The organism is Paenibacillus sp. FJAT-27812 (assembly GCF_001273905.1).
Taxonomy (GTDB): Bacteria; Bacillota; Bacilli; order Paenibacillales; family Paenibacillaceae; genus Pristimantibacillus.
The window spans coordinates 864,208-921,878 of record NZ_LIGH01000001.1 but is presented as its reverse complement, the minus strand read 5'-3'; the positions used below and the strand labels follow the sequence as shown (position 1 = coordinate 921,878).

53 protein-coding genes and 1 other annotated feature (1 of these 54 running past the window's edge) are annotated in these 57,671 nt (G+C 48.0%); of the genes, 35 read left to right on the top strand and 18 right to left on the bottom strand.

Annotated features, from left to right (window positions below):
• Both ADU23_RS03950 and ADU23_RS03945 read right to left on the bottom strand, forming a co-directional pair.
• Positions 1–680 carry the 5' portion of an NAD-dependent epimerase/dehydratase family protein gene (locus tag ADU23_RS03950; RefSeq protein ID WP_053372560.1) on the bottom strand. The gene continues 172 nt to the left of window position 1, outside the view, so the window shows 680 of its 852 coding nt (coding positions 1–680); it begins with the start codon at positions 678–680; its stop codon lies off the left edge, out of view.
• Between the two features lie 65 nt (positions 681–745).
• A complete protein-coding gene (locus tag ADU23_RS03945) occupies positions 746–1,198 on the bottom strand; it encodes an Lrp/AsnC family transcriptional regulator (RefSeq protein WP_053372559.1) in 453 nt (150 codons plus the stop codon).
• Positions 1,199–1,394: 196 nt separating this feature from the next.
• Here ADU23_RS03945 and ADU23_RS03940 point away from each other — a divergent pair, with 196 nt between their 5' ends.
• The 4 genes from ADU23_RS03940 (at position 1,395) to ADU23_RS33915 (ending at position 4,589) form a co-directional block, all read left to right on the top strand.
• A complete protein-coding gene (locus ADU23_RS03940) occupies positions 1,395–2,546 on the top strand; it encodes a serine hydrolase domain-containing protein (protein WP_053377451.1) in 1,152 nt (383 codons plus the stop codon).
• A gap of 78 nt (positions 2,547–2,624) precedes the next feature.
• Positions 2,625–3,827 carry an MFS transporter gene (locus ADU23_RS03935; RefSeq protein WP_231637304.1) on the top strand — a complete coding sequence of 401 codons (1,203 nt, stop codon included), beginning with the start codon at positions 2,625–2,627 and terminating at the stop codon, positions 3,825–3,827.
• A 146-nt stretch (positions 3,828–3,973) separates the two neighbouring features.
• Complete coding sequence (locus ADU23_RS03930; protein WP_053372557.1) at positions 3,974–4,453, top strand: NUDIX hydrolase; 480 nt, start codon at positions 3,974–3,976, stop codon at positions 4,451–4,453.
• A gap of 1 nt (position 4,454) precedes the next feature.
• The gene (locus ADU23_RS33915; RefSeq protein ID WP_255314300.1) at positions 4,455–4,589 is read left to right on the top strand and encodes a hypothetical protein; all 135 of its coding nucleotides are present in this window, start codon (positions 4,455–4,457) and stop codon (positions 4,587–4,589) included.
• Between the two features lie 35 nt (positions 4,590–4,624).
• On the opposite strand, the gene ADU23_RS03925 is transcribed toward ADU23_RS33915, so the two are convergent.
• The 3 genes from ADU23_RS03925 to ADU23_RS03915 are packed head-to-tail and all read right to left on the bottom strand — an operon-like array spanning position 4,625 to position 7,707.
• Entirely contained in the window at positions 4,625–5,773 is a 1,149-nt protein-coding gene (locus ADU23_RS03925; RefSeq protein WP_053372556.1) for a DHHW family protein, read from the bottom strand.
• Positions 5,774–5,794: 21 nt separating this feature from the next.
• Entirely contained in the window at positions 5,795–7,177 is a 1,383-nt protein-coding gene (locus ADU23_RS03920) for an MBOAT family O-acyltransferase (protein ID WP_053372555.1), read from the bottom strand.
• A gap of 5 nt (positions 7,178–7,182) precedes the next feature.
• A complete protein-coding gene (locus ADU23_RS03915; RefSeq protein ID WP_053372554.1) occupies positions 7,183–7,707 on the bottom strand; it encodes a DUF4358 domain-containing protein in 525 nt (174 codons plus the stop codon).
• A gap of 275 nt (positions 7,708–7,982) precedes the next feature.
• On the opposite strand from ADU23_RS03915, the gene ADU23_RS03910 reads away from it, so the two are divergent.
• From ADU23_RS03910 to ADU23_RS33910, 8 genes are all read left to right on the top strand, one after another.
• Positions 7,983–8,711 carry an amino acid ABC transporter ATP-binding protein gene (locus tag ADU23_RS03910; RefSeq protein WP_053372553.1) on the top strand — a complete coding sequence of 243 codons (729 nt, stop codon included), beginning with the start codon at positions 7,983–7,985 and terminating at the stop codon, positions 8,709–8,711.
• Positions 8,712–8,729: 18 nt separating this feature from the next.
• Positions 8,730–9,581 carry a transporter substrate-binding domain-containing protein gene (locus tag ADU23_RS03905; protein ID WP_053372552.1) on the top strand — a complete coding sequence of 284 codons (852 nt, stop codon included), beginning with the start codon at positions 8,730–8,732 and terminating at the stop codon, positions 9,579–9,581.
• A gap of 74 nt (positions 9,582–9,655) precedes the next feature.
• Positions 9,656–10,309 carry an amino acid ABC transporter permease gene (locus ADU23_RS03900; protein WP_053372551.1) on the top strand — a complete coding sequence of 218 codons (654 nt, stop codon included), beginning with the start codon at positions 9,656–9,658 and terminating at the stop codon, positions 10,307–10,309.
• 15 nt (positions 10,310–10,324) lie between these two features.
• Positions 10,325–10,975: an amino acid ABC transporter permease gene (locus ADU23_RS03895; RefSeq protein ID WP_053372550.1), complete on the top strand. Its 651-nt coding sequence runs from the start codon at positions 10,325–10,327 to the stop codon at positions 10,973–10,975.
• Between the two features lie 49 nt (positions 10,976–11,024).
• Complete coding sequence (locus ADU23_RS03890; RefSeq protein WP_231637303.1) at positions 11,025–12,392, top strand: ATP-binding protein; 1,368 nt, start codon at positions 11,025–11,027, stop codon at positions 12,390–12,392.
• A gap of 6 nt (positions 12,393–12,398) precedes the next feature.
• Positions 12,399–13,289 (top strand): response regulator, encoded by an 891-nt coding sequence (locus ADU23_RS03885; RefSeq protein ID WP_053372549.1) that lies wholly within the window; start codon positions 12,399–12,401, stop codon positions 13,287–13,289.
• Between the two features lie 149 nt (positions 13,290–13,438).
• Positions 13,439–14,548 carry an ABC transporter ATP-binding protein gene (locus ADU23_RS03880; RefSeq protein WP_053372548.1) on the top strand — a complete coding sequence of 370 codons (1,110 nt, stop codon included), beginning with the start codon at positions 13,439–13,441 and terminating at the stop codon, positions 14,546–14,548.
• A gap of 13 nt (positions 14,549–14,561) precedes the next feature.
• Positions 14,562–16,127: a glycine betaine ABC transporter substrate-binding protein gene (locus ADU23_RS33910; protein WP_053372547.1), complete on the top strand. Its 1,566-nt coding sequence runs from the start codon at positions 14,562–14,564 to the stop codon at positions 16,125–16,127.
• 137 nt (positions 16,128–16,264) lie between these two features.
• Here the strand turns inward: ADU23_RS33910 and ADU23_RS03870 are convergent, their stop codons facing one another.
• Positions 16,265–17,506, bottom strand: coding sequence for a DUF3895 domain-containing protein (locus ADU23_RS03870; protein ID WP_053372546.1), 1,242 nt, complete (start codon positions 17,504–17,506; stop codon positions 16,265–16,267).
• Between the two features lie 130 nt (positions 17,507–17,636).
• On the opposite strand from ADU23_RS03870, the gene ADU23_RS03865 reads away from it, so the two are divergent.
• The 4 genes from ADU23_RS03865 (at position 17,637) to ADU23_RS03850 (ending at position 24,409) form a co-directional block, all read left to right on the top strand.
• Entirely contained in the window at positions 17,637–18,293 is a 657-nt protein-coding gene (locus tag ADU23_RS03865; RefSeq protein ID WP_053372545.1) for a pentapeptide repeat-containing protein, read from the top strand.
• A 303-nt stretch (positions 18,294–18,596) separates the two neighbouring features.
• Positions 18,597–22,124: an S-layer homology domain-containing protein gene (locus ADU23_RS03860; RefSeq protein ID WP_053372544.1), complete on the top strand. Its 3,528-nt coding sequence runs from the start codon at positions 18,597–18,599 to the stop codon at positions 22,122–22,124.
• Positions 22,125–22,288: 164 nt separating this feature from the next.
• Positions 22,289–23,686, top strand: a complete 1,398-nt coding sequence (gene thrC / locus ADU23_RS03855) for a threonine synthase (RefSeq protein WP_053372543.1) — start codon at positions 22,289–22,291, stop codon at positions 23,684–23,686.
• A gap of 165 nt (positions 23,687–23,851) precedes the next feature.
• Positions 23,852–24,409, top strand: coding sequence for a hypothetical protein (locus ADU23_RS03850; RefSeq protein WP_053372542.1), 558 nt, complete (start codon positions 23,852–23,854; stop codon positions 24,407–24,409).
• A gap of 100 nt (positions 24,410–24,509) precedes the next feature.
• On the opposite strand, the gene ADU23_RS03845 is transcribed toward ADU23_RS03850, so the two are convergent.
• The 5 genes from ADU23_RS03845 to ADU23_RS03825 all read right to left on the bottom strand — a co-directional run bounded on the left by ADU23_RS03845 (position 24,510) and on the right by ADU23_RS03825 (position 29,093).
• Entirely contained in the window at positions 24,510–25,277 is a 768-nt protein-coding gene (locus ADU23_RS03845; protein ID WP_231637302.1) for a class I SAM-dependent methyltransferase, read from the bottom strand.
• Positions 25,278–25,339: 62 nt separating this feature from the next.
• Positions 25,340–25,822, bottom strand: coding sequence for a hypothetical protein (locus tag ADU23_RS03840; protein WP_053372541.1), 483 nt, complete (start codon positions 25,820–25,822; stop codon positions 25,340–25,342).
• A 217-nt stretch (positions 25,823–26,039) separates the two neighbouring features.
• Positions 26,040–27,260, bottom strand: coding sequence for an acyltransferase family protein (locus tag ADU23_RS03835; protein ID WP_053372540.1), 1,221 nt, complete (start codon positions 27,258–27,260; stop codon positions 26,040–26,042).
• A gap of 56 nt (positions 27,261–27,316) precedes the next feature.
• Positions 27,317–27,862 (bottom strand): GNAT family N-acetyltransferase, encoded by a 546-nt coding sequence (locus ADU23_RS03830; RefSeq protein WP_231637301.1) that lies wholly within the window; start codon positions 27,860–27,862, stop codon positions 27,317–27,319.
• A 145-nt stretch (positions 27,863–28,007) separates the two neighbouring features.
• Positions 28,008–29,093, bottom strand: a complete 1,086-nt coding sequence (locus ADU23_RS03825; RefSeq protein WP_053372538.1) for a DUF3626 domain-containing protein — start codon at positions 29,091–29,093, stop codon at positions 28,008–28,010.
• A gap of 164 nt (positions 29,094–29,257) precedes the next feature.
• Between ADU23_RS03825 and ADU23_RS03820 the strand changes: the two genes are divergently transcribed.
• The 6 genes from ADU23_RS03820 to tyrS all read left to right on the top strand — a co-directional run bounded on the left by ADU23_RS03820 (position 29,258) and on the right by tyrS (position 35,595).
• Complete coding sequence (locus tag ADU23_RS03820) at positions 29,258–29,797, top strand: GNAT family N-acetyltransferase (protein ID WP_053372537.1); 540 nt, start codon at positions 29,258–29,260, stop codon at positions 29,795–29,797.
• 118 nt (positions 29,798–29,915) lie between these two features.
• Complete coding sequence (locus tag ADU23_RS03815; RefSeq protein WP_053372536.1) at positions 29,916–30,398, top strand: SRPBCC family protein; 483 nt, start codon at positions 29,916–29,918, stop codon at positions 30,396–30,398.
• Positions 30,399–30,448: 50 nt separating this feature from the next.
• Positions 30,449–30,775 carry a YnfA family protein gene (locus ADU23_RS03810; RefSeq protein WP_053377448.1) on the top strand — a complete coding sequence of 109 codons (327 nt, stop codon included), beginning with the start codon at positions 30,449–30,451 and terminating at the stop codon, positions 30,773–30,775.
• A gap of 61 nt (positions 30,776–30,836) precedes the next feature.
• Positions 30,837–31,090 (top strand) — a binding site (T-box leader).
• A 92-nt stretch (positions 31,091–31,182) separates the two neighbouring features.
• A complete protein-coding gene (locus ADU23_RS03805) occupies positions 31,183–32,862 on the top strand; it encodes a glutamine--tRNA ligase/YqeY domain fusion protein (RefSeq protein WP_053372535.1) in 1,680 nt (559 codons plus the stop codon).
• A 145-nt stretch (positions 32,863–33,007) separates the two neighbouring features.
• On the top strand, positions 33,008–34,063 hold the full coding sequence (locus ADU23_RS03800; protein ID WP_053372534.1) for a hypothetical protein: 1,056 nt from the start codon (positions 33,008–33,010) through the stop codon (positions 34,061–34,063).
• Between the two features lie 242 nt (positions 34,064–34,305).
• Positions 34,306–35,595: a tyrosine--tRNA ligase gene (gene tyrS / locus ADU23_RS03795; protein WP_053372533.1), complete on the top strand. Its 1,290-nt coding sequence runs from the start codon at positions 34,306–34,308 to the stop codon at positions 35,593–35,595.
• Positions 35,596–35,762: 167 nt separating this feature from the next.
• Here the strand turns inward: tyrS and ADU23_RS03790 are convergent, their stop codons facing one another.
• The 3 genes from ADU23_RS03790 to ADU23_RS03780 all read right to left on the bottom strand — a co-directional run bounded on the left by ADU23_RS03790 (position 35,763) and on the right by ADU23_RS03780 (position 38,499).
• On the bottom strand, positions 35,763–36,968 hold the full coding sequence (locus ADU23_RS03790) for an MFS transporter (RefSeq protein WP_053372532.1): 1,206 nt from the start codon (positions 36,966–36,968) through the stop codon (positions 35,763–35,765).
• Between the two features lie 72 nt (positions 36,969–37,040).
• Positions 37,041–37,322, bottom strand: a complete 282-nt coding sequence (locus tag ADU23_RS03785; protein ID WP_053372531.1) for an ArsR/SmtB family transcription factor — start codon at positions 37,320–37,322, stop codon at positions 37,041–37,043.
• Positions 37,323–37,506: 184 nt separating this feature from the next.
• A complete protein-coding gene (locus ADU23_RS03780) occupies positions 37,507–38,499 on the bottom strand; it encodes a phosphotransferase (RefSeq protein WP_157265583.1) in 993 nt (330 codons plus the stop codon).
• Between the two features lie 208 nt (positions 38,500–38,707).
• On the opposite strand from ADU23_RS03780, the gene ADU23_RS03775 reads away from it, so the two are divergent.
• The 3 genes from ADU23_RS03775 (at position 38,708) to ADU23_RS03765 (ending at position 43,705) form a co-directional block, all read left to right on the top strand.
• Positions 38,708–42,313 (top strand): LamG-like jellyroll fold domain-containing protein, encoded by a 3,606-nt coding sequence (locus ADU23_RS03775; protein ID WP_053372529.1) that lies wholly within the window; start codon positions 38,708–38,710, stop codon positions 42,311–42,313.
• 69 nt (positions 42,314–42,382) lie between these two features.
• Complete coding sequence (locus tag ADU23_RS03770) at positions 42,383–43,423, top strand: S-layer homology domain-containing protein (RefSeq protein ID WP_053372528.1); 1,041 nt, start codon at positions 42,383–42,385, stop codon at positions 43,421–43,423.
• Between the two features lie 75 nt (positions 43,424–43,498).
• Positions 43,499–43,705, top strand: a complete 207-nt coding sequence (locus tag ADU23_RS03765; protein WP_053372527.1) for a hypothetical protein — start codon at positions 43,499–43,501, stop codon at positions 43,703–43,705.
• Positions 43,706–43,772: 67 nt separating this feature from the next.
• Here the strand turns inward: ADU23_RS03765 and ADU23_RS03760 are convergent, their stop codons facing one another.
• Positions 43,773–44,855, bottom strand: a complete 1,083-nt coding sequence (locus ADU23_RS03760) for a branched-chain amino acid aminotransferase (RefSeq protein WP_141680312.1) — start codon at positions 44,853–44,855, stop codon at positions 43,773–43,775.
• Between the two features lie 118 nt (positions 44,856–44,973).
• On the opposite strand from ADU23_RS03760, the gene ADU23_RS03755 reads away from it, so the two are divergent.
• Positions 44,974–45,870: a LysR family transcriptional regulator gene (locus ADU23_RS03755; protein WP_053377447.1), complete on the top strand. Its 897-nt coding sequence runs from the start codon at positions 44,974–44,976 to the stop codon at positions 45,868–45,870.
• A 15-nt stretch (positions 45,871–45,885) separates the two neighbouring features.
• Entirely contained in the window at positions 45,886–47,100 is a 1,215-nt protein-coding gene (locus ADU23_RS03750; protein WP_053372525.1) for a UTP--glucose-1-phosphate uridylyltransferase, read from the top strand.
• A 13-nt stretch (positions 47,101–47,113) separates the two neighbouring features.
• Here the strand turns inward: ADU23_RS03750 and ADU23_RS03745 are convergent, their stop codons facing one another.
• Positions 47,114–47,323 carry a hypothetical protein gene (locus ADU23_RS03745; protein WP_053372524.1) on the bottom strand — a complete coding sequence of 70 codons (210 nt, stop codon included), beginning with the start codon at positions 47,321–47,323 and terminating at the stop codon, positions 47,114–47,116.
• Between the two features lie 108 nt (positions 47,324–47,431).
• On the opposite strand from ADU23_RS03745, the gene ADU23_RS03740 reads away from it, so the two are divergent.
• From ADU23_RS03740 to rnhA, 5 genes are all read left to right on the top strand, one after another.
• The gene (locus ADU23_RS03740; RefSeq protein ID WP_053372523.1) at positions 47,432–48,526 is read left to right on the top strand and encodes a GerAB/ArcD/ProY family transporter; all 1,095 of its coding nucleotides are present in this window, start codon (positions 47,432–47,434) and stop codon (positions 48,524–48,526) included.
• A 5-nt stretch (positions 48,527–48,531) separates the two neighbouring features.
• Positions 48,532–49,974, top strand: a complete 1,443-nt coding sequence (locus ADU23_RS03735; protein WP_053372522.1) for a spore germination protein — start codon at positions 48,532–48,534, stop codon at positions 49,972–49,974.
• Positions 49,974–51,110 carry a Ger(x)C family spore germination protein gene (locus ADU23_RS03730; RefSeq protein WP_053372521.1) on the top strand — a complete coding sequence of 379 codons (1,137 nt, stop codon included), beginning with the start codon at positions 49,974–49,976 and terminating at the stop codon, positions 51,108–51,110. Before ADU23_RS03735 ends, ADU23_RS03730 begins: the two co-directional genes overlap by 1 nt.
• Before the next feature lie 181 nt (positions 51,111–51,291).
• The gene (locus tag ADU23_RS03725) at positions 51,292–52,056 is read left to right on the top strand and encodes a methylenetetrahydrofolate reductase (protein ID WP_197286030.1); all 765 of its coding nucleotides are present in this window, start codon (positions 51,292–51,294) and stop codon (positions 52,054–52,056) included.
• Between the two features lie 73 nt (positions 52,057–52,129).
• The gene (gene rnhA, locus ADU23_RS03720; protein WP_053372519.1) at positions 52,130–52,783 is read left to right on the top strand and encodes a ribonuclease H; all 654 of its coding nucleotides are present in this window, start codon (positions 52,130–52,132) and stop codon (positions 52,781–52,783) included.
• A 292-nt stretch (positions 52,784–53,075) separates the two neighbouring features.
• On the opposite strand, the gene ADU23_RS03715 is transcribed toward rnhA, so the two are convergent.
• Positions 53,076–53,942: a helix-turn-helix domain-containing protein gene (locus ADU23_RS03715; RefSeq protein ID WP_442950602.1), complete on the bottom strand. Its 867-nt coding sequence runs from the start codon at positions 53,940–53,942 to the stop codon at positions 53,076–53,078.
• A gap of 137 nt (positions 53,943–54,079) precedes the next feature.
• On the opposite strand from ADU23_RS03715, the gene ADU23_RS03710 reads away from it, so the two are divergent.
• Genes ADU23_RS03710 through ADU23_RS03700 form a run of 3 tightly spaced genes read left to right on the top strand, consistent with a single transcriptional unit; the run spans position 54,080 to position 56,903 of the window.
• On the top strand, positions 54,080–55,138 hold the full coding sequence (locus ADU23_RS03710) for a Gfo/Idh/MocA family protein (protein WP_053372517.1): 1,059 nt from the start codon (positions 54,080–54,082) through the stop codon (positions 55,136–55,138).
• Positions 55,135–55,992: a sugar phosphate isomerase/epimerase family protein gene (locus tag ADU23_RS03705; protein ID WP_053372516.1), complete on the top strand. Its 858-nt coding sequence runs from the start codon at positions 55,135–55,137 to the stop codon at positions 55,990–55,992. Before ADU23_RS03710 ends, ADU23_RS03705 begins: the two co-directional genes overlap by 4 nt.
• Before the next feature lie 20 nt (positions 55,993–56,012).
• Complete coding sequence (locus ADU23_RS03700; protein WP_053372515.1) at positions 56,013–56,903, top strand: sugar phosphate isomerase/epimerase family protein; 891 nt, start codon at positions 56,013–56,015, stop codon at positions 56,901–56,903.
• A gap of 192 nt (positions 56,904–57,095) precedes the next feature.
• On the opposite strand, the gene ADU23_RS03695 is transcribed toward ADU23_RS03700, so the two are convergent.
• A partial coding sequence (locus ADU23_RS03695) for a DDE-type integrase/transposase/recombinase (protein WP_197286029.1) occupies positions 57,096–57,671 on the bottom strand: 576 nt, incomplete at its 5' end.

Here is a 57,671-nt window from a genome sequence, read left to right as displayed (position 1 = left end):
CTGACGTCAGGTCCTACAAAATTGCATGTAATCACCCTGTCCTTCGGTGGCGCATTTATGATTTTTATTAGTCCGTCCACCACATCGCTCACGTATACATGCCCGAACTGAATGAACGGGACAGAAAGTGAAGGGGGATCATCCATGACAGGCGCAGTCCATTTACCATCCGTTGCGACCGCTCCTAGCCTTAAGTTGATAAAGTCGGCGCCGGGACTCATTCTATGAAAATAGCGGGTTAAATCCTCGACCATTGCTTTGCTGAGGCCATAGGCGTCTTTTGCCAGGCAGGGATGGTCTTCCGGTATGGGAAGCTCGAGCGGCATAAAATCGTCATGCAGGCTTCCTGTTGCGGCAATGGAGCTAGCCGTTATAAACCTCGAGCAGCCACGATCGAGTAAATACCGATAAAGCCTTCTTGTTCCTTGCACATTTACAGCAAGAGCGCTCTCCTCGTCACTTCCGCCCGTTACCGCAGCCAGGTGGACAACAACGTCGATTGGTATGCCATCCAGCTGATGCAAATCCTCCGTTTCATGAAACGACCCTTGTATGAAAGTAAAAGATTCATCGCCACCCAAAGGACTCCGTCCCATACCGGTTACGGAATGGTTTTGAACTAGCTTTTCAACTAAACGCTGTCCGATAAATCCATTAACACCTGTGATCAGAATATTCATCGTGAGGAGTCTCCTTTTAAAAGATCGAATGTACGGATTAACGTTTTATTTTACTGCTGTTTCGGCTAGGCCAGCAGGTTTGGTGATTCTAGTGAGGCAATCATAGGCTTTTGCTCAATTGGCGAAGACATCACGATCAGAATCGTATACGTCCCATATTTATCGCATAAATTGCCGAATTCCTCGAGAGAACGAGTGGAGTCGGTCACCACCTTCAATAAATAGTTGTGTTCTCCGCTGATGCGGTAGCATTCCGCGACCTCGGGTGCTGAGCGGCAAAAATCGAGGAAAGCGTGGCAATCTCTTGTGCTAAAAAGGATGTAGCCAGCTGTTTGCTTCCCTATTTTTTCTGGAGATATAATCGTGCGATACTCCTCGATGATTCCTTTTTCCTCCATGCGCTTGACTCGCTCGGTTACTGCGGGCTGCGATAATCCGACGCACTTGCCGAGCTCCGTCATCGAAATTCTCGCTTGGTTCTGAAGATAAAACAGAATTTGCTTATCAATATAGTCCATCCGAGCGGGCTCCTTTAAATTCAAAGATTTTATATGAAAGTAACTCGTTTTCCTTTGTAAGGAGGCAGATTTAGCTTTATCGCCTTATGTAAGGCGAATGACTTAATTAATATAATATACTCACAATAGTAAAGTGATCAAGGCTTTAACTATTCAGAGAGGATGAACATGATTGAGTCATTTGAATGTAAACAAAATGAACCAGTATGATTTACAAGCGCGCATTGATGAAGTTATCGATCGTACCCTTGCCGAGAAACGGCTGGTTGGCGCTGTCATAAAAGTATCGTTAGATGGGGGACTGGAATATAGCCGAGCTGCCGGATTTGCTAACCGCGAAAGTAACGAGCAGATGCAAGATGATACATTATTCCGCTTTGCTTCCGTAACCAAACCCATCGTATCCACGGCAGCCCTTGTGTTGGTTGCGCAAGGCCGTCTGCGGCTGGATGATCGCGTAGATCGGTGGCTCCCTGCGTTTCAGCCGCGCTTGCCAAATGGCGAGCCTGCGACATTGACGATCCGTCACTTGATGACGCATACCGCAGGACTGACCTACCGCTTCTTCCAAGAGGATAATGGTTCCTATGAGCGAGCGGGCGTATCCGACGGCATGGATCAACCCGGTATCACGCTGGAAGAGAACCTTAGTCGTCTCGCTTCTGTACCGTTGCTCTACGAACCGGGCACAGAGTGGAAGTACTCAATCGCAACGGATGTGCTGGGGGCAGTCATAGCAAAAGTAACAGATTCGCCTCTTAGCGAAGCCATTCGTTCTCTAATTACAGAACCGCTTGGACTTCATGATACCGGCTTTACAGCAGTTGATCCGGAAAGGTTGGCGGCTGTATACATTAATGATACACCAGAGCCGCGCCAATTGCAGGATGAAGGCAGTGTTGCCTTTTTGCAGGGGACGGCTGGATTCCGCTTGGCACCCGGCCGGGCGTTTGACGAATCAGCCTTTCCATCTGGCGGAGCAGGCATGGTCGGCAGCGCCGGTGATGTTCTTAAGCTGCTGGAAACGCTGCGTTTGGGCGGGTCGCCGCTTCTGCCTGAGCGCTTAGTTCGGGAAATGGCGACCAACCAAATTGGTGAACTGCCCATGCTTTATTGGCCAGGCCGAGGTTTCGGGCTTGGGTTTACGCTGCTCAAGGACCCGATAGCGGCAGGCACGCCAGAATCGGCGGGCACATGGCGGATGGGCGGGACGTATGGCCATACGTGGTTCGTAGATCCAGCTAAAAAGCTTAGTGTGGTCGCTTTTACCAACACAGCCTTGGAAGGCATGTCGGGCCAGTTTACGGTTGATCTCTGTGAAGCGATTTATAAAGGAATAAACAAATAAAGCAGGAACAGGAGCCTTGGTACGGGATAAGCCGGCCTAGGCTCTTTTTATAACCGAATACATTAGGGAGTGATGGTTTTGATTCAAAACGGTTCACATCAAAGAGCTGCAACCCCCATATTTTTTATTGCGCTTGGATTATTTGGCGTATACACCATTGAGTTTGGCGTGGTTGGCATACTTCCGGCGATTATTGAACGATACGATGTCAGCACATCTCAGGCCGGTATGCTTGTTGGCTTGTTTGCCCTTGTCATTGCGCTTGCCGGTCCTTTTATGGTTTTGCTTCTATCGCCGTACAATTCTAAAAAAGTGATGCTGCTATGCCTGCTCATATTTGCAGGAAGCAGCATAGGATCGGCATATGCGCCCAACTTTTATGTACTGCTGGCCCTTCGCGTTATTCCGGCATTGTTCCATCCCGTCTATTTTTCGCTTGCCTTCGCTGCCGCAGCGTCCCTTTATTCGAAGGAAAAAGCGACGGAAGCCTCGGCCAAAGCATTTGTAGGCACCAGCATGGGAATGGTGCTCGGAATACCGATTACGACCTATTTAGTCGATCAAATCTCATACGAGGCTTCCTTCCTTTTTTGTGCTGCTGTAAATATCGCCGCTAGCACAGGGATTGCCCTCATGCTTCCAAAACCGCCTAGCGCGGAGAAAATTTCTTACGGAAAGCAGCTAGGCATCTTGCGTAAAATTCCCTTATGGATAAATATTAGCGCATCCACCTTCCTATTTGCTGCTATGTTTTCGGTATATAGCTACTCTGCCGAATATTTAAAACAAGTAATGGGAATGAGCGGCAATGCCATTAGCGTTATGCTTATTGTTTTTGGGATCTCCGGCATGTCGGGCAATTTGCTGGCTGGAAAGCTGATCGGATTAAATATGGTAAAGACGACTATTTTGCATCCGCTCGTCTTAGCGATTTCCTTCTTGCTGCTTTATTTGGGAGAGGCATCCTTTGTTCCTATCGTCATTATTACCGTGTTGTGGGGAGCTGCTCATACAAGCGGACTTATAGTCACGCAGATATGGTTAACATCCGAGGCGCCGGAGGCTCCTGAATTTGCCACCGGCGTATATATTTCCTTTATCAATCTGGGCGTGTTCATCGGTTCGGCTGCAGGCGGGTGGTTTCTAACCGCGTTTGGCATGAAGGGCGTGATTGGGAGCGGACTGCTTTTTATTTTGCTGGCGATGGTCTGTATTGTCGTAAAAGTTATCTTTTTTCATCCAACAAGCTCGAAAGCGAAGGCAAGTCAGCTATCAAAATGAGGGGGAACATATTTTGAGCGAGCAGTGAAGTATGGTAGATTTATAGGATTAGGGTAATCTCCTTATAAATGGATAATCTGTTTTGCAATCCTGCTGCTATTGCTCGATTAGGAAGGAACGTTCAAGCCATAAAAGGAGGTTCTTCTATGGGTTATATGATGGATCTTAGAAGCTTGGTGGGGACAAGGCCGCTTATCATGGCTGGCGCCTGCGTTTTATTATGCAAGGAGGATTCACTGCTTCTGCAAAGACGGTCAGACAACGGTTTTTGGGGGCTTCCCGGAGGGGCGATGGAGCCAGGGGAGGCGCTGACCGAGGTCGCAAGGCGGGAGCTATTGGAGGAAACGGGATTAATAGCGGGGAGTCTGGCGCTATTTGACGTATTCTCTGGGCCAGAGCTCTACTATAAGTATCCGCATGGAGACGAGGTGTATAACGTCTCTACCGCGTATATCTGTTCGGATTTTGAAGGGATGCTTAAAGAGGATGGAACAGAGACTCTGGAGCTGCGTTTTTTTGAATTTGATTCAATCCCGCAGGAGCTAAGCCCTCCGGATCGGCCGGTTATTCATGCTTTTCTGGAGCGCTTCATAATCAATAAAAACAACCCGGAAGGCGGTGCCTGAAATGCAGACGCTAATCGTTATTTTATTATTGATCATCATCGGGCTGCTGCTTCGAATCAATTCGAAATTGCCGAGGCGTGATTTAGCAACGGAAGCGGTTGAACGATACCATGAAGAACGGTCGAAGGATAAATAAAGAAGGAGCAGCTACCCAGGCTGCTCCTTCTTCCGTTAATATTTTAGCTTCAATAGATTGCGCTCCGTTATGAAGGTTGTCGTATTGAAGAGCAGCAGCACGTCTTTAATGCCGTTTTCCTCCATGTAGCTGCTAATACTGCCGTTGTAGTAGCGAATGTCGATTACATGGATGTCTTTCACATGCTGCGTAAGGAAAGGCAGGAAGCTGTGCGCATAGGAATCTTTGATGACCAGCAGCTTTTCTTGATCTGTTTTCTCTGCTGGAAGATCGGTATGAAGCGTCATTAGCGCATGCACGCCTCCAAGGAAATACGAGTATTTGTCTTTTTTCTCTAAGTAGCTCGCATCGTACATGCCAGCATAGGTTTTGTCCGTATCCGCGACATACATCTCCGTTGCAAAGCCATGTTTCTCTATATAAGCTTGTATGGCATCTGGCTTTAATCCGCTGAACTGACCGCGCGTATGGTAGCTGCCTAGAAACGAATCGCTGACTGTCTCTATATCGAATTCGCTCTCGGCAGCAGCCGTCCAGCCCATTTTCTCTGCATAGGCGACATAGGCAAGATAGGCGCCATAGGTCGTCCAGTGATGATCGGTTTTATAGTAGATGGGCTTCGAGCCGCCAGCTGCGGGGCGAAGGAAATCGAAGCCGTCAATGAATGACAGGCTGTCTTCAACCTGCTTCCCGATAAAGCTGTTTACCTTCGATTGCGGATAAGCTTCAGCCAGCCATGGCAGCCGCTCCGGATACATGCCGATGGAGGTTGGCGCGAGCATGAACGTCATGTTCGCATCCGGATGGCTTTGCGCATACTTCTTCACCGCAGACGCATACTCCTCGATTTCCGTATCGCTTGGCTCGTTAAATTTTTCGAACAAATAGCCGTCCTTGCCTTTATAGATGCCGTTATTCTCCTGCTGCAGCCGAAGCTGCTCCAGCATCGACTTCGTCCAAACAAAGTTCGTTCGGAATGGAAAATGGTCGGTTACGTAGCTCTCCGCGTCCTCGGAGAACTTCTTGGACCAAAGATTTTCCCAAGTAAGCTTAGGCGCTTTCTGGAGCGTACGGTTCTCCACGTCGGAGAACACTTGCACAGGCAGCATGAAAAATAATAACGACATGGCAAACAGAACGATGACGAAGCCCCACACGAAGGCGCGATCCGTCTTTTTGCCCATATCTGCCCGCCTCCTTCTTCGTTAAAAACGGAAATATAAAAATGGATTGAACGTGGCATCAACTAAATAAGCGACCGACATGAAAAAGAGTATCGCATGCCAGCCAAGCTGAGCGACAGGCCCGAAGCTGCGCTTGATCTCCCGTTTTGGCATGGAAGCCACGACGAGCAATACGAGCAGAATCGCGTTCGTGTATAACAAATATAATGACTCATTATTCCATAAGGGCTGATGATTAAATCCAAACATGGCTGCAAAATAAGCGCCCATATAGGACAGCTCGTCGAATGCAAAAAATACCCAGCCGATCAAGATGAGGAGCAGCGCGTACGCATGCCGAACCCAGGCAGGCATACGCTGCAAGAACCTCAAGCCGAACCATTTTTCAAAGACAAGAACAACCCCGAAGTATAAGCCCCAGAGCAGAAAGTTCCAGCTCGCTCCGTGCCAAATGCCGGTCAGCAGCCAGACGATCATGATGTTCCGAAGCTGCTTCCACGGCCCTTTGCGATTGCCGCCAAGCGGAATATAGACATAGTCCCGAAACCAAGTGCTGAGCGAGATATGCCAGCGTCGCCAAAAGTCGGTAATGCTTCGCGCCGTATAGGGCCGGTTGAAGTTTTCGTTAAATCGGAAGCCAAACATCATGCCAAGCCCGATGGCCATATCGGAATAACCGCTGAAGTCAAAATAAATCTGGAATGCAAAGGCAATAATGCCTAGCCAAGCGGTCAACGCAGGCATCGTATCGGCGCTCGAAGCGGATATCGTATGCCAAAGCAGGCCGATATTGTTCGCCAGCAGCACCTTTTTCGCCAAACCGATAATGAACCGCCTTACGCCTTCGGCGAACAGCTCGATGTTGACGCTGCGATGGCGCAGCTGCTCGGCAATCGTCGAGTACTGCACGATAGGGCCGGCAACGAGCTGCGGGAACAAAGCGACAAAGGTCCCGAAGTCGATCCAGTTGCGCTGTGCCTTGGCGGTTCCCCGGTAGACGTCAATAATGTAAGACATGGACTGAAACGTATAAAACGATATGCCGATTGGCAGCGCCAGCTCGGTTAGCGGTATTTGCGTACCTAGCCATGCATTCACATTATAAATGAGAAAGTCAGCGTATTTAAAATAACCTAGCAAAGTTAAATTAACGATGATAGAGGCGACAACGATCCATTTCCGCTGCAAGCTGCTTAGCCTCGGATTGCTTAGCAGCAGTCCGAAGCTGTAATCCGTTACCGTGGATAGCAGCATGATGGCGATATACACTGGCTCGCCCCATGCGTAGAAGACAAGGCTGGTCACGAACAATACGAAGTTTTTAATACGCCACGGCGATATGAAGTAAAGCAGCAGTACAGCAGGCAGAAATAGAAATAAGAAGAGTAGACTGCTGAATACCATACTCGTTATTTTTTCTCGAAGTAGCTATCGAATTCCGTTACGAATTTATCGGGCTGATCAGAGATGACGAAAAATACGTAATTGCCTTTTGAAACAAGCTTGTAATTTTTAGCATTCTCGTATTGATCCTGCAAATAGGTTTCGAATTGCTTTTGTACATCGGCAGCACGCTTCTTAATGCCTTCTTCGACTGCCGCAACATCCTTGGCATCCTTCACTTTAAAGACGGCAACTTCATTCGTTTTTACGTTCATCATAGGCGACATAATCGTATATTCTTCCAGCAAAGCGGGGTCAATGTAATACATTTGCTTAACCATATCGCCTGTCATTTCGACTAATGCGGGCTGCTCGATTTTAGCCAACATGCCGTCAACCATTTCTTTGGTCGTCTTAGTCGTTACGAATTGATTTTCTTTATTAGCGGAAGTGCTGCTGTTTTTGTCCGAATTCCCATTGGAGCCGGAGCATGCTGTCAGTACAAGACCTAACGCAATAACAAGCATAAATGCAAAATAACTTTTTTTCATTGTAATCAATCTCCTCGATGTCTTTATTTGATGTTTACAAAAGCTAAAAACGGTTTGTTATTCGTGAATGTTGCAGTTTTATTTATTATGGTAAAAAATAACGCGGGTATTCACGGCTATATTCATGTGAGCTGCAAGCTCTCCTTTTAGAAAAATATCTGATTGGCATGTAGGATTTTATAAGATCATGTAGTTTAACCATAGTATTTGTGTTAGGTTTTCTAACTCACAACTAACAGAATAACGATTGAATGATGCTTTAGGAGGAGGGTGCCATGATCTCATTTCGGCAGGTCGAAAAGCATTACGGACATTTCCATGTGCTCAAAGCCATTAATCTCCAAATTGAGCAAGGTGAAGTAGTAGTCGTTGTGGGACCTTCTGGTTCAGGCAAAAGCACGCTGCTTCGGTGCATTAACCGATTGGAGACGATCACGAGCGGCGATGTCATTGTAAACGAGCATACGGTCAACGCCAAAAAGACGGATATCAATAAGCTAAGACGGGATATCGGAATGGTCTTTCAGCATTTCAATTTGTATCCTCATAAAAAAGTCATCGACAATATTACGTTAGCGCCAATGAAGGTGCTAGGGATGACGAGGCAGGACGCGGAAAAAACCGCGATGTACTATTTGGAGAAGGTCGGGATCGAGGATAAAGCAGGGCAGTATCCTTCGCAATTATCGGGAGGACAGCAGCAGCGGGTTGCGATTGCAAGGGGACTTGCGATGAAGCCGAAGGTGATGCTGTTTGACGAGCCAACCTCCGCGCTTGATCCGGAAATGGTCGGCGAGGTGCTTGATGTCATGAAGGCGCTTGCGAATGAGGGCATGACGATGGTTGTCGTAACGCATGAGATGGGATTTGCACGCGAGGTAGCCGACCGTGTCGTGTTTATGGATAAGGGACAAATCATCGAGGAAGCTTCGCCTGAGACGTTTTTTTCCAACCCGCGCGAGGAACGGGCACGCTTGTTTCTGAACCGGGTATTAAATCATTAATACAAAGGGGCGATTTTAATGATGGCAAAGAAATGGTTGAGCGTTGGCGTTATGATCATCGTATTGTCGGTGTTTGTGCTTGCGGGGTGCGGGGGGGCAAAGGAAAACGAGGCGAACAGCAGCCCAGGCGCCGGCAATGAGCCGGATGCTGCTGCAACGATTGTGGATACGATTAAAAAAAGAGGAAAGCTGGTTGTTGGCGTAAAGTACGACACGAAGCTGTTTGGATTAAAAAATCCTTCGAACAATGAAGTGGAAGGCTTCGATATCGACATCGCAAAGGCGCTTGCCAAATCGATTCTCGGGGACGAGACGAAGATCGAACTGAAGGAGGTCACCTCCAAAACGCGTATTCCGATGCTGGACAGCAATGAAATTGACTTAATTATTGCCACCATGACGATTACGGAGGAGCGGAGAAAGCAGGTTGATTTCTCCGAGGTGTATTTTAAAGCCGGGCAGTCCCTGCTCGTGAAAAAAGGAAGCGCGATTAAAGGCATCGATGATGTCAAAAAGGGAACAAAAATACTCGCAGTAAAGGGCGCCACTTCCGTCGATAACATTATTGAAAAATCGCCGGAAGCTACCGTGCTTGAATTTGATAATTATCAGGATGCCTTCAGCGCGCTGAAAGCCGGCCAAGGCGATGCGCTAACGACGGACAATGCGATCCTGTACGGCATGATGGCGCAAGATGCTGGCTTCGAAGTAGTCGGCGAGCCTTTCACGGATGAGCCGTATGGCATTGCGATCAAGAAAGGCGAGACAGCGCTTGTGGATGCCGTCAATAAAGAGCTTGCTGCGCTGAAATCAAGCGGGGAATACAATAAAATCTACGAGAAATGGATCGGCACCATGCCGCTGGAGTAACGGGAAAACAACAAAAGGAGGGTGGCTGCGGCCGCCCTTATTTCATAGGTCAGATCCGCAAAGGAGGGTAAAAGATGCCTGATTTCTCGATCTTAACCTCGCATTTGGACCTCTATATGGAGGGTTTCGTCAATACGGTCTACTCCAGCATCATTGCGCTGATCGGCAGCTTCGTGTTGGGGACGATCATTGCCGTATTCCGCATTACGTCAATTAAGCCATTGCGATGGGCGGGTACGGCGTACGTTGAATTTATCCGAAACATTCCGCTGCTGCTCGTTGTTTATGTATTTTACTTGGTGCTGCCGTCGCTCGGTATTGTGCTAAGCGGATTTATTTGCGGAACGATCGGCCTTGCGGTATATACGTCCTCTTTTATAGCGGAAGCCATACGAGCGGGCATTATGTCCGTGCCAAAAGGGCAGACGGAGGCGGCGATGTCCTCCGGACTCACGTATGTGCAGACGATGAGGCATGTCATTCTTCCGCAAGCGATCAAAATCGTCATCCCTCCGCTCAGCAACCAATTTATTAACTTGGTCAAAAATACTTCGGTGCTTAGCGTGGTAGCGGGCCTAGATCTTATGTACTTTGGCGATAAGGTGGCAAGCAAAACCTATATTTATATGGATACCTATATCATTGTCGGGCTCTTTTATTTGCTGCTGACTCTCCCTTTAAGTTATATGGCGCTTCAACTGGAGCGAAGACTGGCCAAACGCGGATAGAGAGGAGGAGGACAAATGGATTTTGCCAATGCTTTTACCATCGATAATTTGACATTTATTCTCGAAGGGTTCTACATGACGCTTAAAGTGGCGTTCAGCTCCATTATATTAAGCTTTGTGCTTGGCGCGATCGTAGGCACGATTCGTTATATGAAGGTTCCGGTGCTATCGCCGATTCTCGCCGTTATCGTTGAGCTGATTCGTAATTTGCCGCTGCTGCTCATTATTTTTTTCACGCGGTTCGCTTTGCCGGAGGTCGGCATTCAGCTTGGACCCGTGTACGCGTCCATTATTGCTTTGACCTTGTTCGAGGGGGCCATGATATCTGAAATCGTCCGCAGCGGTCTTAATTCCATTGAGAAAGGGCAAATCGAAGCGGCTCGTTCCTCCGGCCTCAGCCATCTCCGCACGCTGTGGCATATCGTGCTGCCGCAGGGGCTTCGCCGCATGGTGCCGCCGCTGGTCAGCCAGTTTATCTCGCTGCTCAAAGATACCTCATTAGCCGTTGTCATTTCATTGCCTGAGCTGATGAACCAATCGAAAATCGTCATCGGGCAGAGCATAACGTATGCCATCCCGGTTCTATTGTTCGCTGCGCTTCTATACTTTATGGTGAATTATGCTTTATCTTTGATTGCCAAGAAGCTGGAGACCAAGATGGTTTAACGGCGGCAGCGATCCAAAAGTTGACTTCGCAGGAGGTCAGCTTTTTTTTGTGACCATTGTCGCAATATTCAAAAAAGTGTATGAAAATAACGGCCCGTTGTTTACAATTATTTTAAATGGGGGGAATGGCTTGCGAAAATATACGAATAACATAGGGATGCAAATGATACTAATAGCAGTAGTGACCGCGGTAGCGGGCGAATTTAAAATAACGCCCTTTAGCGGTGACTTGTTCCGAATCGGGCTTGGCAGCAGCGCCTTTCTGCTATTGCTTGTGTTGTTAAGGCATCTGCCTTATGTGTATACGGGTATCGTTACGGGGGTAACGGTGCTCGCCTTCCGATCGGTTATCGACGGCTTCGTTTCATTCGAAACGTTCTCGCTTATCGCAAGCATGAAGACGCATCTCTCAGCGTCGCTTTATTACATTATTTTCGCCGTAGGAATGAAGCAGATCCAGCCCTATTTGCCCAAGCTACACCCTTTGCTGCTGGCCGGCGTCTTTTCGGGCATTGATTTCATTTCCAATGAACTAGAGCTGCTTACACGCAGCCTTATATTTGATTTGCCATCCTTTTATTCTGGGCAATGGCTGCTGCTCGGCGCCACCTCCGTTGTTCGAAGCTTGTTTGTGGTTGGCATATTCAGCAGCATGATGATCAATCAGATGCGGGTCGTACATAACGAACAGAAAAAAAGAATGGATCAAATGCTAAACTTCGGATCAGGGCTGTATGGGGAAGTCTTTTATTTGAAAAAATCGATGGATGCCATCGAGCGAATTACTTCCCAAAGCTACGATTTGTACGGGAAGCTGAGTGATGCCGGAGATAAAAACATAAGCCGGTCGATGCTGGACATCACGCAGCAGATTCATGAAGTGAAGAAGGACTCTCAGCGCATCTTATCCGGCTTGCTGAAGCTGTTCGACCGCGAATCGGCCTCTGATATGACGCTATCGGAAATTATTATTTTCGTCATCGAATCCAATGAGCATTACAGCCGGATGCTGAAAAAAGAGGTTCATTATGAAAAACGGATCGGCACCGATTACGCGACCGCTCATTATATTCCGTTATTGACGATGCTTAACAATCTCGTTTCAAATGCAGTGGAGGCCATTGATACGAGTGGAACGGTTCGGATTAGCGTGTATGAGCAGGCGAATGAAACGGTGCTCGTCGTGTCGGATACGGGGGAAGGCATTGCGGAGCAAAATAAGGACATTATTTTTGAACCGGGATTTACGACCAAATTTAATATGGAAGGCTGTGCGGCGACCGGAATCGGCTTATCGCATGTTCGCGATATCGTCAGGTCTACTGGGGGAAGGCTGCGCCTGCAAGCATCCAGTCCGTATAAGGAAACGACCTTTGTTGTCGCTTTTTCAACCGATACATTGAAAATAGGGGTGTGAAGACCGATGCTTTCATTTGGTATTGTGGATGATGATGCGGCCAGCATACTGATGCTTCAAAACATCATTGAAAAAAGCTGGCTTGGCGAGGTTATCGTTACTGCGGAGGATGGAAGCGACGGGGAGAGGGCTGTTCTGGGCGCGAATCCGGACATCGTGCTTATCGATTTGCTGATGCCCGAGCAAGATGGAATCGAGACGATCAACAACTTGAAGCTAAGGGGCTACAACGGCAAGTTTGTGATGATCTCGCAAATCGAGAGCAAAGATATGATCGGGAAGGCGTATCAAGCCGGTATCGAATATTATATTCAGAAGCCGATTAATTTGGTGGAAGTGCAGGCTGTACTGTCCAAAGTGAATGAGCACTGGAAGATTGGCTGTTATTTAAAAGAGATGAAGGACTCTATGGCAAAGCTGAGCAACTTATATATAGACGCGGGGAGCAGCCAGCGGAAAATGACCGTTCGCGAAACGGTTCAGCCTATATTGAGAGATTTGGGTGTCGTCGGCGAAATCGGCAGCAGGGATATTGTCGAAATGATGGAATATCTGGTTCAGCACAATAAATCGGAGTCGCTCCCGCCTTTGAAAGAACTATACGAGCTTATTGCCCGTACCCATCATGATCAAGGCAAAGAGGGCAAGGCAGTCGAGCAGCGGATTCGCCGTACGCTGATGAGCGCGCTCTCGAATCTCGCAAGCATCGGTTTGGCAGACTATAGCAATCCTAAATTCGAGCATTATGCTCCGCTTTATTTTGACTTTCAAGACATTCGTTTGAAAATGAAAGAGATTGACGAGCAGCTGCAGCCGGAGAAGATTAAAGTGAACATTAAGAAGTTTCTGCAGGTGCTTTACTTAGAAGTGCTGGATAGACAAAGAAGCGAGCAATAGAATAGGTGAATTGATCCTTTGATCGTCCAAAGCGTCGCAGCCTTAACGGCAGTGATGCTTTTTTTGCGTTTCCTTGGAAGCATAGGGAAATGGCAGTTGGATAAAATAACAGCAGCCTGATTTTATTCTGACTAACATGGGGTGCCTGCTTGATACAATTCAAAAACGTGACGAAACGTTACCACGACGGAATGACCGCTTTAAAAGGAATCGACCTGGAAATCAAGGAAGGCGAGCTGATTACGTTGATTGGGCCAAGCGGCTGCGGCAAGACGACGACGATGAAGATGATTAATCGTTTGGTCGAGCCTTCCTCGGGTCAAATTCTGATCGGCGGGAAGGACATTTCCCGCATTAATCCGGTCGAGCTGAGAAGAAATATCGGATACGTCATTCAGCATATCGGTTTGTTTCCGCATATGACGATCAAAGAGAACGTAGCGATCGTGCCTAAGCTGAAGGGCATCGCCAAAGATACATACGAGAAGCGTATCGATGAATTGATGGAGATGGTGGGACTCAAACCAAGCGAGTATCGGGACCGTTATCCCGCCGAGCTAAGCGGAGGCCAGCAGCAGCGAATCGGCGTCATTCGGGCGCTTGCGGCGGAGCCGTCGATTATTTTGATGGACGAGCCGTTCAGCGCGCTTGATCCGATTAGCCGGGAACAGCTGCAGGATGAATTAATTCATTTGCAGGAGGAGGTCAAAAAAACGATTGTTTTCGTCTCGCATGATATGGATGAAGCGCTGAAAATAGCCGATCGCATCGTCTTGATGCAAGGCGGCGAGATCGTGCAGGCGGATACGCCAGACCGCATTCTTCGCCGTCCGAAAAACGATTTTGTCCGCACGTTTATTGGCGGCAACCGCTTGAACGAATCGGAGCAGCTGACGGTGGACGATGTCATGGTTCCGAACCCGGTTACCGTTTCTTTGACGCGCGGCCTTGCTCATGGGGCGAAGCTGATGAAGCAATTCCGGGTAACCAGCTTGCTCGTAACCGATAGGCATCGCCATTTGAAGGGGATCGTAACGAAAGAAATGCTGGAGGAGCAGTACCACCATGAGGATTTGACGCTTCAGGACATCATGAAATCGGATGTTCCAACCGTACTGGCTGGTACGGGTGTTGCAGACGCCGTGGAGCTGATGAGGCAGCATGGCTTGTACAGCCTTCCGGTCGTCCATCCGAGCGGCTTATTAGCCGGCTTAGTCACCAATTCCAGTCTAATTGACGCTCTGCTAAAGCAGATTTAAGAGGGAGGTAGCCATGAATTTCTGGGATGTGATCATAAGCCGCCAAGAAGATATATTTCGCGCGACCATGGAGCATATCGAGCTATCGTTTATCGCCCTTTTGATCGCGATCGTCATTTCGATTCCGATGGGGCTGCTCCTTACCCGTTTTCCACGGTTTGCGTCACCGGTAATCGGCGTAGCCTCCTTGTTTCAAACCATTCCAAGCTTAGCCTTGCTCGGGTTCATGATTCCGATCCTTGGAATAGGCATGTTTCCGGCGATCGTAGCTTTGACCGTCTATGCGCTGCTTCCCATTCTGAGAAACACATATACCGGTATTATGAATGTGGAGAAGCCGATTAAAGAAGCCGGGATCGGCATGGGGATGACGAGCATGCAGGTGATGATGAAGGTGGAGCTGCCGCTTGCTTTGAGCGTCATTATGGCGGGCATCCGCACGGCCACCGTAATGTTGATTGGCGTTGCCACGCTTGCATCGCTTGTTGGGGCGGGCGGGCTTGGCGATTTGATTTTCCGGGGCATATCGACGGTTAATACGGAATTGATTTTGGCAGGGACGATTCCATCTGCATTATTAGCTTTGCTCTTTGACTATTTGCTGGGCTGGATGGAGCGGGCAGTCACTCCAAAAGGGACGCGAAAAGGCGGCAAAAAAACGTCCAAGCTCGTAAAAGGCTTGCGAATTGGTCTAGGCACGGTACTGATTCTGGCAATTGCGGCAGGCATCGTGGCGAAAGGAAATCCATTTGGTTCCGATTCCATCGTTGTGGGCGGGAAAAATTTTACCGAGCAGGATATTTTAGCGCATATGATGGCGTCTTTGATCGAGGCGAAGACGGACCTCAAGGTCGTCCGCAAACCTTTTCTCGGTGGATCGCAGGTCACGCACAGTGCGCTGGTCAAAGGCAACATCGATATTTACCCGGAGTATACCGGAACCGGCTGGACATCGGTGCTGAAGGAAGAGCCGATCGGCGGCAAGCCGGAGGAAACGTATGAGAGAGTGAAGGCTGCTTATGAAAAGAACTTCAATGTGACATGGCTGCAGCCCATCGGCTTCAACAATACTTACACGCTTGCTATGAAACGGGAACGAGCCGAGCAGGAAGGGATCGAAACCTTTGCGGATTTGGCGCAGAAATCACAAAAATTCATTTTGGGCGCGACGCATGAGTTTTTGGAACGCCCAGATGGATATATCGGCCTGCAGAAGGCATATGGAATGAAGTTCAAGGAAGTGAAGGGGCTGGACCCCGGCCTAACCTATAGCGCGGTTAAAGAAGGAACGACGGACGTGAATGACGCCTTCTCCACGGATGGCCGTATAGAAGCGTTTGGCCTGAAGGTAATCAAGGATGATAAGCAGTATTTCCCGCCTTATTACGCAGTGCCCATTATCCGGATGGACACGCTTAAGGAGCATCCCGAGCTGGCGGAGGTGCTTAATCTGCTTGCGGGCAAAATCGATGACCGTGCGATGTCGGTGCTGAACGGCAAGGTCGATCTCGAAGGGAAGCAAGCACGCGAGGTCGCCGAGCAGTGGCTGAAGGATGCGGGACTGATCGAGGGTAAATGAAAAATAGAGCTAGAAACTAGCTCTATTTCATTCAAAATAACTGAAATTACGGGAATAAGTCTAGAAACTAGACTTATTTCGGCGCGCTCTCCGCCAAATGAGGTGCCGAGACACCCCGCCGGCTGAATATAGAGCTTTTATTTGTGCGCGCTTGTGCTGGAATAATTGCGATCCTCGGAGTTGCTGCTCACAAGCTCGCATAAGCCTGTTGCTGCAAGCTTGTCCAAGTACGCGGCAACGGCGATGTAGATGCCCGGCTTGCCGGTTGACATTCGTTCATCCGAAGCGAGCTTCTGCTCGATCAAGAAATTCGAGATCGCCAGCGTGCTGATGCGCCCATATTTCAAGGCATCGTCAACGACGCGCTGTGCGGAAGGAGCCAGGTAAAAAGGGCTGGACTTCTTAGCGCTTCCGCTGCTCAACTCGGCTTCTCGCAAGGCGGCGGCTCCCAGCTTCCTGCCGGCCTCCTCATAGGCATAAGCATCCTGATTAACAGCAGGCGTAGGCTCATCAAATACAAAAGCGCCTTGGCTCTCTTCCATTTCGTCGAAGACGAAGGCGCCCTGACTGCTTTCCGCATTGTCGAACACAAAGGCAGCTTGGCCGTCATCTGTTTCTGCAAAGCTAAAAGCAACCTGAGCGGTGTCCTCATCGTTAAAGCTGAAAGCAGCCTGTCCTTCGTTCGCGTCATGCGTGTCCACAGGATCGACTAGCCGGCCGCCGCTTTCTTGATCATCCGTGTCGTCTGCCGGCTCATTATAATAGGTTAGAGCGGCAGCAATCCTCTTCTGCCTGCTCGCTTGGTCAAGCTCGCGCAGCCTGCCGCGCAGGCGCGCCAGCTGCCTGTCGAGCAGCGGAAGCTTAGCGTCCAAATGCGCCTGGATATCTTGCGGCACCTCCAGCTCAGCGGGCAGCGGCAGGAAAAGATGCTGATCGAGCTGCCAGCCATCCCGGTATTTGATGAGCATTTCGTTCAGCTCGCCATCAAGCACATCAAAGCCCTTTATAATATCCGAAATCGCCTTCGCATCGATACCGGTATGCAGCTGCAAATGCTCAATTCCAAAGTAGCGTACCGTGTTCGAAGGCAGATGAAGCACTTGATGCTGATAGCGCAGCGATCTGCCGCATTCGCATTTCGTATGCGGCGACACTTCGCCGCTATCGGTAAACCCGATATAATCCCATTCCTCGATAAATGACTCTATATCTTCAAACTGTGCATCCTCGGGGATGAATTGGCATTTTTTGCGTGCCAGCTGCCGTGCGAACAAGGTTCTCCGGCCTCTAACCAGCTCATGATGCAAAAAATGACGTTGCTCCTCCGACAGTTTTCCCATGATGTGATCGCGCTGCTCCAGCGTCATCTCGTATTTCATCTCGCACCTCGCACTCTGAACCTTTATTTATTCACATTATAGATGGGGATGAGGAAGAAGTCATTAGCGATGAGGTGTATAATAGGGAGAAGTTGAAGTCATTACATCATAAAGGCAGGTCATCATACATATGTCGAGTAAAAAAGAAAAAATCGAAGCGCCTAAAATTCCGGACGGTTTAACAGCATTAGACGTCCCTGATTACGAATGGGCGGACGAGCATGAAATTAGCGACAGCATCATTCAAGATTGCAGCATTCAAAATCAATCAGCCTATAAGGTTTGCTTCGACAGGGTCGTGCTCAGCAATGTGGTGTTCCGGGGCACTAGCCTGCGGAAAGCGGAATTTACCGATGTTCGTTTTGAAAACTGCGATTTATCGAATATTGATCTGAGCGAAACGATTATGCACCGGGTTTCATTTCATAACTGCAAGCTGCTTGGCATGGATATTACAGGCTCGACGCTGCGCAACGTATGGTTCGAGCAATGTTACGCGGATTATGCGGTACTGCGCTTCTCGAACGCGAAGGGCGTTAAGTTTGAGAAAAGCTCGCTAGCGAAAGCGGACATGTCGAATATGACCTTGGCTCAATTTTATTTAAGGGAAGTGAATATCGATCAAGCGCAGCTGTCCCAGACGAAGCTTGGCGGCATCGATATAAGCAGCTGCGAATTTAACGGCTTGGGCGTATCGCTCGAGGATTTGCGCCGCTGCATCATCTCGCCGGCGCAGGCGATTACGTTCGCGACGATTTTTGGGCTGGTTGTGGACGATGGCATGTAATGACATAGGGAATACGAACGCAACCCCGGAAGGCTTATAGCCTGAAGGGGTGTTTTTTTGCGCTTGCGGCAGCGGCAAGGTTGTATTAATTCACCTGTGCACAGAGTGAACAAATCAAACTTAAGTTCATATTTCTGCGTTGGAAAAGCTATAACACGGGTCATTCTGGAAGTTCATTCCCGTCCGAATTGTTCAGTTGAAGAGGCAGCGCATCTCCGTTATCATTCGGTGTGACGTTCCAAAGCACATCATTTGTAAACGCATACAACAGGAGCGATATTAGGGATTGAAGGAGGAATACCATTGTTACGGAAAAAGAAATGGTTGTCTTTGGCGCTCTGCTGCTCTTTGCTCGCATCCTTTCTCACCTCGCTGGCACCTGCTTATGCGGCGAATGAAAGCCAGATGACAACAGCTGCTGTCACGGACGAATTTACGGAACAGGAGCTGAAGGATAACGACTACATTGTTTATTTCGTCAATGCAGGGGACGCAACGCCAGCAACGGTGGAGGGCAGCGATAAGCTAGGCCTCTATAGCTCGGTTACCGAGCAGGTGTATGGGGTCGACCCGATAACGAAAAAATCATGGGGTTTAGTCACAACGACCAGCGCGACGAACGTGCGCGATGCAACGACGAAATCGGGCTCATTGCGATACTATAACGGTACACAAGTGAGAGATAAGGCAATTTCTTACGATTTTGAGCTGCCGCAGGGCGAATATGACGTGACATTCGGCTTCAGCAACCCATGGAGCGGGAGAAGCGTGAATTTGCTTTTGGAAGGGAATAACGTATCCGGCGGTGATTTTGCAATCGGCGGCGATGGAGCCGAGAAGGTCGTTACCTATCGCAAGGTCAATGTGACCGATGGGCAGTTGAATGTGCGCATACAAGGGCCGGCAACCGCTGCGCTCTCCAATTACAATGATCCGCTTATTAACTATCTCGTCATAAGATTGAACATTACGGTGCCGCTTGCTGATTTGGAAAATAAAATAGCGGCAGCCAAGCTGGAAGCGGCGGGCACGAATTATACGCCGTACAGCCTCGCAGCATTAAATAAAGTGATTCAAGAGAGCGAGACGCTGCTTCAATCGCTGCTGAGCAGCGGCGCCGACATTACGGAGCCTGCGGTGCAGGAGCAGATTATCTCCGGGATCGCAGCGTTGTCGAAAGGAATATCGGAGCTGGCGATAAATGAGCCGTACGATTCTTTTAAGCCGGGGGATATTTGGCGAGATACGAACGGAGCGCTTATTCAGGCGCATGGCGGCGGCATGATGTACGATGAGGTGACCAGCACCTATTACTGGTACGGCGAGGATAAAACTTACGGTTATTTGCCGGCCCGCGGGGTCAGGGTGTACGCCTCGAAGGATCTATACAACTGGGAGGATCATGGGCTTGCGCTTACCGCGATTGAGTCTGCCGATGATTTTGTGAACGATCCTCTTATTTCAGAGCTGTACGCTGGCAGAGAGGACAAAGCGGACATTTTGAATGATATCGGCACGGATCGGATCATTGAGCGTCCGAAGGTGATTTATAACGATAAGACCAAAAAATATGTGATGTGGATGCATACAGACGGTCCGAGCGCTACGTCAACGGCTAACTACGCGAAGGCAGAAGCGGGATATGCGCTCAGCGACTCTCCTTTTGGGCCATTCGTGTACCAGGAAAGCCATCGCATGGATCGTGCTCCGGAGGGAGCTGCGGACAACGGCCAGCCAAACCAGCCGGGGATGGCGCGCGATATGACCTTGTTCAAGGATGATGACGGTACAGGCTACTTGGTTTATTCCAGCGAGGAAAATTTGACGATCTATATTTCCAAATTAAATGATTCCTACACAGATGTAGTAGGTTGGCATAAGGATGGCAATGTTGAGCGCGATATAGCATACAAAGCGGTTCATGGCGTCGATTATGTACGTGTATTCCCGCTTGCCCAGCGCGAAGCACCAGCTTTGTTCAAGTACCAAGGGAAATACTACATGATTACGTCCGGCGCCACGGGATGGGCTCCGAACGTGGGCAAATATACGGTTGCCGACAACATTATGGGACCATGGAAGACGATGCGCGATGTCGCGCCGGGCAGCTCTACGACCTTCGGCTCGCAAAGCACACAGGTTATACCGGTAGATGCTGCCGCAGGCAAATTCATTTATATGGGTGATCGTTGGAATCAAAACGATCTTGCGAATTCCCGTTACATCTGGATGCCGATTGAATTTGGCCAAGGTGATGAGATCGCTTTGCGCTGGCAGGATGAATGGAAACTTGATGTGCTGGACGGTATGGGGAAAGTAGAGGTAAATACCACGCTTCCGGCAAGCACGACTATTGGAGTGGCACCTGCGCTACCGGATGTCGTTAATGTGACTTTATCGGACGGTACGATAAAGGATACGCCTATTGCTTGGAGCGTGAATGCCGATTCATTCCAAAAGCCAGGCGTGGTAAACATCAGCGGCTTGTTAACGGAACTATCGAACAAGAAGGTTGAGATTCAGCTGTATGTCATCCCTAAAGGCGGCGCATATTTTGTCCATGCAGGCGGTGCTGACACCCAGGATTATAAGGACATGATTGCGTTAATGGGCGAGGAAAATGTGCTTAACGGAGCCATTATCGATCAGAAATACGATCCTGTGAATGGTCAAAGCTGGGGGTATGTCGGAGACAATACGTTGACGTCGGGAACGAGCTCCGGCGATCTCTTCGGCTCCTTGCGGTATTTGAAGGGCAATTCCGGCGATGATCTCACCTATCGCTTCGATATCGGCAACGGAAGCTACAATGTCTATGTCGGACTATATGATCCTTGGTCCCAATATTCAAATGGCAAACGAATAGCTGATCTATTATTGAATGGCACGGTGAAAACGAACGGATACGTCTTCACGGCTGCAAAGGATGTATTAAGTTATGACGATGTAGCCATCACGGATGGCAAGCTTGAGCTGACGGTACATAGGTCGGCCAATGCGGGAGCATCCAGCTCCGATCCGCAAATAAGCTGGATCATGATTGCGGAGAACGGCGAGAAGCCGAGCCCGAGCCCAAGTCCCGATCCGACACCAACACCGACACCGACATCAAGTCCGGACCCGACACCGACATCAAGTCCGGACCCGACACCAAGCCCGGATCCAACGGCAAGCCCAAGCACGGACCCGACACCAAGTCCAGTGTCGACACCGAATCCAAACACGAATCCGACGCCTAGTCCGTCGCCGAGTATATCACCGAGTGCAACGCCAAGCCCAAGTGCCGAACCGCAGCCGGTTTTCCCTGATGCTGTAGGGCACTGGGCAAGCGCATCGATTGCCAAGCTTGCCGCCCAAAAAATACTGGGAGGTTTTCCTGACGGCAGCTTTAAGCCGGATAAGCAGATGAGCAGAGCAGAGTTTGCGGCTGTCGTTTCCAGATTGCTTCATTTGGAGCCTTCAGAAGGTAAAACGAGCTTTGAGGATATTCCGTCAACAGCCTGGTATAACCAATATGTTATGGGCTTGTATGAAGCGGGAATCATTACAGGCTTTCAGGACGGCAGCTTCAAGCCGAATCTAGAGCTGACGAGAGAAGAGGCTTTCGTTATTTTGCACAGAGCATTGAAGGATCAATTAAAGGTTTTAGCTGATGCGAGCAAGCCGACCTTTACGGACAAGGCAGGCATATCCAGCTGGGCTAATGAAGCGATTGAAGCTTTAACGGCGGCTGGTGTAATCAAAGGATACGAGGACGGCACCTTGCGTCCAAAAGACAAGATTACGCGCGCGGAGATTGCGTCGATCGTAGCTAGCCTCGTAAAATCATAATAATTACGAAAGGCATCCTCGATAACGGGATGCCTTTCGTTTATTTTTAAAGCATAAAAATGATATACTGTTGTGAAAACAATCGATTATTATGGCAAACGATGATATGATTTAAATAACTAAATTAGACGATTAATTGTGCGCATGTAGGAGGCTATTTACAGATGGAGTACATCAGTACAAGAGGAAATGTTGGCAAAATAGGATTTATCGATGCGTTTATGATGGGTCTGGGCAATGATGGCGGTCTGCTTGTGCCTAACGAAATTCCGGTTATTTCCGCGGACACGTTGAAGGAATGGCAGGAGCTAAGCTATCAGGAGCTGGTGCTCGCGATATTCTCGCATTTTACGAACGGTGAAATTCCTGAGCAGGATCTAAAAGATATGGTATATGCGAGCTATTCGACCTTCCGCGATCCGGAAGTGACGCCGGTGCGCAAATTGAAGGATGATCTTTATTTGCTGGAGCTGTTCCACGGCCCGACGTTCGCTTTTAAAGATATCGCCCTGCAATTTATGGGCCAGCTGTATACGTATGTAGCGGCTAAACAAAATAAAAAAATTCATATTCTCGGAGCAACCTCCGGCGATACTGGCGCTTCGGCGATCGAAGGCGTCAAAGGCAAGGAAGGCATCAAAATTTGTATCTTGCACCCGCATGGCAAAGTAAGCAAAGTGCAGGAGCTTCAAATGACGACGGTTCAAGAGGACAACGTGCTGAATCTGTCGGTGGACGGCAACTTTGATGATTGCCAGCGCATGATTAAGGATTTGTTCGCTGACCTTGACTTTAAGGCGACCAATCATTTGGCGGCGATCAACTCGATCAACTTCGTCCGTATTTTGGCGCAAACGGTTTACTACTTCTACGCCTATTTCCAAGTCGTGAAGATGGCGGATGCGAAGCAAGTAAACTTCAGCGTACCGACGGGCAACTTCGGCGATATTTTTGCAGGTTATTTGGCGAAGCGTATGGGCCTTCCGGTTGGCAAGCTCATTCTAGCTACGAACGAAAACAATATTTTGGAGCGCTTTATCCTTGAGGGCGTGTACAAGCCAGGAGATTTCCGCAGCACGTACAGCCCGTCGATGGATATTCAAGTAGCAAGCAACTTCGAGCGTTACTTGTACTACGTGCTGGGCGAGGATGCCGCACAAATCCGTACGCTGATGGATCAGTTCAAAGCGGAAGGACAAATTGTCATTTCCGGAGAAGCGCTGAGCAGGGTGCAAGCGGAATTTGGCGCGCATGGGGTACAAGGGCAAGAGTGCTTGAGCACGATTAAGAAATATGAAGCGGAAAATGGCTACTTGCTTGATCCGCATTCCGCTTGCGGCGTAGCAGCGGCTGATAAATACAGCGGCGAGCAAGGGATCACGATCTCGCTTGCGACAGCTCATCCGGCTAAGTTTAACGAAGCCATTGAGCTTTGCGGAATCGAGCAGCAATTCCCTGAGCAAATCGCTTCGCTATTCAACAAAGAGCAGCGCCAGACTCGCGTAGACGGTTCGCTTGCGGCGGTAGTCCGTGAACTGGAAGTTTTCTATAACGCAAAATAATAATGATTCAACTATCAAATAAAGCTGCGGTAATGAAGGGATTCGCCTTCTTGCTGCAGTTTTTTTTAATTCAAGCTGAAATTTTTCTCTTATTTTTACATATTGTAACAAATTGAGACAAATGGTATGATTTACAAAACTGCCATTCTAGGAGGAAATACAGGGGTGTCTTATCTATCTAAAACAACAAAAGAAGACATAATGGAAGGCAATTACGACCGTCCAATTGGTGTGAGCATACTTGCTATCTTACTTATTATTAACGGTGCTGTGCTATTAGTAGCACAGTTATTAGCATTTTCTAAGCTGAATGAAGCATCCTCATTTATCGGGGTATCTAATGTTTTTTTTCAAGGAGCACTTGGTTTTTTAGGGGTTCTTGGCATTACTGCCGGGATCGGGATGTGGCGTGGGAAAAAAGTGGGTTGGTGGCTAGCCATCTTTTACTTCGCATATGAAATTACTCGAAACGTAAATGCATGGTTTACCATTAAAGTGATTTCAGATCAGTTTGCTGTTTCAGGACAGAGCCTGAATAGCTATTACATTAAATACGGGATAAGGATTTTATGGAATGTCCTGATTTTATATTTTATGTGTCGTGAAAATGTTACGTTTTTTTTCAATACAACGGAAACGAAAAAGTGGAAAGCGCTGCTTATTGTGTTTGCCTATTGTATAGCGATTTTATTATTGGGTTCCATCTTAAACCTATTCAATTAGTAGGGCTGTTGTATTACAAAAGCACTTCCATATAAAATTGAAGCGAAAAGAGCCACTTCAGCAATCTGAAGTGGCTCTTTTGCGATAGAAGCATCTACACTTATTTGCGTGCGGTTATAAAAAACCGATGCTCCGTACTTTGAATAAAGCCATTCTGCTCCAGCTTTTCTTGCAATAGGATGAGTTTATCCAAGCACTCTCGCACCGAAAATCCAGGAAACTCCCATTCAATGATTTTCGCAAAATAAACCAAAGCCCCCACATCATAAAATTGCAGTAAAGGGAAATGCTCCATACCCTCAATGACTGTAAACCGTGCCTTCAATAGTTCGTCTCGGCAGGTTTGCAGATTAAAGTTGGGATCCGTTAAGCTCACTTGTTGGCCGAGCAGAAACGTTGATAATTCCCTGTTGTTTTGTCCGCCAACCTGCTGGGTCACGAAAATGCCGCCAGGTTTTAAAATTCGGTGAACCTCTTGCGCGGAGAAGGATTCATGCCGATTGATGACCAGATCAAAAAAATCACTCTCAAACGGCAGCTCATGATCATCGCTCACCAGCCTTACATCAATTCCAAATGCGGGCAGCGTATTTTTGCATAGCTCATAATTAGGCGTATAAGCTTCGGTTGCATAAGTTTTGCCCTTTGGAGGAGAGAGCGACAATAAAAACTCCCCGCCGCCCGTTCCCATATCCAACAGGGTAGTCGTGCTTTTCATTTGGTTTAATACGGTTGCATTGTAATCCCAAGGCAGCTCTTGCGTTGCTGTACGGTTCGCGAGATAAGAGAAATCCCAACGCTTATGTGGATTAGGTGCAGTTAACTGATAACAATTATAGATTAAGCCCGATACTCTGTAGATTTTCAAGAAAAATAAAGTCTTAGACTGCCGGTAAATTATTGAACTATTTTTCCTCGTTAGCTCAATAATTAACTTTTCCATGTACCGTCTGCTTTTGTTACTTGCCATTTACCATTTTTGTTTTCAACAATGACTTTTGTTCCGATAGCTCTGTCACCAGCTCTGTACTTAGAGCCTTCAACAACAATTTGCTTATTTGAAATCTCAGTCTTTTCGACTCGTAACAAAACGCCATTTAGAACCAAAGTCTCGGGGTCAAGTAACCCTTTGGCTTCTAGTTGCTCATAAGTCGCTTCCATTACTTCAACATTGTATTTATCAAAATGCGCTAGAATTTGTTCTTTATCTGTTTCATCAAGGTCTTTAAAGTTACTCATGTCAATGGCAATATATTTCATATCACCATTTAAACCATTATCAATTGGCATATACGCATCTAAAGCCAAGCTATACAGTTCTCCCATATCTTTTGTGGACTTGGTGTTCGAACATGCAGTAGCTAACATAATACAGAATAAAGCAAGACATAACGACAATTTTGTAATTCTCATTTTCATCCTCCCTAACTCATCAGACGAAAAAAATCGATCATTGTTTCAAACTTGTTCTTATTATTATTTTCCCAATCTCCAATAACGCCTTACTCCGCTATCTTGCCAGTTGGCTGAACAAGGAGATTTTTTAATTAAAATGCAGTTTCCATACATAAGAAGGTAATCTGTACAAAAAAAGCGCAGAGCTGTTGGTTTCAACTCCGCGCTTTTTTGGTTATGCGGTCATCTTTTCTTCAACTTTTCGAGCTAGTCTTAATGCACCCTTTTTTTCAACTTTTCGGGCTAGTTTTAATGCACCTTGATCGATATATTTCATATAGTAATGCGACAAAATAAATAAGGGCACCATGGAAACGGTAAACGTAATTGCATAGGCAAGATTATAACTAAAATGATGAATCACTTTACTAAACAGGAACGCGGAGAACGTATTTAGGAAAGTGAAATGAATGAGGTAAAGGGAAAATGAAATCTGTCCTAAATAAGCAAACGGTTTCCATCCAAACACATGCTGCAGCGCTTTTAAACGAAGCAGAGCAAACAAAATCATAGCAGAACCTAGGGTTCGTGCAAGAAGTCGCGGATCGATGTTAAATTGAATCCAATCATTGATATTTTTTGTCCACACCTCTATGGGTTCGTACATAGTCCCTATTAATGGAGTATAAGGCGCCGAACCTAAGTAAATCCCCATTAAAAGTACAAGCACTACCGTTATTTTACTTTGGACCCATTTGTGCTTGAGCAAATCGGCAAGCAGCATTCCCCACAAAAAAGCGACAAAATAGGTTTGGATAAACGCAAAGGATAAGACCACATACACAATCCATCTTTGTTTCACTCGTCCAAATAAAGCAAGAAAACCAAAAATTAAAAAAGAACCTAATAGCTCATAGCTCATTGTCCAAAGGACTGGATTGTAAGGATGTGCTTTAAAGCGGAAAAACGGATCAAAAATAGCAGCCTTGATAACGGTATATATATTTGTATCTAGATCGTAGTAGTTCTTTTTCATATCCGTCCATGTTGTTCCCCATATTTCCTGGAGATAAAAGGCATTTGTAATAATTGCTAGATACACAAGCAATACGGATACCGCTGCCGGCACGGCAAGCCGAATGTACCTTCGTATGGCGCTGGAATGCAACAATTTTTGAAAGGTCTCACTATCGAGCTCTTTTTCAAACATTTTGACACTGAGCACATAACCGCTTAGCACAAAAAACAAACAAACGGCAAACTGTCCATTATAAAATAAATTAATCGGAGAATGTCCGTACCAGATATCCCATTTAAAATGAGCTTGTTGCGGTCTTCCATTTAATGCAGCTGGATAAAATACTTGTATGTAGTGCGAAATAACCACGGCAAATGCCGCGAGTCCCCTGATGCCATCCAAATAGAATAGCTTTCTTTCGGATGTCTCTTTATTCATTTTTACCCTTCTTTCATGAACAAAACTAGTATACGGTTATTGAAACGTCCTTTGGCTTAATAGAGATAACCTAAAAGATCTAGTTCACCCTCGACCCAATCGATCTTTCCTACTTTTTTAATCATTAATTCATCCAATTGTTCTAATCCTATACCAGTTGTAATCTGAGTTTCATTATCAATTTTCACCCATTTACATTTGTTCTTTACTGGCCTATATCCATTTCTCAAATACAAGGTCATGTTATCTGCAAATAAAAGGATAAAATCAATATATCGTCCCACAGAAAACTTATCAATCTCTAAAAGCAAAGTGGAACCTACACCTTGCGAGCGAGCGTTTGGCGAAACGCACAAATCAATTACGCCGAGTACCCTTACTGGCTTCCCGTTTAAATTCATTACCCGATAATCTAATCCAACCTGTCCTATGAGCTGATTTTCTTGATTAAAAGCTAGAAATCTAAATTGCGGTAATTGCTTAAAATAAATTCTATCCCTAGGATATAAAAATGGGAAACTATCGGTTAATAATTGTTGTATACTTGCTTCTAATTCATTACCTATACCATATTCAAATACTTTGTCTATTTTCAAAATCACTTCTCCAATACGTGTATATTTGTTTTAACTTGGCGATATCTCCGTCAACAATCATATTTTCCGATTCATAATAGGACTGCTGCCCGTTAAAGAATTAGACTGAGAAAATAAAGGATTAGACTGGTAACCCCTTTTTAAAAATTGTTCACTTTTCCATTGGCTTTCCATATCTCACTAAAACATGCCAGAGTAATTTTAATTCTTGCAAAACTTCTTTGTAGGTTCCTCTATCGCTCCAATTACTTGGATTTCGTTTCAAGTCCATAGCTGCCAAGCCAATCATATTTACATCAATAAAATCATATTGCGCAATTCTTTTGGCTAGTGAAGGCATCGTAGGACCTCTAAAATCCATAGGAACCTCATCAACCAAAAGTGTAAAGCCCATGTGCCAGTAAAGATCAACGGAATACTTTAAACATATCTGTTCTAAGATTCGTCCAGTATGGGTGCCTTTAAATGATGGATCGGCAACAAGCATCTTTACGTGTTCTTTAAGAAAAATGTCACCATGCACTTGAGCTTCGATATAGTGGTTAAGATTTCGGTTCGGCTCTTTGTTTGATGGATTTTGGAATGGTTTCTCAAGATTGACGAGCATATGGTCGATTAACTTTCGAACTGTCAGATTTCTTTCGCCAATGGCAAAATCACTATAGAACGCATCCTTCATGAGAGCAGCCAAAATGAGGTCAAATGCCTCATACGTCCCTTTTTCAGTGGGGTCTTGGTGAGAATCCAAATAAGTATAAGTGCAGCGATGAGAGACCTCAGTGGATAAAAGGAAATAGCATGATCCAAAACGTGGTGCAGGCCCATCGGGATGTAACATGACATTGAGTGCCCCATACTTGGGCCGTTCGCTATTGGTTGAGCCATTTATTTGGTACGCTCCGCCAAACATTTTATTCTCCCAAACGTCACGTTCGCCACCCGAAAATGCTGATACACTTCCATTCGATAGGAAAGTCTCAAACTGGCTTTTATAAATCCCCTGCTCAAGCAGTGCTTCAGCAACGCTTTTCATGGTCGGGTCTAATCTATCTGGGTGAAAGTGTAGAGCAATACTTGCGTGAGATTTTAGTTTAGTGATAGCATCTTCATATGTCTTCAACTCGATGTTGGACATTCGAAGGATTTCCCTAATTGTTTGCTCCACTTCATTTTTGCGGCTTCTTGCGTATTTGGTTATATACTCTTGAGCTAATTGCTGAGACCTCGATAATTCCATGGGCAGAAGGGTCCTTTCCTTTTTTATAGAATCATAATATATGATGGACAGTAAGGGAAATTCCAGATAAAGTTATTAAATTCTTCTGACAATTGAATCCTATATTTTTTCTATATTATACAATAACTCCCTTGCAAAAGTGGAAGAATGATGAGGTGCTGTGGATGCAAATCGTTGATTTAACTCGTGACGCTAAAGGGAAGATGGAAGAGGTTGCTCGCTTGCTGCTCGAAGGATTTACGGAGTCTTGGAATGAATGGGACGAGTGCTTGGAGGAAGCAGAAGAATCGTTGCAGGAAGAACGAATAAGCAGAATCGCGGTAAATGATGAAGGAAGGGTTGTCGGCTGGATAAGCGGGGTAAGCAATTATGGCGGCAACGTTTGGGAGCTCCACCCGCTAGTCGTACATAAGGATTATCAAGGGCAGGGAGTCGGTAAAGCGTTGGTTTATGATTTTGAAAGCCGCGTAAAGGAAAAGGGCGGCATCACCGTATATCTCGGAACAGACGATGAGAGCGGCGGTACCACTCTTTTTGGACAAGAGCTTTATCCTGACGTACTGGGTAACCTGAAGCAGATTCAAAATATAAGCAACCATCCGTTTGGCTTCTATAAGAAGCTTGGTTATGAAGTTGTAGGGGTACTGCCTGATGCTAACGGCTTTGGGAAGCCGGATATTTTTATGGCGAAGCGCGTAAAGTGAACTCTGTATATTTCTTTGCGGAAATATAACCGTGGAGCCTTACCGGCTGTTCTGGCCTAATAAGCCGGATGATCTGGAGCGCGCGCTGGATGAGGAATAAGGAGATGGAGGGATTAACATGTTAGCTGTCATTACGCAAGTTGCTAATGGGCACACCGTTCGTTTCGAGCGCCGTCTGAAGCATCCAGTCGAGAAGGTCTGGTCTATGCTGACGGAAAACGATAAGCTGGCAAAATGGTTCTCCGAGCTGCGGGTCGACGACCTGCGCGAAGGCGGTATTATTAAGTTCGATATGCAGGACGGTACGTTTGAAGAGATGGAAATCCTCGAGCTTAAGGAGCATTCCTTATTGGAGTATACATGGGGCGAGGATCAAGTCCGGTTTGAATTGTACCCGGAGCCGAAAGGCTGCCGCTTGGTTCTAATCGAGAAAGTGTCTAAAATAACAGCCCATACGCCAAGAGATATTGCCGGCTGGGACGTATGCCTGGATGTCATCGAAGCGCTGCTTGAAGGCAGGACAATCGAATCACGCAAAGACGTTTGGAAAATCAAATACGACAAGTATGTACAAGCCTTTGAAAATTTGCCTCAAGCGTAGATTGAACCATTGAATCAGCAAGCAGCTTGAATGATTTGGATGTGAGTAAAATAATAGGTGCGATTTTTATATTTATATTGGCTGGATTAGCGGAAATAGGCGGAGGTTATCTCGTGTGGTTATGGCTCCGTGAAGGAAAGCCGCTCTATTGGGGAATCTTTGGAGGAGCGGCATTAGCGTTATATGGCGTTATTGCTACGTTTCAATCCTTCCCATCGTTCGGAAGAGTCTATGCGGCATACGGCGGGGTGTTTATCGCGCTTGCTGTCCTATGGGGATGGCTCGTTGATAAAAAAACACCGGATTTGTATGACTGGATCGGCGCCGGCATTTGTCTAATCGGGGTTTCGGTCATTCTTTGGGCGCCGCGGCATTAAAAAACGTGCAGAATAATCATTTACAGACCAGGGAAGCATTTGATAACATAGACGGAATAACAAAAAGGCGATGACGAGAAGAGTAAATAAAACCATTCCTGCACAGAGAGCTCCGGCAGCTGAAAAGGAGCAAGGAATGCTTTATTGAAACAAGTCTCTGAGCATCACACCGGAACCTGAACAAGGGGATGCTGTGACGGGAGCTCCTGTTATAGAGCTAGAGTATAAGCATCCATTGGTGCCGTACTTGAAGAGGTTGATATGGCGACATATCAACGAATCTGGGGTGGTACCGCGAAAGATTTCGCCCCCAAGACTTAAAGTCTTGGGGGTGAAATTTTTTTTTTGTTTTTGCAGACGTAAGGAGAAAAGAATCGCGGTACTAACTCTACAATGGAGGTTTTACGATGAATAACGATAGAAAAGCGGAAGTGGACCATTTTTTATACAAAATCATAAATGAAGATATTCAAGCGGGAGTTTTCAGCAGGCCGATGTGCACGCGTTTCCCGCCAGAGCCTAACGGCTACCTGCATATCGGAAGCGCCTACGCCATTCATACGAACTATACGATCGCGCAAAAGTATAACGGGAAGTTTCATTTGCGCTTTGACGATACGAATCCTTTGAAGGAGGATATCGAATATGTGCGGGCCATTGCGGAGGACATCATTTGGCTTGGCTACAGTCCGGGCAACCATATTTACTATGGCTCAGATTATTCGAATGATATTTATGCAGCTGCCGCTGCGTTAATCAGGAAAGGCAAAGCTTACGTCTGCGATTTATCGCCGGAGGAGGTTACGGAATATCGGGGGACGCTAACGGAGCCCGGCAAGAACAGCCCTTACCGCGATCGCTCCATAGAGGAAAACCTGGACTTGTTTGAAAAGATGAAAAAAGGTGATTTTCCAGCGGCATCAAAGGTACTGCGTGCCAAAATCGATATGGGCTCGCCCAACATCAATTTAAGAGATCCCGTTATCTACCGCATTATCCACGCGGAGCACTACCGAACGGGGAAGGAGTGGTGCATCTATCCGATGTACGATTTTGCCCATCCGATTCAAGACGCTATCGAGGGCATTACCTATTCCTTATGCTCTATTGAATTCAAAGACCATCGTCCGTTATATGAATGGGTATTGCAGGAGCTGGATATCAAGGAGCCGCCAAAGCAAAGAGAGTTCGGAAGGCTGAATCTAACCGGAGTCGTGACGAGCAAACGATTTTTGCGGCAATTGGTTGAAGGGGAATTTGTTGACGGATGGGATGATCCAAGGCTGCCTACGATTCGCGGGCTGCGGAGAAGAGGTTTTACGCCGGAGAGCATTCGAAGCTTCATCGATGAAATTGGCATGATTAGAGCACAGAATTCCGTTGATATCGCGATGCTGGAGCATGCGGCAAGACAGGATTTGAAAGCGAGGGTGGGCGGTGTAATGGCTGTTATCCATCCGCTGAAAGTGGTTATTACCAATTATCCGGACGGTCAAACGGAGCCGTTGAGCATCGATAACAATAGCGAGAATGAAGCGCTCGGCAAACGGGAGGTTACCTTCTCCAATACCTTATATATCGAAAAGGACGATTTTATGGAGGAGCCCGCCAAAGGCTTCCACCGGCTGGCGCCTGGCGCGGAGGTACGGCTGATCGGTGCTTATTTCATTAAGTGCGAAGAGGTCGTTAAGGATGAGACGACAGGGGAGATCTTGGAGCTGCGCTGCACGTATGATCCGCAAACGAAAAGCGGAACAGGCTTTACCGGTAGGAAGGTGAAGGGGACGATCCACTGGGTATCAGCGGGTCACGCGGCGAAGGCTGATGTCCATTTGTATGAGAACCTGCTGCTTGATTATGAAGCGCCGAAGGATGGCATGGTCGATTGGGAGAGTGCCGTCAATCCCAGCTCATTAGTTGTCGTTAAGGATTGTATGATCGAAACCTTTGCAGAGAAGCCTCGGGCAGAGGACAAATTCCAATTCGTGCGTCATGGTTATTTTTGCGTGGATAAGAAATATACGACCGATGAGAAGCTGGTGTTCAACCGGATCGTACCGCTTAAGGATACGTGGAGAAAGAAATAATGCAGCAAATGAGGATGGTCCCGCCGAAGGTCATTGATCTTGCGGGGCCTTTCTTTTTTTAGGTTGAGCGTCATTAAAGATGAATGGTAAAATCATACATAAGTGTTTTGAACGGGAAGCAAGCAACAGGAAATGAGGGGATCAAATGATTTGGTCGAAGCTGCGGTCATCCATGTTGACGGTTATGTTTATGCTCATGCTTCTCCCGGCAGCAGCGAGCGCCAATGGGGGACCGCTTGTCGACCCTGCACTCGGTTATGGGCTGCTGAGGTTTGACGAAAAATCGAATATTAGCTTAGTTCGAGAGAAAGTGGTGTACAACGTCAACAAAGGCGAAAGCCGCTATAATGACGAGGGGGAAGTCACGGTTATGTATGAGCTGCATAATCGTAACGATGCCCGGAAGGAGATTGAGGTGCTGTTTTTAACCCCTTCCCTAAAAGGGTTAACCGTTACGGAAGGGGACATGACCATCAATGCAAGTCCGGCGGGGAATGAAAAACCGTTTAATTGGCGTCCTCCCGCGAAAAAGACGGTTGCCGATCCGGTAAGCGGCAAAGAGCTAAGCATAGCTCACTATGGATTAGGCTATGAGCGAGCGGAAGGCTCCCGATTTCCACTTTCATTCGAACCAAACGAAACCAAACCTATCGTCATCCACTATACGGAGGTGGGCGGCATGTACGATAAGGGCGTTATTAACATGATCTATTCCCATTTGTATTATTTGACGCCTGCCGCCTATTGGGAGGGCAAACCGCAGGTTGAGCTGGAAGTGAATCTATACGCGCCAGGCGGGAAAATCCATTCGAATCTGCCTATGGAGCAGATCAGCCCGACTGCCTATAAAGCTGTTTTCAATGATTTGCCTACCGAGGATTGGTACTTTTCTTATACGTATCCGAGTAGATTGCTTTTTCCGACGAACGTCGAGAAGGATCATAACCTGCTGGTGCTCGGATCGGTGGCGGGGTTGACGGTTATTGCGGGAGCGCTTGCGATAAGCTTTAGAAGGAGCCTTATTTTCACATGGTGTGCAGTTGGCATATGGGCGTTTACGGTCTATTCTATTTCGAAAATGGGCGGCTACCCGTTTAATGTTATTTTCGTAGCTTTTACCGATATCGTGGTGGGCGTGGGCTTGCTGATGTGCAGTGTCCTTGTTCGTAAAATCATTCGCAGACGAATGATCGATTCATAGTTTTCGCCAGATTGCTCGGACAGCTGCTTGCCTACGTTGGATGGATGATTGGTCTCTTGTTCAGTAAGCTTGAGCGTCTGGCCGAACCTCCCGTGCTTTTGACCGCATTTGCGGCTAATCTGCGAATGGTCGTGACAGTATTATAGCTAAATACTGCTAAAACCTAAACGCAAGACAACACGCTTCTTTTAAAAATGCCGAATTAGACGTAAAATATAAGAAACAACAGAGGAGAGAATGAAATGACGAATGAAGCAATAGCAATCAATCACGATGATCTTTTGGCAGACTTGGAGTACCGAGGGCTGGTACAGCAATTCACCAACCGCGAGGAATTACATAAGAAGCTCACTAGCGAGCGCGTTGTGCTTTACTGCGGATTCGATCCGACAGCAGATAGCCTCCATATCGGAAGCCTGCTTCCGATTCTATGCTTGCGCCGCTTTCAACAAGCGGGCCATATCCCGCTCGCGCTGGTCGGCGGTGGAACGGGATTGATTGGCGATCCGAGCGGACGCTCAACGGAGCGGTCGCTTAACACGTCGGAGACGGTGTCACAATGGACGGATAGCTTGAAGCGTCAGCTGTCTCGTTTTCTTGATTTTGAAGCTCAGGAAAATTCGGCTAAGCTCGTAAGCAATTACGACTGGATTGCACCGCTGGATGTTATTACGTTTCTGCGGGACGTAGGCAAAAACTTTACGGTCAACTACATGCTAGCGAAGGATTCCGTCGATTCACGCTTGTCATCGGGCATTTCCTTCACCGAGTTCAGCTATATGATTTTGCAAGCCTACGACTTCCACAAGCTGCATCAAGAGCATAACTGTTCCCTGCAGATTGGCGGCAGCGACCAATGGGGCAACATTACGGCAGGCCTTGACCTAATCGGCAAAATGGGCGGCAAAGACGCATACGGAATGACGATGCCGCTCGTTACCAAAAGCGATGGCAAAAAGTTCGGCAAATCCGAATCCGGCGCTATCTGGCTCGATCGCTCGAAGACGTCCGCCTATCAGTTCTATCAATTTTGGATCAATACGGAAGACAGCGATACGATTAAGTTTTTGAAATATTTCACCTTCCTGTCCCGCGCTGAGATCGAGGCGCTGGAGAGCGAGCTTCAGGCTGCTCCGGAGAAACGTGTTGCCCAGCGGGAGCTTGCTCGCGAAATCACACGCCTGGTTCACGGCCAAGAGGCGCTGGAGAGCGCAGAGAAAATTACGCAGGCATTCTTCTCGGGCGATGTGAATCAACTGAGCGAAGCGGAGCTTATCGAAGCGCTGCAGGACATGCCTACAACGGTGCTGACGAATAGAGAAGAGATCACGCTTATGGATCTGCTGATTGAATCAGGCGCTGCGCCGTCCCGCCGCCAAGCGAAGCAGGACATTACGAGCGGCTCGATCTCGATTAATGGAGCGAAGCAAACGGACGCTGAGGGCGTTGTCGGCAGAGAGCAAAGACTGTATGGCAAATTCGTCGTCCTGCGCCGCGGGAAGAAAAATTATTTCCTCATTCGCTTCGAATAGTTTGGAAGTCAACCGCAATACGCCTGCTGCCTGAGCGAGAGACAATCGCCTAAAGCGCACCGCAGCATAAGCTGTCCCAAACGCGCATAAGGAATTGTACGAGCCCCAAATCTATACGGAAAAACGCCTCCAAACCCACTGTAGCTGTGGGGATGGAGGCGTTTTTTTTACTCAACTAACGTACCTGTTTTTACTAAGCCGCTCTTCAATGCCTCACGCCGAGTGCGCGAATGGGAGATACTGAAGGTTGTTGCGGCAATGGCTGCTGCGAGAATAACGCCGGTTGCTCCAATCCAGCTGATTGAGGTAAGCGATGCTTGCTCGACGATGACGCCGCCAAGTCCGGCGCCCGCAGCCATGCCTAGCTGCAGCACGGAGGTATTCAGGCTGAGCATAATGCCGGAGGCTCCAGGGGCAAGCGACATTAAGTGAAACTGCTGAGTTGGGCCAGAGGACCAAGCGGTGAATGCCCAAAACATCAGCAAAGGGAATACGATGACAGGCGATTGGCCTGCCAGCGAAAGCAGAACAAGCGCAACCGTGTGGAACAGCATGCCGGTAACTAGGGTGCGAGGAGCTCCCCATCTATCGGTGCTGTAGCCTCCGAGCTTGGAGCCAATCAGGCTCGCGATTCCGAAGGCGAATAACGCTGCGCTCACGCCTTGTTCGGTCAGCTTTGTCACCGTAAGCAAAAATGGTGATATATACGTGTAAACGATGGAGTACCCGCCAATCCATAAGAAGGTAATCGTCAAGCCGATCGCGATTTTGGGCTGTTTCAACAAGGCGATCTGTTCACGAAGCGGAATAGGCTCCTCGCCATCGGATTGCGGGATAGTAACCAATATTAAAAGCATGGCGAGCAGACCGAGTATGCCGATCGCTCCGAAGATAAGCGGCCAATCATAAACGGATGCGGCAACCCTGCCAAGGGGAACGCCAACGATAAGAGCCGTGCTGAAGCCCATCACAAGCGTTGCGATAGCACTTCCTTGTTTGCCGGCAGGAGCTAACTTCGAAGCGACGGTTAGAGCGGTTACGACGAACACCCCGGTGCTGACAGCGAGGACAACTCTTGAAACGATTAAAAATTCAAACCCAGGCAAAGCAACGGCAATTAAATTGCCTACTGCAAATACGCCAAGGGCGTACAACAGCAGCCGGCGGCGCTCCATGCGTGCGGTTAAAGCCATAAGAATAGGCGTGCCAAAAGCATAAGCCAGCGAAAAAACGGTAATCAATTGGCCGGCAGCTGAGACGGTAACGCCAACATCTGCGGCGACCTTATCCAATATGCCTGCAATGATAAATTCGGATGTCCCGACCAGAAAGCTGATAATAGCCAGCATGTATATTTTCCACGTATTCGACATACCTATAAAGCTCCTCTCTCCACTCCACTGTTTTTATATTTCTAAATATATAGAAATAGACCCTAAAAAAAATTACTCCAACAAATATGGCGCGTACTTCTTCGCCATTTCGCGGTTCACGCTGTAGTAGATATACGTTCCGTCCTTGCGGAGATTGAGCAATCCGCATTCCGTCAATTGCTTCAAGTGATGGGAGAGTGTAGAGCCGGCAACGGATTCCAGCTTAGTGCCAATATCGGAGCAGCACAAATTTTTCTCCTCCGTCAGAAGCAGAGCTATTTTCAGCCTGGTTGGCTCACCGAGCGCTTTGTATACTTTGACAGCTTGACGGACGTCCGCAAGGTCTTCTACCATAGTGACTTCACCTTTTTCCAGTAGTTGTTATTTCTATATGTGTAGAAATAAGATAGCACACCTTTTTTATAATGTAAACAGGAAAAATGAGCGCAATGGTGATTTTCTTTTTTCCTCCCCATAATCGACTCGCAATATTTTAGCAAAAAAAAGAGGCTGCGTGCAGCCCCTCTCCTCCATGTGACTACAGCTCATGGGCCTGAACCCAAGCAGATAAAAACTTCAGCTTTCCGTCAAAATAACCGTCATCCTGCCATGCTCCCCAAATGCCGCTGCGCCCCGTATGGAGCCCCATCAACCACAGCTGCCTGACGGCAACGAACACCGGAATAAGCGCCAGATCCTGCTGGCTTAAAGGGCGTTCCGCCATATAGGCTTCGATGAAAGCATCCCAGCATTCATGCTTAAAGCCATCTTCTTTGCCGTGAACAAGATCCCACAAATAAACAGACAGATCATAGGATCGCCAGCCGATCCCGCAGCAGTCAAAATCAAAGTGTGTCAGGCCGCCGTCTGCCGTGTGAAACACATTCCACCCATGCAAATCTCCGTGGCATACTCCCCAGTCATATGCCCCGTCCGCGGCGGAAGCCAGATGCTTGCTCAGACGGCCCGCAATATCTTCCACAAGCTTAATGTCATCCGGGCGATGCTGCAAAAACGGGAGCAGCTGCGCAAGCGGCTCATCGAGCAGATGCTTGGCATCAAGCTCAAAGCGTTTGTGCCGGGGCTCATAGCGGTCCATAGCCCCATGAAGCTCAGCGATCGCGCTCCCATAGGTTCTGCTGGTCTCCAAATCGACCTTGCCCGTTCCATATGCGTAACTGAATAGCGCAGCGTACCGCACACCCTCTGGGGCGTTAAGCTCCGTCAGCCATCCGCCGTCACGCCTTGCAATCGGGTGGGAAACCGGTAGGTCGCAGCCCTTCAAGAAATCAAGCAGATCCAGCTCGAAGAGAATGTCCGATTCGGTTCGCCAGTTGTGCTTGTAAATCCGCAGCACATATTTTCCGGTATCCGTGTCGACCGCATACGTATCATTTAATCCATTGGAAACGAACCGGCTCTTGAGCGGCGTGCCTATATCATATAGCAAGGCCATTGCCGCAAAAAGCTCATCCTTGTGAAAAACAGTATGTATCGCAGTAGGAGAGAGCATATCGTAATCATCCTTCAATTCGTATTCTCGTTATCTAAATCTATCCTATCCGAATCCAGCACAGAAAGAGATAGAAATAATGGCTATAATTGTTTTTTACTTCGCGCTTAGTCGTCTATCCCTTTATTTACAATAACCATACGCGATTATAACGCTCAACAAACAAAACAACCAATTAAAACATATATAATACACATAAAACCAGTAATAAAGAGGAGTGATTTAGTTGTTTTTTAATGGAAAAAGAAGTCTAGCCCTAATTATCATCATTGCTGTTTTATGCTCAAACGCAAATTGGTTCATGCGGCCTGTGAGCGCGGCTGACGCTGTGCAAGCACCCGTGGCTTCCGTTGCTGGAGGTCGCTATGAGGCTGCGGTAGAGGTTGTGCTGAGCACCTCTACGAATGATGCGAGCATTTACTATACGCTGGACGGGACGCAGCCGAGCGATAAAAGCTTGAAAGCGGACAACCTGCCTATCACGATTGCCAAGACGACAAACCTAAGCGCGATCGCAATGAAGGACGGCGTGGCAAGCAAGGCTGTAGCGTTCGGTTATTTGATCAAAACGGCTGAGAAGCCGCTGCTGCAATTCGTAGCGATGTCAGACGTTCATGTGGGCTCGCGCACGACGGGTGATCCGAGATATGAAAGCTATTTCGATACGATTGCATCCATCTTCCCAAACCCTGATGCCCTATTGGTCGTGGGCGACATGATCAATGACAACGGGGGCGACAAGCCGAATGACCACCAAATGGTGCGGGAAATTTTTCAAGCCAACCTGGCTAGAAAAAACATGACCGATACGAAAATGCATGTTGCGATGGGCAACCATGATGCGACAGTCGCGAAGGTAAACGAACATTATCCGGCGGAGTGGTTTACGGCGCAGTCCAACGGTTATTATGAAACGCAGATCGGCGGCTACTATTTCTTCTTTTTGAATGGCAACAACTACAATTCGGATACCGGCCAGCGGAACTGGCTGAAGGGCAGATTGGCTGACATTACGGCTGATCCGCTCAGCAAAAACAAACCGATATTTGTGGGCATCCATCAGCCCATCACAGGTACGGTCATGGATGGACAGCAAGCATCCAATCCGAACCTGAACAGTGACTTGGCAGGCTACCCGCAGGTCATTACGCTGTCAGGGCACTCCCATCTGACGAATAGCGATGAGCGGTCCATTTTTCAGAAGGATTACACGGCTTTGAATTTGGGCTCGATGTCTTACATTGAAGCGGAGCATGGTTATTCGGCCGTCACGAACAAAGGACTTGTCAGCCGTTTTGAGTTTCCTGTGTCTCAGGCTGATTTTATCGAAGTGTATGCGGACCGGATTGAAGTAGACAGAATCGCATTCAACGCGGATCCGGCTGATATTATGGACAATTGGACTCCCGTTCCGCCTTTCAACAGCGTTGGCACGATCGCGGGCAACAAATGGGTCATTGAGCTGAAGGGCAACACGAATGAGGAGATTAAGAGCAACTTCAAATACACCGCCGCCAACCGCAATAAGGTGGCTCCGAAGTTCCCTGCCGAGCCGGACCTGAAAGTGTCGGATCTGGATAATATTCCGAAGTTATCCTTCAATCAAGCGAAGGATGACCAGAACATGCATCATTACGAGGTAACAATCATCAACAAGCGGACGGGTGCGGCTGCGAAATCGGTTAATGTGTTCTCTGACTATTTTTTCTCGCCGATTCCAAGCATGATGAGCATCCCGCTCGACGGATTAGATCCGCAAACGAACTATACAGCAAACGTTACTGCGGTAGATAGCTATGGCAACAAATCGTCCGCGATTCAGCAGTCGTTTCGAACGGGCGGCACGGCGCCGGAGCTGACGCCGATCGATCCCGAGACGATGTGGAAGGACCTTGTCGTCGATATGAGCTTCGACGGCAACTTGAGCGATGCTGCAAGCGGAGCAACGGGGTCGGCAATATCGGTCGGCAGCGTGACGTACGTGGAAGGAAAATCAAATAAAGCTGCTTATATACCGGCAGGCAATGGAAATTATATCGATCTTGGCAACCGCAGCGACCTGAAGTTTGGCAGTGGCAGCTTTACGGTGTCATTCTGGCAAACAGGCAATTTATCCGGCGATCAGACGATTATCTCTAACAAAAACTGGAACAGCGGCAAAAACGCAGGCTGGTATATCGGCCCTGCTGTGGCTAATGCGATGACGCTTAACATTGCGGATGGCAACAACCGAATGGACACATCGGCGGGCAGCGTAGGCAACGAATGGCATTTGTTCACGGTCACTGTCGATCGCGCAAACCAAGTAGGCAAGGTGTACGTGGATGGCGTGGAGAAATCATCGAAGGAGATGGCTGCACTAGGTACGAGCGGCGTCGATACTGCCTTTAACACGATAATCGGCGCTGACGGCAACAAGGGCAATGGCGGCGCGAACGTCACGATGGACGATTTGAAAATTTGGAAGCGGACGCTCTCTGCAACCGAGATCAAGGCGCTATCCGACTCCTACAAAATGGTCCCGGCGTATACGTATGAGCAATTGGCTGTGCTTCAGAGTGAAGCGGCAGCATTTGATGCTTCCAGCAGCACGGTGACGGGAGTCACTTATTCTGCTGCTAAGCTTGGCGAGCTTCGCGCAGCTTTCAACGTGGCAGCCGCTTTGACAGCGAGCAGCCCAGTTAACGAAATAGACGAAGCTTACGTCAATCTATTGCTGGCACTAGAGGCTGCCAAAGATTCCGTGACGTACACCTTCATTCCAAAATCAAATTTTACAATCGAGGCCTTCAGCTCGTATGCGGATAATGAAGATGCTTTTGCACGGAATATGCTTGATGGAGACCCATCGACCATTTGGCATTCCAAATGGGAGGCTCCCGCGTCGAACTTCCCGCATTGGGTCATTATGGATGCCAAGAACAGCCTTAGCTTGAGCGGCATTCAGCGAACGAGCCGAATGAATCAAACGGCGTCGGAATTTCCGAAGGAATTTGAAGTTTATGCATCCGATAATTTAGCTGATTTGAGCGATGAGGCTTTCCTTGCGAATGATGCCAACAAAGCGACCGGCATCTTCGGCAAAACATGGACAGGCAGCACGTACAAAGACTTTACGCCGCTAAACAAAACGATTAGTGGCAGATATATCAAATTTGTCGTGAAGAGCACTTATAACACGGCTGCTACATTCACGAGCATGAGCGAGATTGATTTTACAGGCACGGAAGTTGAAAAGCAGCTAGAGAAGGCTTCCTTGAAAGGGGATGCGAAGGCGGCTGCTGGAGGCTCCGTCGAGCTGACTTACGGGTTAGAGAACGTAGCGGGCACGGTGATGGCACAGGACATCACAATCGAGTATGATCCAGCAAAGCTAGCCTTCGTATCGGCTGTTTCTTTGCACGAAAACCAGTTCGTTATTCCTGAAATCAAGGATACGAACGGTCAGCTAAGGCTGCTTGCCGTTCATCTGAATGAAGCGCAGACGAGCGTGAACGGGGACTGGATGAAGCTCTCGTTCCAAGTGAATACGGGAGTCTCAGCCGGTCAAACGTTTGTCACGGTTAAGAAAGCAGAAGTGTCAGACAGCTTGGATGAACATGCGATTGCAGGCGCTTCTCATGCCATTGAGGTGACCAGCCTTATTGGCGACAACAATCATGATGATAAGATTAGCATCGTCGATTTGGCGATGATCGTGAAAGCGTACGGAGCGAAGGAAGGCGACAGCAACTGGGAGTCGGTGAAATTCGGCGATTTGAACGGCGATAAGGTCATCGATATTGTGGATCTCACGCAGATGGCTAAATTAATTTTGAATTGGAACGCATAAAAGCAAATAGGGATGAGAGTGGTTAACGATTAAACCGCCCTAGAGTCCTGCCTAAGAGGGATGGTTCTTATGATGAAATGGAAAACGCTGCTTACCGTGTTATGCTTCTCCCTATGCGTATCGATCCTGCCAATCGCCAAAGCTGCGGCTTTGGATACGGTCAAGCCTAAGCTGACACTAAGGCTGGAAACCAAAGAAGCTGCGGTAGGCCAAGAGATCAGCATTGTTGTGAAGGGCGAGCAATTAAAGGATTTGTACGGCTATGAACTCAAGCTCAAATATAACGAAGCGAAGCTGAAGTTTAAAAGCGCAGCCGCAAAATGGAAGGGCATGCCCGTCACCCCTGACCATAAAAATGGCGTCATTACATTTGCCCACACGAAGATTGGCGCATCGACAAAGGGCGAGAACGGCACTGCCGATATCGCAACCTTCGTATTCGAGGGCAAAGCAAATGGCGTTGCGGCAATTGAAATCGCAGAAGCCAAGCTGGTAGACAGTGAGATTATGCCCGTTCAGCTGAAAAATGCAGCACGCACGTTTATTCAGGTTGCGTCCGCATCGGCCATTGCCTTTAAAGATACGAAAGGGCACTGGGCAGAAGCAGCCATTAACCGCGCAGCGTCGCTTACAATCGTCAATGGCTATGAGAACGGGGCTTTCCAGGCGAATGCCCAGGTAACGCGTGCCCAATTTGCAGCTATGCTCATGCGGGCGCTCGATGCTGGTCTCGACCCGGCTGGCTCAGCCAGATATAAGGATGCGGGGCAGTTCCCGGCTTGGGCGAGGCCGTTCATTGAATCAGCCTCGCGGACGGGAATCATTACCGGCTATGAGGATGGAACCTTCCGTTCGGAGCGATTGATTACGCGGGAGGAAATGGCGGTCATGATCATGCGCGCATCCGGCGACAGCTTGGATGCTGCATCTGTGCCGGCGTTTGCCGATGAGGCGCGAATTGCCGCATGGGCAAAACCCGCAGTAGATCAAGCTGCGAAGCTTGGATTAGTTAAGGGCAGAGGAAATAACCGCTTTGAGCCAGCAGCGCATGCAACCCGCGCCGAAGCCGTTACGATGATCCTCTCACTTATCGACCATTTGAATAAATAGTCATAAAAAGGAAATTCATTTCAGTGGGCGAATATAGGCAATGAACCTTATTTGAACAAAGGAGTAGAGTAACTTATGTCTAATAAGCTTAGTTCGCTCACTGTATTAATGGTTTCTGATCAATTGGATTTCCTATACGAGGAATTTCGCAGCAAAGGCGCAATTATCTCCGTGGAGCCGCTCATCTATGCAGATGATGGACCATGGAAGGAATTCGTGATCGAGGACCCGGATGGCTGTCATTTTGCGTTTGGCGGAACGGATGGCACACCGGGCGGATAGCAGCCGGAGCTGGATATATACGAGAAAAAAGGCTGCCGATCATAATCGGCAGCCTTTTATTGCTAGGTTAGACATTAACGGCAGTCGCTTCGACCATCCAGCCAAACGGATCTTCGAGCTTGCCCATTTGAATGCCTGTCAGCGTATCGTAGAGCTTTTTGGAAAGCTCGCCAGTTTGGCCTTCATTGATGACCAGAACGTCGTCCTGCCAATTCAATTCGCCGATTGGCGAAATAACGGCTGCTGTTCCCGTTCCGAAAGCTTCTTCCAGCGCGCCGCTGCGGCCAGCTTCATAAAGCTCTTCGATCGTAATTTGGCGCTCCACAACCTCGATATTCCAGTGGCGAAGCAATTGAATGATGGAGTTGCGCGTAATCCCGTCCAAAATACTGCCAGTAAGCGCTGGCGTATATACGACGCCGTTCATTTTGAAGAAGACGTTCATGCTGCCGACTTCCTCAATGTATTTGCGGTGCACGCCATCGAGCCATAGCACCTGGGAATAGCCTTTTAACGTAGCCAGCTCCTGCGCCTTTAGGCCAGCCGCATAGTTGCCTGCCGTCTTCGCTTCGCCTACGCCGCCCTTGACGGAACGAACATACTCCGACTCAACGAAGATTTTAACCGGGTTTACGCCCTCGGTGTAATACGCGCCTACAGGCGACATGATGATGATGAATTGGTAGTGCGTGGACGGCGCCACGCCAAGCTGTGCTTGCGTTGCAATGATGAACGGACGGATGTACAGCGACGTGCTTGGCGCATTCGGAATCCAATCCTTATCGATGGCAATCAGCTGCTTCAAAGCTTCAATGGCGGTATCGACATCAAGCTCAGGTACGCTAAGGCGCTCGTTGGAGCGGTTCATTCTTTGTATGTTTTTTTGAGGTCTGAACAGCAGCACGCGGCCGTCGTCGGTTTTATACGCTTTCAAGCCTTCAAAGATCGTTTGTCCATAATGAAATACTTTTGCCGCAGGGTCTAATACGATCGGCTGATAAGGCAAAATACGCGGTTTATGCCAGCCTTTGTCCGTCGAATAGTCCATAATAAACATATGATCCGTAAAATGGTTGCCGAATCCGAGCTGATCCGCTGCTGGTTGTTGTTTCTTGTTTGTGGTTAGTTCGATTTCCAATGATTGAAGCAAATGGCCCATCTCCCTTAATGATCATTAATTGAATGCTAACACTTCATGCGATATATTTAAAATATCTATTTTATTGAATGTCCATACCTTAAAGGTATAGATGAACGGAGTGAACGTATTGGACATGCGGCAGTTGAAATACTTCTTAACTATAGCACAAGAAGGACAGGTTACGCGCGCTGCTAAATTGCTGAATATGGAACAGCCTCCCCTGAGCAGGCAATTGAAGCTGATGGAGGAGGAGCTTGGCGTTAAGCTCTTTGAGCGCAATGGCAAGGGGCTTATTCTCACCGACTCGGGAGAGCTGCTGAAGCAGAAGGCCGAATCGCTGCTCCTTCAATTCGATGAATCCCTCCGGGAAGTGAAAGGAATGGAGGAGGGCATTCGCGGCGTGCTGTCGATCGGGTCGGTTGTGTCCTGCATTTCCTTGCTGCCCAAGCGGATTGAGCTGTTCAGAGAAAGGTATCCCCAGGTTACGTTTAAAATATCGGAGGGAGACCATTTCTACTTAGGCGAGCAGCTCGAGAAACGGGCTATTGATTTGGTTGTCGCCAGGCTGCCGTTTGAGGCGCAGAAGCATCCGCAGCAATATACCATTTTAAAGCTGCCATCCGATCCGTTTGTTGCCGTCATTCCCAGCTCGTGGACAGACTACTCAAGCAAGGAAGCGCTGTGCATGAAGGATCTAGCCCAGTTTCCGTTTCTTACGCTTAAGACGGACAAGACGACGCGCATGCATGAACAGGTCGTAAATGAATGCAAAAGGCATGGGTTCGTGCCTAATATTATATGCGAATGCTCCAGCGTTGCGATTATTATGTCGCTAATTGCCGGAGGAATCGGCGCGACCGTGTTCCCGAAGTCGGTCATGTCCTCTTTTCCAACGACCGTCGTCAAAATGCTTGATATCGAGGATGCGGATTTTCAGTCCGAAGTCGGCATCCTTTGGTTGAGAGACCATTATTTGCCCAAGCGCGCTCAGCTGTTTATTGAGAGCTTCCGCTCGGATCTGTGAAGGGAGGGTTTGCCAATGAAAACGAATATGCGACTGGTTGAAGCGAGGCTTCGCGCCTATAAGCAAGAGCATGTCCTAAAGGTTCTCAAAAATTTGCCCGAGCCGGCTAAGCAGAAGCTAATCGCGCAAGTGGAGCAGATCGATTTCGAGCGGCTGTTCCAAGCGCTGGCCGAGCATAACGATTCCAATAAATCTAGCACAGCTAACGTAACGCCAATCCCGTTTGAGGACTGGGACAGTTACGATGAAGGGGAGCAGCGCGCGTTTACGGAGCGCGGATGGGAGCTTTTGCGTAACGGGAAAGTTGGCGCGATCGTCGTCGCTGGCGGCCAAGGCAGCAGGCTCGGCCATGACGGGCCAAAAGGAACGTTTGATATCGGGCTTCCATCCGGCAAGTCCTTATTCCAGCTTCAAGCGGAAAGGCTGCTAAACCTATCTAAGCGAGCAGGCCATTTGGTTCCTTGGTATATTATGACGAGCCCAGACAATCATGAAGCAACGGTATCTTTTTTTCAAAATCATCATTTTTTCGGTTATCCGGCGGCGGACTGCTTTTTCTTTCAGCAAAAGACGATGCCTGCACTTGATTTTGAAGGCAAGTTGCTAGTAACGGCCGATGGCGCCCTTGAACAACTGCCCAGCGGCCATGGCGAGTGCTTCGCTTCGTTAGAGCGGTCCGGCGCAATAGCCGATATGAAGCACAGAGGCTTAGAATGGCTGTTTTATTATAACGTGGATAACGCGCTTATTAAGGTGGCTGACCCCGCTTTTATCGGCGTTGCTTCCACGCATAACCATCCGATTGCAACAAAGGTGATCGAGAAGACAAATGCGGATGAGAAGATCGGAATCGTTTGCTTGAATAAAGGTCGTCCGGCTGTATTGGAATATAACGAGATTCCAGATGAAATAAACGAAGCGAGAACGAAGGACGGACGGTTGTTTTACAACCTTGGGCATATTTCCATTCATTTATTTAAGTTTCGTTTTATTGAAAAGCATGCCGGAGCGGAGCTCCCGCTGCATGTCGCCTCCAAAAATAACGCGTATAAGCTGGAACGGTTTATTTTTGATTTTTTTCCGTATGCGGATCAGTTGACCGTGCTTAAAGCAAAACGTGAAGATGAGTTTGCCCCTGTGAAAAATAAAGACGGAGCGGACAGCCCGCAAAGCGCGCGAGAGCTCGTGCTCGCACAGCATCAGCGCTGGCCGCAAGCCAAAAACATCTAGCTGCGCTTTCGCTTTATTGCGGCTTGCTCTCCTTCTTGGCAGGCTGGAGCCGATCAGCAATAAACAAACATAGAATAACAGGCAACAACGTAACGGCATTCACCAGTACAAATCCCCATGTTCCGGCTGCTATCAGCTGATACCAATGGTAGTCTGACAAAAAGGAAAAGACAATAAGCAGCCAAATGCCCGAAATGGCATATGTACATAGATAAGCTTTCAAGCAGGCACCTCCCTCCTGAATTAGGATCCCTCGCTTGCCACTCCATTATGCGATGCATAGATTGCCAATTGCTGCGCATAATGAAAGGATCGGTAAGGGAGGTTCGTTATGGAACGCCGTATCATGATTAGCAATTTTCAAATGATGGCTTTAATCGTCATTTCTACGATCGGAACCTCAAGTCTGTACGCTCCTGCAACTTTTGCCCATTATGCCGAACGAAACTCCTGGTACTTAGTCATCCTGGGAGGAATAATGGGGGTTATCAATCTCTTTGTACTATTGAAGCTCCATCAGATATATCCGAAAAAAAATATGATCACCATTTGCACGCATTTACTTGGTCCTTGGTTTGGAGGATTTCTTGCATTTTTATTTGTCTGTTATTTCATGGACTTAACTTCATGGGTATTGCGCGAGTTTTCTCAGTTTTTTATTATCGCGTTAAATCCTGTCATCCCGCAGGTCTGGTACTTGGCTGCTGGCGCAATTATGTGCGCATATGCGGTTTATCATGGCCTTGAAGTGTTTGCGCGTGTATCGGAAATTATATTTTTTGTAACGGTGACCACTTTTTTGGCGATCTATCTGATGCTGATCAATCAATATCATCCAGAATATTTGCTTCCCATACTCGAAAATGGACTAATTCAGCCGATGAAGGGGCTTATGCTAGCGACGTCTTGGTTTGGCGACTTGATGTTTATTTCTATGGTCTTTCAGCATGTGCGCCAGACAAAGCGCACGACAGCCTATGCAATGGGCGCTGTTGGCATAACCTTTTTGCTGCTTTTGCTGTCGGTGCTCTCCTGTACGCTGCTGTTTGGCGGTCAAACGACGGCAACCTTTACCTACCCAAGCATAGGTCTTATACAAAATATAAGACTATTTCGCAACATTGAACGCTTCGATGCGGCATTGGTAGTCGTATGGGTGATGAGCTCTTTTATCAAAATAACGGTGTACTTCTGGTCCGCGCTACGTGGCCTTTCAGATTTGCTGCGGCTTCGGCGGCCTCGGATGCTTATTATTCCGCTGGCTATTTGTTTTGTCATAATCTCTAAGTACAAAGTTTGGGGTCTTATCGAGCTATCCGCTTTTTATGACAGTCAGGCTTGGTATTTTGTCATGTTCCAATTGTTCATTCCCCTCGTGCTGCTATTCATCGCATGGATTAAAGAGAATACGACAAAAAGCAGGTGAACGCCATGGAGAACAACAAAACCAGGCTCTCGGACAATGTACCGGATAATAAACGATTGCTCGAGGAATGTTTGCAGTTCTCGGACGATCTCGTGATGGTTGATTCCGCAATCGGTTCAGATCAAACGGTAACGGTATGTTATCTTGCGGGAATGACGGATACGAGGAAGCTCGACCTTATGCTGGAACAATATAATGAAGACAAAAACATGCTGTCTGTTTTCCAAGCGGACGAGAAGATTGCGACGATCGAGGATGCTGCGGACTGCCTTGTGTCAGGCATGTCTGTGCTGTTTATTGGCACGGGCTCAGATGGACGCGCAGTCGCGATCGATACGCTGGGCGTACAGCTGCGCAGCGTAGACGAACCGGTTACCGAAGCTGTCGTGAAAGGCCCAAGAAGCGGTTTTACAGAATCGTTATCCAACAATCTTGCCTTGGTTCGCTATCATTTTGCTTCGCCTAAATTAAAGACTGAATATCGCAAGGTAGGTTATTTAAGCAAGACGAACATCATTATATTGTCAGTCGGCGGAATTACGAATCCGGCCCTCCTGAAAGAGGTCCATCAAAGAATCGGTGAAATACCGGCGGACGTGATACTTGAAGGCAACTATTTGGAGGAATGGATTACCGATAACCGCGGTACATTGTTTCCGTTAATTGAATCGACGGAGAGGCCCGACCGGGTCATTGGAGCGCTGCTTGACGGAAGGATAGCGGTCCTTGTGCAAGGGACACCCTTTGTGCTCCTGCTGCCATTCGTCTTTATGCAGGCGTTTCAAGTCAGCGAGGATTACGCGTGGAACTACTATATCGGCTCGGTCATGCGCTTAATCCGGCTCTTCAGCGGGCTGATAGGGATGCTTCTTCCGGCTTTTTATGTGGCAACGGTTACGTTCCACCATGAGCTGGTTCCGACCACCTTGCTTCAAAGCATCGCTTCCGCGAAGGAGCCGGTTCCCTTCCCGGCAGTAGTGGAAAGCTTCATGATGATGGTCGCTTTCGAAATTATGCGCGAAGCGGGCATTCGAATGCCGAAGCAGGTCGGACAAGCCGTCAGCATTGTGGGCGCGCTCATATTGGGACAAGCAGCCGTAGCGGCCGGGATCGTATCGCCAATCATGGTAATCGTCGCGGCTTTAACGGGAATCTGTACGTTTACGCTGCCTCCTACCGCGATTAACTATGTCATTCGGATGCTTCAGTTCGGCATGACGTTGCTGGCCTCGCTTCTTGGTTATGTCGGCGTTATGGTCGGCATCATTATGCTTATGACGTATCTCGCCTCTCTGCGTTCCTTTGGCGTTCCTTACCTTGGACCAGCAGCCCCCCTGCACTTTGATGAATTGACGGATGTTGTTTTGCGCCGTCCGATCCCAAGTGACAGCAAGCGGCCCAGCTTGTTCCGGTCAATCCATAAAAGGCGATTCTCGGGGAAGTCATGATGCGTATAAGAAAAGGGTTGGCTGCTGCAATGATCGCGGTTTGTTTCATGATTACGGGCTGCAAAGGAAGCATGGAGCTCAATGAGCTCCACATTGTGCACTCGGTTGCCATTGACGAGGGAGAAAATGGCGGCGTTAAAGTAACCGCTGAAATCGCGAAGCTGACGACTGGCGGACAGCAGCCAAAAGGGATGCAGGAGAGGACGTTTTTCCTAACCTCAGAGGGCAGAAGCTTGTTCGAGGCCGCGCGTCTCATGAGAGCGAAATCAGATCGAACGCTGCTTTGGGGGCATACGACCGCAATTATATTCAGTGCGGACCTAGCCAGGCGCGGACTCGATACGCAGCTTGAGGACATTCGGCGATTAAGGCAATTTCGGAATTCAACATTGGTATACGCCAAAGAAGGGAAAGCGTATCAAGCATTAAAGGTATCGATGCCAAACGTATCCATTTCCTCCCAAGCTTTACGGGGGTTATCCGAGGGGGGGCTGACGACGGCATTGACGGAGCAAACGACTTTAATTGACGTGTATAAAGAATTAATCAACAAATACAAGGACATCAGCATCCCATCGATAGAGGTGGTAAGGGATCAAGTCGACAATAAGCTTCAACTGCTTCAAACGAAGGGGCTATTTGCTTTTAGGGGTAGCCGCCTCATTGGGTTCATGCGTACGCAGGAAACAAAAGGCTACCTACGCGCCGCGGGCAAGATGACCGGTTCATCCGAAGCAGTAGCCTGTGGACCGAAGCAGATGCTTTCCTTCGAAAATATTAGCAACCGGGCTGTGGTCCATACGAATGTGGATCAGCAGCTCAAGCCGAATATAAGAATTGAAATTTATGCAGATTTAAATTTAACGAGTGTGCAATGCGGGGATACGAAGATCGATCCAGCAGCGGTAGCGCGCTGGGAGAAAGCGCTCAATGAAAATATCGCGAATGACATCAAAAAGTTTCTCCAGTTTTCCCAGAAGAATAAGGTCGATCTGCTTGGGATAGGCGAAAGAATACATCGGAAAAATCCGAAGTATTGGCGTAAGATGAAGGATGATTGGCAGGAAATCTATCCCAAAGCTAAGTTTGAACTAGAAGTGCACACCAGAATCGATCATACGAATTTCACTGCTTAGCCGGGACCTGTTTGGGGATTCCGGCTTTTTTTGTGCTTTATAAGCAATAATGATAGAGTGTGATCATTAATCTTATTGGAAATTTGAATTTAAATTCGCTAATATGTATTATTATACATTTCTTTATAATGGCGATAGGTATCGGTTTTGTTCCTATTATATGAAGCAAGGAGACTATGCGGTGAGAATTTCGTTAGAGCTTGTTCCGAGAGATTCCGAAGGACTAAGAGCCGAGCTTCAATGCGTGAAGGCCGAATTTCCGTCCATCAATACGATCAATATTCCCGATCTGACGAGGTTTGAGCTTAGAAGCTGGGAAGCCTCAAGCTTGTCCAAGAGCTACTATCAGGATTGTATCCCCCATATACGATCGATGGACTTTGACGCAAGGGAACCTTTTTCATTAATCGAATATTTAGATGCACATCAACTATCAGAGGTGCTTATCGTTACGGGAGACGCGCCTAAAAATAGCAGCCAGCCGGTTTATCCGACCACCTGCATCGATTTGATTGCGAAGCTGAAGCGGGAGCACCCCCATCTGAAAATCTATTCCGCAATTGATCCTTATCGGAACAGCATCCGCAAAGAATATGAATATGTGCAGCAAAAGCTAAACGCTGGAGTCGACGGCTTCTTCACCCAGCCCTTCTTCGACCTTCGTTTTATGGAGCTGTATTCCGAAATGCTTGCGGGCTCGGACATTTTCTGGGGCGTTTCTCCCGTCGTAGCGGAGTCCTCCAAGCGGTATTGGGAAACTAGAAACCATGTCGTTTTTCCTAAGGATTTTGAGCCTACGCTGGAATGGAACGTGGAGTTTTCTAAAAAAGCTTTAGCCTATACGAAACAAATGAACAGCCATATTTATTTTATGCCGATTAAAGTGGATTTGCGTGCTTATTTTGACGGCGTATTTGGTAAAGCGCTGACGAATAGCCTAAAATAGATTATGCGATGAAGCGGAAATGCATCAAGTAACGAACTTATTTGATCGATAACAAAGGTGGTAATTTGAAAGAATGGCTAAAGGCAAATATTATGTCGTCTGGGTAGGCAAAAAAACGGGAGTATTCGCCGCATGGCCGGAATGCCAAGCGCAGGTTAGCGGCGTGAAGGACGCGAAGTATAAATCCTTCGAGAGCAAGCCGCTCGCCGACGCAGCCTTTAAGGACGGCTGGCAGAAGCATTGGGGGCAAGGAGGCGGCTCGGCGTCCGCCAAGACGAGTACAAGCGTCAAGCAGCCGGTGCTGTTTGGCGATGAAACCTCTATCGATTATGACAGTATTTCCGTCGACGTTGGTACCAGAGGCAATCCCGGCCCTGTTGAATACAAAGGCGTGGATACGCAGACCGGTGAAATCTTGTTCTACGTCGGTCCAATCGCTAACGGAACGAATAACTTGGGTGAGTTTATTGCGATCGTCCACGCGCTTTCGTACTTGAAGGAGAAGGGCAGCGAAAGAACCGTATATAGCGATTCGCGGACGGCGCTCAGCTGGCTTCGCAATAAGAAGGTAGCCTCGACTTTAAAACGGGATGCTTCCACCGCAAAAATCTGGGAGCTGACGGATGAGGCGGTAAAGTGGCTGCAAACCCATTCTTATTCCAATAAGGTATTGAAATGGAATACCGAGGAATGGGGAGAAATTAAAGCCGATTTCGGACGGAAATAAGGTCAGTAAACCAGGTTGGATGGCAGCATCTACGACTTGCCATGCAAGAAGAGCCGATGAGGCGCTTTTGCAGTGAAATAGAGCTAGAAACTAGCTCTATTTCACTTAAACAAGCTGGAATTCCAGAAATAAGGATAGAAATTAGCCTTATTCTGCGCATTCCCCGCCAAACGAGCGGACGAGCGAGCAGCCGTCCATTCCGGACCAGGCTGCTAAGAAATCGTAATAATGAACACGGCGATGAAGTGCATATTTACGGAGTTGGCAAATAAGACGCACTAGGCAGCAGCCATTAGTTTCCCCTTAGCGACGAAGGGGAAACTTTTTTGTGTTTCTTGAATGTCCGGCTGAAATAGTAGATGTCGTTAAAGCCGGTAGCGGCAGCGACCTCGGACACCGTCAGCGAGCTGTGGCGAAGCAAATAATCGGCTTTGCCGAGGCGGGTCATCGTGATGTATTCGGTCACCGTATGGCCGCTAAGCTCCTTGAACAATCGGCTGAAATGGAAGCGGCTGAGGCTGGCCATATTCGCGAGCAAGTCGACGGACAGCTCGTCCTTAAATCGTTTCTCGATATGTTGGAAGACGGGTGCGAAGCGCTCGATGTTTTTCATCCGTTCCGCATACTCGTCTTGGGTGAGTACGGTAGCAACATGGCCGCGAAGCAGCAGCGTCAGCAGGCGGTACAGCTCCGATTTAATCGCCAGCTCATAGCCGAATTCGCGCTGCTCCAGCTCGTTGATGATCGCATGCATGCAGGAGGATACTTTGCTGTTGTCTGTGACATGATTTTGCAGCAGCAGCCGGTTTTGCGAGATCGGCGTTATGAACTTGGTTTCGGCTGCGTCTACCGACTGGCTATGCAGCAGCGATATATCTGCAATGAGCGCATAGTAGTACAAATTGGATGAGAGGCTGATGCCATAATGCAATTCGTTGCTGTTCACGACAATAAGATCGCCAGCGGAGGCGGTAATGGTCGTAGATCCACATTCGATCGAGGCTTCGCCGGTGACGATGTATAGAAATTCAAGATGCTCATGAAAGTGATGGGGGAAAATGACGACTCCCTGTTCATCGAAGGCGTTGCGGTGCAGTTTGATTGGAAAATGAGGGTCCGGCATGTCCATGGGCTCGCGCAGCGTCTCGAATTTTTCCACCTTCATTCACCTCCTAATCAGGATAGCACGATTGTACAAACAAACCGCACAGCTTTGCATGGCGTTAAGCGTTGAAACCATTATAATACGAAAGTGTAGACGTGCAAAACTTTACTAGGACAAAGGAGAGATTAGCAATGAAACCGGTACAAATCGCAGTTATTGGGAACGGCTCTATCTCATCATCTCATTTAGATTCATATAAGAACAATCCAAATGCAAACATTTATGCGGTTTGCGATTTGAACGAGGAACGCGCACAGGCTGCGGCGGAGAAATACGGCGCCGAGAAAATATATACGGATTATCGCGAGCTGCTCGCCGATCCCGTTATTGAAGCAGTAAGCATCTGTACATGGAACAATACGCATGCCGAGATCAGCATCGCTGCGCTTAATGCGGGCAAGCATGTGCTTGTCGAGAAGCCGCTTTGCCGCACCGTTGAGGATGCGCTTCTTGTGCAGGAAGCCGTAAACAAATCAGGCAAGCTGCTGCAAGTGGGCTTCGTTCGCCGCTATGATACGAATGCGCAGCTGCTGCGCGCAATGGCGGACAGAGGCGAATTCGGCGAAATTTATTTTGCCAAAGCATCAACGCTTAGACGTCTTGGCAACCCGGGCGGATGGTTCTCCGACATCGAGCGCTCCGGCGGCGGGCCGCTGATCGATATCGGCGTTCACGTAATTGATCTTTGCTGGTACATGATGGGACGCCCTAAGCCGGTTTCCGTTAGCGCGAACACTTACCACAAGCTGGGCAATCGCTCAAACGTGAAAAATTTAAGCTTTTATCAGGCTGCTGATTACGATGCAGCTAAAAATACAGTTGAAGATATGGCAAACGCGTTGATTCGTTTTGAGAACGGCGCTTCGCTGCTTGTCGATGTCAGCTTCACGCTTCACGCGAAATCGAATGAAACGGCAGTGAAGCTCTACGGGGAGAAAGGCGGCTTTGAGATCGATCCGGAGACGGTTATCGTTACAGAGCAAAACGATACGATTTTGAACATCTATCCGCAAACAGACAACAAAGGCTTTGATTTTGTCGGCGCGTTCCAAAATGAAATCAATCACTTTATCGATTGCGTATCAAGCGGTAGCCAGCCGATCAGCCCAGTTGAAGACGGCGTGGAAATTATGAAAATTTTGGTCGGTATTTATGAATCGGCAGCAAAAGGAGCGGAAGTGCGTCTATGAAACTAGGGATTAGCACATACAGCTTATATCAAGCGCTAAGAACAGGCGAAATGACGATACAGGATGTTATCATCTTTATGGCATCCATCGGTGCAGAACATGCGGAAATCGTACCGCTCGGCTTTAACCTGACCGAAAACCCGGAGCTTATTGAAGCTATCAAGAAGCAAGCGCAGGAAAGCGGAATCGAGCTGTCCAATTATGCGGTAGGCGCAAACTTCTCCGGCCTGAACGATGAGCAGTTCGAGCAGGAGATCGCCCGCTTGAAGCAAGAGGTGGATATCGCGGCAGCGCTTGGCGTGAAGAAGATGCGCCATGACGTTGCATCCTCGAAGGATTTATCGATTTCCAACTTTTTGCTAGAGCTGCCAAAGCTGGCGAAGGCTTGCCAAATCATTGCAGACTATGCAGCGCCGCACGGCATTACGACAAGCGTAGAAAATCACGGCTACTATATTCAGCATAGCGACCGCGTGCAGGCGCTAGTTGATGTGGTTGACCGTCCGAACTTCAAGACGACGCTTGATGTAGGCAACTTCCTATGCGTAGACGAGAATCCTGCTGCTGCGGTTGCCAACAATATTGGCCTAGCTTCGATGGTTCATGTAAAAGATTTCTATTACCGCCCATCGACTGAAAATCCTGGCGAGGGCTGGTTTAAATCCGCGAGCGGCAACTGGCTTCGCGGCGCAATCGTCGGACATGGCGACATCGCGATGCCGCAAGTGCTTCGCGTCGTGAAGGAAAGCGGTTATGATGATTATATTTCCATCGAGTTCGAAGGGCTGGAAGATTGCCGCCTCGGAACGAGACTTGGCTTTGAATTCGTAAAGCGCGTATGGAACGAACTATAAACTAGGGGAGCGTGCCGGATATGACATTGCCTATCATTACGAACAAAATCGGCGTTATCGTGGATAGCTTTCAGGTTGGCGTAAAGGAAGGCTTGCTAAAGGCGAAGCAGGTCGGCGCCGACGGCGTACAAATGTATGCCGTGCATGGCGAGCTTGATCCTGCCGGACTTACGTCAGCCGCAAGAAAAGAATGGAAGTCCTACATCGAGGGGCTTGGCCTTGATATCTCCGCTTTGGTTGGCGACTTGGGCGGCCACGGCTTCCAAGATCCGGAACAAAACCGCGCGAAGATCGATAAATCCAAGCGGATTATGGAGCTTGGCTTGGAGCTTGGAACGAACATTATTACGACGCATATCGGCATCGTGCCGAGTGACAAAAACAGCCGCGTATACGAGACGATGCATACAGCCTGCGAAGAGCTGGCTCGTTTTGCTAACGACGTGAATGCTTACTTTGCCATCGAGACAGGTCCTGAGACTTCTGCTCATCTGAAGTCCTTCCTAGACAGCCTCGGCACCAAAGGGGTGGCGGTTAATTTCGATCCAGCCAACATGGTTATGGTAACGGGCGATGATCCGGTTCAAGGCGTATATACGCTGAAGGATTATATCGTTCATACCCATGCGAAGGATGGCGTGAAGCTTGGCCATATCGACCCGCGCGACGTTTACGGCGATTATGGCTACGAGGTTACGCTTGACCATGAGAAAATCGCAATCATGGCCGAATCCGGCTCTGCATTCCGCGAGGTACCGCTTGGCGAAGGCGGCGTGGACTGGCCCGCATATTTGCGTGCGCTGCAGGAAATCGGCTATAACGGCTATTTGACAATCGAGCGTGAGGTTGGAACAAACCCAGAGGTTGATATTAGCAAAGCGGTTCAGTTTTTGAAAACATTCAAAGGGTAGATAGGGCGTCGGCAGAAATAACCGGAAAATCTCCCGCTAATAAAGGGGTTTCCGAGAAAATGCTTGCATTAGATGGATTACCGGTTTGACCCCTTAATTTTGGAGTTTTAATTGGAATTCAATAGTCGGTTCTTACGCTTGCACTTTATTTCGAGTAAATGCTCCAGAATTCAAAACCCGGTTACAGTTTAATCACCATCGGCTGTATTTGGTTTTGTCGCCAAGCTTGAAAGAAGCATGTCGGTGATAGCATAAAAATACTACGATGCAACGTCGGTTGTTATAAAAGTCTAAGTATCGGTCTATCGCTTCGTAGGCATCTGCAAACGTTTCAAACTCATTTTTTTGCAAAAGATCTCGCTCTAACTGGCTATGATAGGATTCAATGTAAGCATTCATATTCGGCGATTTTGGCGGGATCCTCTCGTGATGAATATGGAACTCCTCGCAGGCATCACCAAACACGTTACTGATATACTGTGGGCCGTTATCCGTTCGGATGATAGGTCCTTTTCCATCTTTCTTAGGATCAAGCTTGCGTGTCTTCAGTGCCTCCTTAAGAGCTTGYACGACATGCTTCCCTTCACAGGTTGGACCACKGTATTGTGCCACAATGGATCGGTCAAATACATCAATGTAGCTTAAGATAAAAAAGAATCGATCTAGTCCAGCAATATGACCATATTTAATATCGCATTGCCATAACTGGTTCGGTGCATGAATCTCATGATTAGCTGCGAGCTTTCGTGGATACTTGGGACGGCTGAC

What these genes read in the sequence shown, in the direction of transcription:
- ADU23_RS03770 (WP_053372528.1), top strand. Translation starts at nt 42,383, where the DNA reads ATGATGAAATGGAAAACGCTGCTTACCGTGTTATGCTTCTCCCTATGC.
- ADU23_RS33915 (WP_255314300.1), top strand. Translation starts at nt 4,455, where the DNA reads ATGCAGACGCTAATCGTTATTTTATTATTGATCATCATCGGGCTGCTG.
- ADU23_RS03940 (WP_053377451.1), top strand. Translation starts at nt 1,395, where the DNA reads ATGAACCAGTATGATTTACAAGCGCGCATTGATGAAGTTATCGATCGT.
- ADU23_RS03705 (WP_053372516.1), top strand. Translation starts at nt 55,135, where the DNA reads ATGAAACTAGGGATTAGCACATACAGCTTATATCAAGCGCTAAGAACA.
- ADU23_RS03805 (WP_053372535.1), top strand. Translation starts at nt 31,183, where the DNA reads ATGAATAACGATAGAAAAGCGGAAGTGGACCATTTTTTATACAAAATC.
- ADU23_RS03905 (WP_053372552.1), top strand. Translation starts at nt 8,730, where the DNA reads ATGATGGCAAAGAAATGGTTGAGCGTTGGCGTTATGATCATCGTATTG.
- ADU23_RS03735 (WP_053372522.1), top strand. Translation starts at nt 48,532, where the DNA reads ATGGAGAACAACAAAACCAGGCTCTCGGACAATGTACCGGATAATAAA.
- thrC (WP_053372543.1), top strand. Translation starts at nt 22,289, where the DNA reads ATGGAGTACATCAGTACAAGAGGAAATGTTGGCAAAATAGGATTTATC.
- ADU23_RS03790 (WP_053372532.1), bottom strand. Translation starts at nt 36,968, where the DNA reads ATGTCGAATACGTGGAAAATATACATGCTGGCTATTATCAGCTTTCTG.
- ADU23_RS03865 (WP_053372545.1), top strand. Translation starts at nt 17,637, where the DNA reads ATGTCGAGTAAAAAAGAAAAAATCGAAGCGCCTAAAATTCCGGACGGT.
- ADU23_RS03765 (WP_053372527.1), top strand. Translation starts at nt 43,499, where the DNA reads ATGTCTAATAAGCTTAGTTCGCTCACTGTATTAATGGTTTCTGATCAA.
- rnhA (WP_053372519.1), top strand. Translation starts at nt 52,130, where the DNA reads ATGGCTAAAGGCAAATATTATGTCGTCTGGGTAGGCAAAAAAACGGGA.
- ADU23_RS03785 (WP_053372531.1), bottom strand. Translation starts at nt 37,322, where the DNA reads ATGGTAGAAGACCTTGCGGACGTCCGTCAAGCTGTCAAAGTATACAAA.
- ADU23_RS03710 (WP_053372517.1), top strand. Translation starts at nt 54,080, where the DNA reads ATGAAACCGGTACAAATCGCAGTTATTGGGAACGGCTCTATCTCATCA.
- ADU23_RS03925 (WP_053372556.1), bottom strand. Translation starts at nt 5,773, where the DNA reads ATGGGCAAAAAGACGGATCGCGCCTTCGTGTGGGGCTTCGTCATCGTT.
- ADU23_RS03920 (WP_053372555.1), bottom strand. Translation starts at nt 7,177, where the DNA reads ATGGTATTCAGCAGTCTACTCTTCTTATTTCTATTTCTGCCTGCTGTA.
- ADU23_RS03730 (WP_053372521.1), top strand. Translation starts at nt 49,974, where the DNA reads ATGCGTATAAGAAAAGGGTTGGCTGCTGCAATGATCGCGGTTTGTTTC.
- ADU23_RS03915 (WP_053372554.1), bottom strand. Translation starts at nt 7,707, where the DNA reads ATGAAAAAAAGTTATTTTGCATTTATGCTTGTTATTGCGTTAGGTCTT.
- ADU23_RS03870 (WP_053372546.1), bottom strand. Translation starts at nt 17,506, where the DNA reads ATGAAATACGAGATGACGCTGGAGCAGCGCGATCACATCATGGGAAAA.
- ADU23_RS03835 (WP_053372540.1), bottom strand. Translation starts at nt 27,260, where the DNA reads ATGAATAAAGAGACATCCGAAAGAAAGCTATTCTATTTGGATGGCATC.
- ADU23_RS03820 (WP_053372537.1), top strand. Translation starts at nt 29,258, where the DNA reads ATGCAAATCGTTGATTTAACTCGTGACGCTAAAGGGAAGATGGAAGAG.
- ADU23_RS03840 (WP_053372541.1), bottom strand. Translation starts at nt 25,822, where the DNA reads ATGAGAATTACAAAATTGTCGTTATGTCTTGCTTTATTCTGTATTATG.
- ADU23_RS03700 (WP_053372515.1), top strand. Translation starts at nt 56,013, where the DNA reads ATGACATTGCCTATCATTACGAACAAAATCGGCGTTATCGTGGATAGC.
- ADU23_RS03930 (WP_053372557.1), top strand. Translation starts at nt 3,974, where the DNA reads ATGGGTTATATGATGGATCTTAGAAGCTTGGTGGGGACAAGGCCGCTT.
- ADU23_RS03750 (WP_053372525.1), top strand. Translation starts at nt 45,886, where the DNA reads ATGAAAACGAATATGCGACTGGTTGAAGCGAGGCTTCGCGCCTATAAG.
- ADU23_RS03885 (WP_053372549.1), top strand. Translation starts at nt 12,399, where the DNA reads ATGCTTTCATTTGGTATTGTGGATGATGATGCGGCCAGCATACTGATG.
- tyrS (WP_053372533.1), top strand. Translation starts at nt 34,306, where the DNA reads ATGACGAATGAAGCAATAGCAATCAATCACGATGATCTTTTGGCAGAC.
- ADU23_RS03910 (WP_053372553.1), top strand. Translation starts at nt 7,983, where the DNA reads ATGATCTCATTTCGGCAGGTCGAAAAGCATTACGGACATTTCCATGTG.
- ADU23_RS03815 (WP_053372536.1), top strand. Translation starts at nt 29,916, where the DNA reads ATGTTAGCTGTCATTACGCAAGTTGCTAATGGGCACACCGTTCGTTTC.
- ADU23_RS03945 (WP_053372559.1), bottom strand. Translation starts at nt 1,198, where the DNA reads ATGGACTATATTGATAAGCAAATTCTGTTTTATCTTCAGAACCAAGCG.
- ADU23_RS03895 (WP_053372550.1), top strand. Translation starts at nt 10,325, where the DNA reads ATGGATTTTGCCAATGCTTTTACCATCGATAATTTGACATTTATTCTC.
- ADU23_RS03825 (WP_053372538.1), bottom strand. Translation starts at nt 29,093, where the DNA reads ATGGAATTATCGAGGTCTCAGCAATTAGCTCAAGAGTATATAACCAAA.
- ADU23_RS03800 (WP_053372534.1), top strand. Translation starts at nt 33,008, where the DNA reads ATGATTTGGTCGAAGCTGCGGTCATCCATGTTGACGGTTATGTTTATG.
- ADU23_RS03740 (WP_053372523.1), top strand. Translation starts at nt 47,432, where the DNA reads ATGGAACGCCGTATCATGATTAGCAATTTTCAAATGATGGCTTTAATC.
- ADU23_RS33910 (WP_053372547.1), top strand. Translation starts at nt 14,562, where the DNA reads ATGAATTTCTGGGATGTGATCATAAGCCGCCAAGAAGATATATTTCGC.
- ADU23_RS03900 (WP_053372551.1), top strand. Translation starts at nt 9,656, where the DNA reads ATGCCTGATTTCTCGATCTTAACCTCGCATTTGGACCTCTATATGGAG.